This window comes from Rothia sp. HMSC069C01 (assembly GCF_001814655.1).
Lineage (GTDB): Bacteria > Actinomycetota > Actinomycetes > Actinomycetales > Micrococcaceae > Rothia > Rothia dentocariosa.
The window spans coordinates 1-57,671 of the sequence record NZ_KV817391.1 but is presented as its reverse complement, the minus strand read 5'-3'; the positions used below and the strand labels follow the sequence as shown (position 1 = coordinate 57,671).

Below are 57,671 nucleotides of genomic sequence, written 5' to 3'. Positions count from 1 at the left end.
ATGCGCACTCGCTCCTCGTAGCCAGCTTGTGGAGATGAAGAAAGCCCCTGACGTAGCGGTCGGGGGCTTTCGCGTTTAATACTGGTTCGTTTTCTGCCGAACGCGGGGCGTCTTTAGGATGCGACGGTCAGGTCGGTCGTTTTCTCGCTTTTGTTTGCTTTAGTTTCTTCGATTTTGAGGGGGTTTCCGTCCGCATCAAACCGGGCGCCCAGCCCCATCTGGATGAACCTGATGGTGCTTTGAATCTGGCGTTCGCGGGTTTGTGCGTCGGGGGCGTCTTCGGCGCGTCCGGCGCTTGAGGAGAGTGAACCGTGTACGAGCATCGCGAGTTCGCGAATGTCGTTTTCGGGAATGTATTTTTCGGTGATGGCGTCGGAGAGGATGTTTGCCAAAACCATTTGCAGTTCGCTCACGTGTTTGCCGAGGCGCGCGTATGATTCGGGTGAGAGCATGGAGCGCATGGCGGGTCCGGGGGGAAGGTGCCTGCGGGCGAGGTCTTCGATCTGCAGGCGAATGTATACGGCGAGCTGATCGATGGGGTTGGTGACTCCGGTGATCCCTTCATCAAGTTCGTGCAGGAACCGTTCGGTTTCGTCAAGGGCGTAGGCAACCAGGAGTTCGCCCATGTCAGCGAAGTAATTGTAGACTGCTGTGCGACCAATACCGGCGTTTTTGGCGACGTCGGTCATGGTGAGTCCGGGGAGTCCTCGGGAGTAGAGGAGCTGACCGAAAGATTCGAGGATGGCACGTTTGGTGTTTTCGCGCTGAGCGGCGTTCGTTGCGGCAGAAATACGAGGCATAGTGACACTTTACCGCAGAACGTCAATAAATTGCGACTGCGGCACAAAAAATTACCGAAAAACTTGAGATATTTCTCAACGAGCGCATCACGCCCTGACTAGGAATGAAAATACTGTGCTCGGAAGATTTAGAAGCCCCGGCTTAGAGGTAGCCCAGCCGTGTGGCGGCACGCAAATCGTCCCGAATCAAAGAGGTCAGCGGATACCCACGATGTCCCTGCTTTGGCAGAATACGCAGCATAGTGCGTGCCTGCCGTCCCCGGTAAAATTCTTCACCCTCATGAGCTGCACGCTGCGCTGACCAGAACTGGCCCGCAGAAGCCGGTGCTTTGCCGTCGCGGTCTCCCACATGCCAGCTGAGCAGCATCCCGTTTAGGGAGCGGCTGGGCCCACGGAAACGCTGCGGAATACCGTCGGAACCGCCTCCGCCGATCATGGATGCGCCCCCGCCCAGCAGCCAGTCGTTGGAATGCGACAGCAGTTCGTAGGTAATAAATTCCGCTCCGCCCGAATACCCGGCAAGCCAGATGCGCGTGCGATCGTATCCGTATCGTTCGGCGAGGTCGGCGGCAAGGGCACGAAAAACACGACCGTTCCTGCGGGCACGCACCCACCAGGTGGTTGTGGGGTCATTGAAAACGGGTGCTTCAAGGGTTCCTGGTGCTAACACGGGCACGCACAGCATACGGTGTTCGCGGGCAATATCGGCGAGGTCGCGGCGCAAACTGGAGGTGCGGCTGAGCAGCCTGCTATTGGAACGAAGCAGGTAATCGCCGTCGAAGAAGAAAAGAATTCCGGGCGGTTCGGCCTGGGCAGCCTCAAGATGGTGCACGTTATCGACCCGATAGTGCAGGGTTCGTCCGTAGGCACGATAGGGGAGGTACCCGATGAGTTCGCTGGAGGAAACGAGCAGGGGTTCCAGAACCGAACCGGCGCGGCGGGCACCGCGCATCGCCGCCGAAATGCTTCGGGGCAAACGCGGGATGTGCGCGGTTGTGCGGCGCACGGATGAGCGAGCAGGTTCTTGGTGACCCATATTTCTAGTTTAAGAGGCGGCAGCCTGCACCGTAAAAAGGCTCGTGATACGAATAAAGCGGCGAAACTACGTTTTATCACCTCAAGAGCCTTTTTAGGTTCTCACTCAAACGGAGTTACTGGGTAAAATAGTGAGTGCTCGGGTGGCAGACGAGCATAATCTCAAAACAACATTCACATCAAACCTTTCAGGGAGAACTATGTCTACGCCCGCTAAGGCACCGCAGGATATTACTACCCCGCCGTGGGCGAAACGCCGCAGCTATTTTGACCTGCTGCTGGGCGCATCCTGCGTGATTCTGATTATTTCGAATATTGCGGCTACGAAGGGTATCGAATTCGGGCCGCTCCCATTCGAGCTTCCGCCGTTCACGAATGGCAACTTTATTCCCAGTGATGGTGGTTTCTTCCTGTACCCGCTGGCCTATGTACTCGGCGATGTGCTCTCTGAGGTGTACGGGTTTAAGCGCGCTCGCCGGGCTATTATCGCCTCGTTTGTGGCGGCGGCGTTTGCTGCCGGATGCTTCCTGCTGACTGTTGCCCTGCCGCCTGCCAGCTACTATGAGAATCAAGAGGCGTTCGCCATTATTCTCGGTCCCGTATGGCAGATTTTTGCCGGGTCGCTGCTGGGGTATTTGACGGGTCAGCTTCTGAACGCTTGGGTTATGGTCGCCATGAAGAAGGCCACCTCCGGGCGGTTTATGTGGGCGCGTATGATCGCTTCAACCCTCGTGGGCGAGTTGGCGGACACCATTATTTTCTGTGCGATTGCTTCGCCTATTCTGGGGATTACCAGCTTGGATCAATTCATCAGCTACACCTTGGTCGGGTATGTGTATAAGTGCCTGGTCGAGATTGTGCTCATGCCTATCAGTTACCCGGTGATTGGTTGGTTCAAACGCCATGAAATCGAGTACGACGGCTAGGTTAATACCGCACACCGCCGTGAAAAATTGATGATGTGGCGAGAAGCGGGTGGGTTGTCCGCTTCTCGCCATTAATATTTGTGGCGCTGTATCCTTGTGCGGTGGGTGGCGCATCTTATGCACAAATTTGCATTACATCGTGGAACACCCAAAAATAACCAAACTCTGAGATTCATAGGGGAAAACCTGTTTCGCCACGCACAAACCCATGCAAAAAGTTGCATAGATGATGCTCGACGCGGGATAGTTATTCGATACGCCTTTGCCACATTTGCTGCAGACCGGGTACCGAGCCGCGCTCGGTTTCGACGCGACATACGAGGGCAGGCGCCCAACCGATGAACGAAAAAATGGAAAGCACCACCTGATGAGTAAAGCACAGGACGCCTCAGCACCTAAGACGGCACCGGCAGAAAACGGCGAACTGAAACGTTCCCTCTCGCACGGTCAAATGACTATGATTGCGATGGGTCTCGCCCTGGGGACCGGCCTCTTTCTGGGCTCTGGTTCCGCCATCAAAATTGCGGGACCCGGTGCTATCATCGCCTACGCTGTTGGCTCCATGATCGCCGCTATTATCGCGGCATGCGCGGGCGAAATGGCGGTTCGCCACCCCGTTCCCGGCGGGTTCGGCACTATCGCAACCAGATACCTCAGCCCCTACGCCGGGTATATTGGCCGTTGGGCGTATTGGGCAACTACCGTGCCGCTGACCGGCGCCGAACTCGTGGCGGTTGGCAAATATTTCTCGTATTGGTTCCCCGCAATTCCGCTGTGGGTGACGGTGGCAGCCTCCGGCATCCTGATTCTCATCCTGAACCTGGTGAGCGTTAAATCCTTCGGCGCCCTCGAATTTTTCCTCTCCTCCATTAAAGTAATTGCGGTTATCGTCTTTATCGTGCTGGGGCTGCTTCTTGTGTTCGTTGGCCTGCCCGGACACACTGCGGTGGGTACCGCAAACCTCGTGAACGACGGTGGGCTGCTTCCTAACGGACTCGGCGCCGTCTGGGTTTCGATGGCAATTGTGATGTTCTCTTTCGGCGGTATTGAGATGCTTTCCATCTCCGCCGCAGAGGCGCAGAACCCGGCGCGTTCGGTGCGTACCAGTGTCAAGGCCATGATCTGGCGGCTCTCCAGTTTCTACGTGCTCTCAATGTTGATTATTCTGTGCCTGATGCCCTGGCAGCAGGCGGCGCAGACCGGCAAAGACCTCAGCCAATCGCCCTTCGTGATGGTGTTCTCTGAACTGGGCATTCCTTATGCGGCAGATATTACCAACTTCGTGATTCTGATCGCCGCGCTTTCGGGCGCGAACGCCTCGCTGTATGCGGCAACCCGCCTGCTCCACGCGCTTGCGGGCGATAAAATGGCACCCACGTTTGCGGGCACCACGAACCATAACGGCGTGCCCGTCACCGCGCTTATGCTCTCTTTCCTGGGTGTGGTGATCGCATCTGTCATGGCGGTGGCAGAAATCAGTAATATTTTCGAGCTGCTGATGGCCCTGGTCACTCTATGCGTCCTGGTGGTGTGGATTATGATTCTGCTGACCTATCAGGCATACAAGAAGCACCAGGGGAACTCCTCAGGATTCACCGTCTGGGGTGGGCGCATTACGGCCGGCGTGGGGCTTGCCGGGGTGCTTGCCACACTGGTCGCTCTTTTCATGCTTCCCGATTCGAGCGCCGTAGTATCCGTGCAGGTGGGCGTGGTGTTCTTCGCCATTATCTCCGTTTTCTACGTGGTGTTGGCGAAAAAACGCGGCGGTTTCCCGCGTGCCGATCTTGACGCGCTTGCCGAACAACAGAAGGAAGACGCATAGCCTGTTGCTATACCACGAGCAGATAGTATTTTGACGAGAAGATAGCGCTATCTTCTCGTCAAAATACTATCTGCTCGCGGTTAATACGGGCGATGTACTACCCTAGAAACACACTCATTCTTTGACATTTTCACAACATCACAGTCCAGGCACTCAGAACCCGAAGAAGGCTTAAACATGACCGACGGCCACACCCCTCAACCTGCTAAGAGGCATAGAAGCGGCGCTGCGCATCCAGCTGGCGGAGCACCACGCAATAAATCTGCCCGCGCCGAACTCAAGCGTTCCCTCTCGCACGGACAGATGACCATGATCGTTATGGGCTCGGCGCTTGGCACCGGCCTATTCCTGGGGTCCGGGCGGGCAATCGCTATGGCCGGACCAGCCGTTATTCTTGCGTATGCTATCGGTTCGGCGCTCGCCTCCGTCATAGGCGCGGCCACTGGCGAGATGGCGGTGCGTTATCCGGTGCGAGGCGGTTTCGGCGCTATCGCCACCAGGTACCTTGGTCCCTATGCCGGGTTTCTCACACGATTAGCCTATTGGACCGCAACCGTGGTCATCACCGGCGTGGAACTGGTCTCTGTGGCTACCTACCTGAATTACTGGTGGCCGCAGCTGCCTCTGTGGGCGGGCATCGCAGTATTCGGTGTCGCAATTATTATCCTGAATATCACGAGCGTGAAATCCTTTGGGGCGCTCGAATTTTTCCTCTCGTCCATCAAAGTTATTTCGGTGATCGCCTTTATTCTGGTGGGTCTGTGCCTGGTATTCTTCGGACTGCCCTCACATGCGGCGGTCGGCACCGCTAATCTTGTCAATGATGGCGGGTTCATGCCTCACGGGTTCGGCTCGGTCTGGCTTTCACTGGCGGTCGTGATGTTCTCATTCGGCGGTATTGAGATGATTTCTATCTCCGCCGCAGAAGCCAAGGATCCTGCCCGATCGGTGCGTTCCAGTGCGAAGGCTATGATGATTCGTTTGGCAACGTTCTATGTGCTGGCGCTGTTTATTGTGGTGTCGATTATTCCGTGGCGTTCGGCGGGTGAGCTGGGCGAGGAGGTCGAAACCTCCCCGTTCGTTCTGGTTTTCGATCAGTTGGGCATTACGGGCGCGGCGCATTTCGTGAACTTTGTGGTGCTCATTGCGGCACTGTCCTCGGCCAACGCTAACCTGTATGCCGGTGCCCGCCTGATGCACTCGCTGGCGACCGACCGTATGGCGCCCCGCGCGCTGGCAGCGGTGAACGCCTCCGGGGTGCCTTCGCGTGCCGTATGGGTTTCCACCAGCGGTGTTGTTATCGCTATTCTGCTGGCGCTGTTCAGCCCGCAAGAAGCATTCCTCTCCATGATCTTCCTGATTATGGTGTGTGCGCTCACCGTGTGGGTGCTGATTCTGCTCGCGTACATTGTGTACCGGCGGGTTGAGGGCAAAAGCTCGGCATTCCGCCTGTGGGGCGGGCGCGTTACGGCGGGCGTGGGCATCATGGTGCTTTTCGCCGTGTGGGTTGCCCTGTTTATGGTGCGCGGTTCGCTCATTCCCGCGATTGTGGGCGTGGGGTACTTCCTGGTTCTGACGATTGTGTACTTTGCGCGTGTGAAACACACACTCACGGTTGATGAGGATGCGTTTGTCGAGGCACAGCAGGCTTCCGCTGAGCACGCCACAGCCTTAGAGGAGGAAGAGGAGGCGTTGAAGACAGCCTCCGAATTCGGTCGCTAGAGCGCCTTGCTGATGCGGTGCATGCTGGGTTTCGTCGCTGAAGTGCGAGGTGATGAGTGCTCTGCCGCAGCCATCACCATAATAATTTGCAGAGGAAACCTCAAGTAATAATGATTTTATCTATCATGTAGTACTTGAAGGTTTTGTGGGTATTCTCAAAAGACCGCGAAATTCACAAAAAGTTTTTCTGTAACAAACCCGCAATAATGCATCATAGGCTTACAAGAGGGTCTATAGTTATTGGTGAACCGTATGATCTTGTATGCGTTCAAATGTCTGTGTGTTGGGTGTTCCCCGGAGGCGGTGATGCTTCCGGGGAACATCATTTTTAAGGCTATTTAAGATGTCTTGGTGGTATTAGATAGCGTTCTAGCGAGATTTTCTTGCCGCATGCTGCATGAACCCAGGATGACTGTCTGTTGGCGAAGATATGGCCATAAAACTTTACCCATATACGTATTTATGCATAAAAATGCACAAGGTAGAGTTAAGAGCATGAACGCACATCAATCCACTGCAAACCCAGCAACTTCGATAACTGGCGAATCTGGTCTGACCGTGCAGGTACCGCCGCGCTGGGGCGATATGGATGCCTACGGACACGTCAATAACGTTGCAATACTGAGCCTTCTCGAAGAGGCACGCATTGCCGTCTTCGGGCCGCCACCGTCTTCAGGGCAGAAACCGCAGAATTTGCCCGCACCGCCCATCCCGCTTTTTGAAACCATGCCCGATGGAGTGCAGGCCCTTATCGCCGAACACGGGGTGCGTTATCTGGGGCAGCTTCCCTATACGGGCGAGCCGCTGGAGGTAAATGTGCGTATCGAAAAGGTGAGCGCCGCCTCGGTGCGGGTAGGTTACAGTATCTATTCCCCGGTGGATCATGCCGAGTGCGTGCGTGCCTTCACTGTACTGGCTTTTTGGGATGCACCTGCCGCCCGCCTCGCGCGCCTCACCCCCGAACAGCGGGAGCTTTTGACACAGTGTATGCCGTAGCACTTTGACCGCGAGCAGATAGTATTTTGACGAAAAAATAACCGAGCTCCATCTGCTCGCGGTATGTGCGGTTGGGGGGAGCGAAGCCCAACAGCCCGGTCTCCCTATCGCATACAACGTGATGCAGAAAATATGCCCGGCAGGTTACCCCCGAGAACGCAAGGCAAAATACCACGTGAGGAGGTGCGTATCGTGCAGCAGATAGTGTTCGGCGGCGCAGAGGCATAGGCAACTATCCCTCTGAACCGAAACGAAAGCATGAAAAAACTAACTCAATACTTCAAAACTCCCCTTCTTCTCATCACCCTGATCGATGGATTCGCGGACGCATCCTTCGGGCTGATCCTCATCGTTTATATCTCGCGCATTGCCGAGCCCTGGTGGCTCACCGTCATGGCCGTCGGCGGGTTCTTCACCGGCATACTCTTCGGTCCTTTCACGGGTTGGGTCGCCGATCGTTTTTCGGGGCGGGCCTGCTGGTCTGGCTCCCTGGCCGTATCCTCGCTCTGCGTAGCGGTCATCGCGTTTTTCCCGCATCCGGTCACCATCATTGTCATGAGCGTGCTCAACGGAGCCGCCGGAAATCTCACCAACGCCGCCGAATTCAAACTACTGCCGAAGGCGCCGGGTATGACCCCGTCGAGCGCATCCGCCTCTATTGTGGGAATCGGCTCATTCTGCTCGATCGTAGCCCCGCCTGTGGGCGCCTTCTTCGCCACCTGGAACATGACCGCCACTATAGTAGGCTCTTCGGTGCTCCTGCTGGTCGCGGCAGTCATCGCCTGGTTTAACGTGCCAGTACGGCGCGATCACGAACTCTCCGATGCGATTAAACGCGATAGTTTGAAAGATATTTTCCTAGGATTCTCGGCTATTTCCAGCGCTCGCGCCCTCGTGATTTTCTTACCCGTGATGGCGGTCGTAGTTGCTTCCACCACGATGGAAGGCATCGCCGGGGTGTTCTACCTGCAATCCATCACGAACACCGCATTCGAATATTCGCTCGTATTGGCGATGTGGGCTGTCGGCGCGCTCATCGCCAGTATTTTCTATGGGCGCGGATGGTACAAACCGCAGCTGGTGAACGCGATTTTGTGGGGTGGATTCTTTATCGGTGTCGCGATTCTGCTGGAAGGGCTGGTGGCGAATCCTTGGATTGTGGGAGCTGGGTTCCTGGTAGGCGGGTTCTTCAACTCGATCCACAATATGGGTATTCGTGACATGGTGTATATGCAGGTGCCCGAGCATCGTCAGGGGCAGTGCTGGGCTCTTATCGGCTCGTTGTTCAGTTCGATGGTGCTTGTGGGTGACCTACTCGGTACGCCGGGAATACTGGGGGATGCGCGCACTATTGTCATGATCGGCGGCGCGACGGCAACCGGTGCGGCGGTGGTGAATCTGCTGCTGTATGCGCTGGCGCGTAACCGCACGGGGCACATCTTAAAAGGCCTCAAGAAATGAGTGAGAACTCTGAACTCGGGCTGTACTATAGCTGGGCATATGCGTCGGCTGGAATAAGTTATGCCATGAAAACGGGTGACGATACGTATATTAAGCAGTCTGGAATGACTGAGGGCGATCAGAAGCTTTTTAAAAGTATTGCTCTTTTGGAAGAAACGCGTGAGGGTAAGTATTGGGAAGAGTCAGGTAACTTCGTATATAGGCTAGAATCCGATCACCCCGAGAAAAAGGGTGAAGAATATTCCTGGCCTTATCAATTACAAATGTTTCATGGAGACTTCTACGTGCGTAACGGAGAAGTGCATGAAATTCCTGAGAATACCGATGGTTGGGGAAAAATTGTTTACTCCGCTGGAACCCTTAAGGCGAGGTATCTTGATGGTGCCTGGCAGATGGAAGGGTTCTTTGAAGGTATCGCTACTAATACTGTTGGAAAGCCCTTTGATAAATAGTTGGTTATTTATCTGAGAAAAATGCTGTTTCATGCGGTAGCTTTTTTCTATTTTGAGACCGCAGAAAAAGGTTCTTAGTGTGAACACAACACTAGATATTCCGCATTTTTCACACTAAGAACCTTTATAGTGTATATGAATAATATTTTATAGTTTTCTCAAATTTTAAAAGGATAGCAGGGTATGCAAATTTTGAGAATAGTATATGGCTTAATGCGAACGCTAGAATATCCAGAAAGCACTTAGAGAACCATGTGTACGGCTCGTGAAAGAAAATAAGGATAATTATATTTCATATCACTATAAAAACTTTAATGATAGTGTTCCTCGTATGCACTCTGTATCAAAAGACGGAAAGCATTATATTCATCACACACTATGAAAAACTATCGTTATAAAAATTGAGGAGTACTTATGTCTACGACAAAGATTCGCGTTGCAGCCTTGACCGCACTCGCAGTTCCTGCTCTCAGCGGCTCGACCACGGCACCTCCAGTTCAGGCAGAGGTGCAATCAGGAACTAACCTGACCTATACCTCACCCCAAAATGTGAGTTCGCAGTACCACGTTTACGCCGATAATATCGACTGGTCGCAGCCCGTGGGCGTGGTGTTTTACTTCGACGGTGACTATAACCGGGACGGCGTAGATACCTCTTTCTTCTACAACCCTGAAGGTGACACCATGCAAGGTATGGCGAATGCAGCTCAGAAACACAACAAGGTTTTTGTCTCTGTGGATACGCCCGATGAATTCGACCCAAATAAAGCAAATGATTACGCCACTTGGTGGGAAAACGCTGATGGGAACGGCGACTACTTCCGCAGTTTTGCCCAGGAGTTTATCGCAGGTTCAGATATAGATGAGTCGCAAGTGTGGCTTATGGGATACTCCGGCGGCGCCGAATTTATCACCTATGAGCTTGATGCCGATCAGCAGGGAACCTGGCGTTCCGGCGGTGGTTCCATCATGGTTGGCGGTGGCGGCGGCAAGAATGGACGTATGGAGACTCAGGCACCGCCGAACATTAAAATGCAGCCCATGTTCTGGTGGGTAAACGAAAAAGATACTCTAGGCGCTACTACACCGGAATGGTGGGACGCTCTCAACACGGCTACAGCCGGTCACGACTGGTATACACGAGAAGGGTTTAACACCCAGCCCATGAAAATCGACAAGAAAGAGACGACCTTTAATAACGCTCATACAGATTATGACCTTCCGGGTATCCTCGATCAGCTATTGTCATAGTCAGAGGAATGACTCCCCGAGCCTCTCTGGATAATTACTTGGAGGTAAGCCATCAAAGGGCTCTTGATACGAGTGGAGCGGGATTTTCAACGCTTTATTCGCATCAAGAGCCTTTTTACGTGAAATAAATCATGATACTGATGCAGAAGGCATGAAGCCGAAGGATGGAACGGCAAGCGAGACATAGCAGGGTCGCCGCAGGGAAGCCGCGCAACCTTCATGAAAATCTTGAGAATTCCTGCACGGTTGTACAATGAAACTATGTCCCCACTGTTGAGGAGATCTCTATGAAAACTCGTTCTTTCGTGACTCTTGGTGCCGCCTGCCTGCTGGCGCTGACCGCCTGCTCGGGCGGCGGCGATACGAACGCGCAGAACACTGCCAGCGCCTCCTCCCCGCATCAAAGCAGCTCTGCGAGCCGCAGCGCATCGGTAACCCCGAGTACAAGCGCGAAACCTGTTATGCCTGAGCGCACTCCGGTGGTCAATGATGACTCCACCCTGCAGCCTTCCGCAAGCTCAAGCAGCATCCCAAACCCCTCGAATTCCGCCCAGGTGTGGACCTCCCCGGGAGCGGTCAAGACGGGTACGGTCACCACCGCATCGGCTGACCCAAACGCGGGTAATCCCACGAACGTGCGCCGTGCAGGGGAGACTTGCGGATCCATTAGCCAGCAGGGTCACCTGCGGGGTAGCAACGCACAGTTACGTGTGGTTGATGGCGTGGTAGATTGCGATTACGCCATGTCGATCATGACCCAGTACATCAACAGTACCCCCACCCCCGATAACCAGACCCAGCACTGGGTTATGCGCATTCAGGATGCCACCTGCTACTGGCGTCCGTTCTTGGACTATACCCCTGATCGCGGTGCACCCGAATGCGTTGTGGAAGGGCATAATATCAAGATCACGGCGCGTCTGGACGACCCAGAAGCTGCCATGCGTGCCTATAAAGAACTTGACCCAAAGAACCCGGAATATCAGTCCGAAGATTAATACTTCGCCAATATTCATAAAATACGGGTGGGGAGCGGACAGCTTCTTATAACAGAACTGTCCGCTCCCCACCCGTATTGTGCGAGGTCATTTGATGGCTAGCTACGGTGCTTTCCCTGCGGCAAAAGTCTCAAGGCTGCCTGAGCCTATGCCGCATCCTCTTTGAGTAGAGCATCCAGCCGCGCGAAGGTAGACCGCCAGCTGGCGCGTACCTCCTCGTGTACCGAGACCGGCATGGGGCCGATCTCCACGGTGATGCGCGTACCTTCGCCCACGCCATCGGGAGTAATAACCGTCTCGGGAAAAAAGCGGAACCGCTGATAGACAACCACGCCTCCGGGGTTCCCTAAATGGTCCGGAAGCTGTTCGGCATATTCGAGCTCCTTGAGCGGATCAATAGCGAGAAACCGACTCTGCAGGACGCATGATACCGAGGCATCAAGCTCGTTAATCATCGATAGCCGCTGCATGCCGCCGACATAAGGTTCCAGCACAATATCTTCGGCACGGGTGCGCCACCCCGTCGGACCATACCAGCGATGCAGCAGATTCGGGTTCAGAAACGCCCCGAAAACCTGCTCGACGGGGGCGGCAATCTCATGGTCGAAGATGAGAAGTTCTTCGTCGGGAACCTTAGTGATGCTCATCGTACACTCCGTGACGGTTGTTGAATTAGGGCTTCTTACCAGAGTAATAGTTACCGAGGAATTCGTCACGGTACTCAAAGTAGGTGCCGTCTGCAATCGCGGCGCGCGCATCATCGACCATGCGCACAATAAACCGCTCATTGTGAATGGAAGCGAGGGTTGCCGCCAGCCGCTCATCCGCCTTGAACAGGTGCCGCAGATAGGCGCGCGTATAGTGTGCGCACGTATAGCAGTCGCACCCCTCATAGATGGGCGAGAAATCTGCCTTGAACCGGGCATTCGTCACGTTAAAACGCCCGGTGGGGGAGTAGAGCGCCGCGTTACGCGCCACGCGGGTGGGCGAGACACAGTCGAAGGTATCCACACCATTTTCCAGCCCCACAAAAATATCGTCCGGTTCCGAAATACCCAGCAGATGGCGGGGTTTAGTCTCCGGGAGCTCTTCGGCGCACCAGCGCACAATGGTGCCCAGTTTCTCCTTTTCGAGGGCACCCCCGATACCGAACCCATCGAACGGCATATCACCTAGATCGCGGCAGGCTTTGCGGCGTAAATCCTCATACTGCGCGCCCTGAATCACCCCAAAAAGTGCTTGGTAGGGTTTGCCCGTGCGCTCATCCGTGAGCCGTTCATGCTCGGCAATGCAGCGCAGCGCCCACAGACGGGTGCGTTCCAGCGCCTCTTCCTGGTATCCGCGGGAATTGTACAGAGTAGTCAGCTCGTCGAAGGCAAACATGATATCTGCCCCGATCTGATGCTGCACCTGCATTGAAACTTCGGGGGTGAAACGGTGAATAGACCCGTTGATATGGGATTTAAAATTCACGCCGTCATCATCAATATGCGCCAGGCGCTCTTTGCCGTGAGCCACATCGTCGTCGCCAATCGGGCGCCCGTCGGCACCCTTTGCGTCGGCAACGGTTCCCATGTCAATCACCTTTTTGAACCCCGACCCCAGGCTCATCACCTGGAACCCGCCGGAGTCGGTGAAGGTTGGCCCGTCCCAGTTCATAAACCGCCCCAGCCCGCCGGCGGCATCCAGAATCTCAGGTCCGGGCTGCAGATACAGGTGGTAGGCGTTCGCCAAAAGCGCCTGCGCCCCGAGCTCCTTCATCGCTTCGGGAAGCACCGCCTTGACGGTCGCCTTCGTACCCACGGGCGTAAAGGCGGGAGTCTCAATATCGCCGTGTGGGGTGCGGATCACACCTGTGCGCCCCAAAAACTGCCCGCCATTAGCCTCAACACGCTCGGCAGACGGGGATGCGGTCTCGGCAAGACGGCTCGTGACGGTAAAACCGAAGTCGGGGTGGGGGAACTCGTTGTTCATCTGTGCCTTTGAAATATACGGGTACGACTAGGGGAAATGTGCTTACTCCGGGGAGGGGTGCGCACGGCTATTATACAGGCGCGGTACGTCAGAGCATCTGCAGACCCGCGCCGTCTCACCTCGTATGTAGGGGTATGACGGGACGGGCCTGATAAGTGGCGCACCCCACCAAGACCTGGAAAAGACTTAGTCTTCGGCGCTCAGGCGTGCGGCGGCCTCCAGAGTCATCCACGCCTGAAGCTGACCGGATAGTTCCACGGGCTTACCTGCGGCGAGCGCATCGCGCGCGGATACGGTGAACTTCGGCGAGAAAATGGCGATCGCCCGGTCACGAATTTCGTTCGGATCAATACCCGGTTCATTCAGTGGCAGAGTGGGGTCGAATTCGCGGCGCCCCTCCCACACCGCGCGGGCACTGCCGTACACGAGGGCGCTCGCCAGGGATCGTGCCTCCGGGCTGAGCATGGTGGACATTGCCGCCTGCGCTAGGTAGCGCACCAGAATACCGGTGAAGAGCGCACCATCGCCGTTGTCACCGGAGTGAAGTACGAGGTGGTGTGAACCGTCCGAGAACTCGAAATCTTCGCTGAGGTTTTTGACGATTCCGACGATCAGGCGTTCGGCGCGCAGCAGGTATTCTTCACGGCGGTCGTCTGAAATCTCCGAGGACTCCGCAAGCGCCAGAAGCACTGCTAAGGTTGTGCCCTGATTGTAAGTGTAGATATTGCGTTCTACGTCAAAGGGAACATCACGGCGGCCGGTAATGTCATCAACCATCACATCCTGCGGGCGCAGGTTAGCGCCGTCGAAGTAGAGCATACGGTCGCCGTCCCAGAGAACGTCGTTGAGCCAGGACATAAGATTCTGCGCGGTTTTTATCTGTCCGATGCGCGCAAAAGCAAGGGCCGCGGGAGCGGTTGCCGGGGTATTGCAGAAGTCTCGTTTGCCTTTGGACCAGCTCATGCCGCCGCAGGAATGAAGGCCGGTGTTAAGCCTTTCAAAGAGCACCGATCCGGCATCCTGCGCTGTAACATCCGAGGCGCCGGTTATTGTTTTACTGAGCCTATTGAGCCGCCCCACGGCGAGCGCCAACCATGCCATATCGTCATAGAAGTCGTTTGCAAATCCCAGGTTGCGGGTATGGATGCCGCGTACCACGCTCCTGGCGGTGGCGAGCATGTTCTGGGCTTGTGTGGTGTCGCCTTCGCGGACGGCACGTTCGCCCGCATCTATAATGCAGTCGAGCAGGTGCGCCTGCCACCAGTAATGCCATTCGGCAAACCGTGCTCCTAGACCACGCGATTCGGGCATCTGTACTGCCCCGAGCAGGGTTCCGGGTACGCCAAAAACGCGGCGGGTGTATCGACTAAGGATAGAGTCGGCGGCACGCGAGGCGCGTTGGGCATGCTCGGTGCTGGGGACTGATTCAGAAGGGTGGTTGGAGGTCACGTTCTTTCTTCCTTGCTTATGAAAGCTACCTACGATACTGCCACGAGAGGCGAGGTGCTACCACATTATCGCATTATTGGTGCTTGGGTCGTGCCACATTTCGCGGTGCGAGAGAAAGCGTGCGTGCGCTGTACAGGGTGAGCGGTTTGTTCGTGAAGGGGTGTACACAGTCAAGACGATGCGCTAGAAGCTGCAGCGGCACAGACGCATCGTTTGGTGCTGTTGGCAGAACCTGCGGGTAGAGAACGTCGCCGAAGATAGGGGTTCCGAGCAGGTTCAGGTGCGCCCGCAGCTGGTGCATTTTGCCGGTGTGCGGAGTGAGTTCGTAGAGGGCGAGTTCTTCGCCGGGTACCGGATAGGGCAGATACGGGTTTTGTGCGCCAGATTTGAGAGGAACATTTTGCGGTGCTTGATAGATTTCTCGGATGCGCACCAGAGTTTCCGCATTTACGCTAAGACCCGCGCGCTCGCATTCGCGGACTGAGTACTGCCGCACCTGTAGAATATTCCGATCCTTGTCGATGCGGCTGCGCACCTGCACACCCTCGCCCAGCATGCTCTCACGCAGGTCTTCGCCCGGCGCCGGGGCGATAGCAAGGTAGGTTTTGGTGACCTGCCGGTTCTGAAACATTGTTTGGAAGAGGCCGCGTGCGTCTCGGGTTTTAGCGAAGAGTAAAATCCCAGCGGTGGGGCGGTCCAGCCGGTGAACGGGCGTGAGCAGAGGATTATTCTCGCGTACCCGCAGTTTGGTGAGCGCAGTCTGTGCGACATAGGGGCCGCGCGGGGTGACGGGCAGATAGTGCGGCTTATCTACGGCGAGCAGATGCTCGTCTTCATAGAGAACCGGAAGGTCATCCGGCAGCGGCGGTTCTTCGGGAAGTGGTCGGTAGTACCAGATTCTCAGGCCGGGTAGATATGGGGTTTGGTCGGTGAGGATCGTGCCCTCATCGGTGCGCACCTCGTGCCGAGCGAAACAGTCAAGAATTGTTGCGGGGTCTTCGGGCGAGAACCGGGTAATGAGGTACTGAGCCACCGTGCTGGGGTGCGCATCCGGTCCCTGGGTCGTCTCATGCAGTACTGGATGCGCGGGCAGAGTCAGCGATACGGGGTCTATGCCCGCGCGCTGGGGCAGGGGTGGTGTGAAGAGGTGGCGATTGACTCGTCGCGGCATAGGTTGATTGTAGCGTGCTTTGTGAGTTGGCCTCTTCGGAGGAAACCTCTAGCCTCCTGCGTGAAAGTATAAGGACCGCGCCTTGAAGACAGCACATACTTAGGCCATTATGGCACGCCCCTCTCATGTTTTTGGGTGGTAGGTGAACAGTGTGAAGTTAATGCGAAATATTCCTCACAAAAGTGTCTAATAAATAAATAAAATCATAAAATTTGTTTCAATACCGTGAAGCATGGAACGGCTTAATAGCGCGGCAAAATCAGCGTATAAGCATTAAACTTCATATTAAGTTTTATAGGTAGCGGCTTAGGGTTAGCGCGGTACTATTAAAAAAAGAGGTTCGAGAAATCGAACGATTAGAGGGATATATGGAACACAACGCACGCAACGAAGCTAAGCACACCGAACCCGCACAAAAAGCCTCTGAAAAAGCAGCTGAGAAGACGCGGCAGAGCGGTCAGCGTCTGACTCCGGCGCAACGGGAAGAACAAATCCTGCAGGTCGCGGCGGCTCATTTTGCGCAGCACGGTGTTGTGGCAGCCTGCATGAGCAGTATCGCTCGTGAGGCCGGCATTACTCGGGCACTGCTGTACCATTACTTCCCCGGCAAAGAGTCTTTGGCGGCGGCGGTAACCCGGCGCGAAGCGCGGGCTGTTCTTGAAGCGCTCAGCGAGCATCACCCTAACCCGGTGGAGGCTCTTCGTGTTGAGCTGCGCTCCTACTTCGCCCATGTTGCTGAAGGCGGCAGTGAAAGCGATGCTCCCAGTACTCCTGACGAGTACTTGGAATGGATGCTCGAACGCACCGAAATGCCCGTTAATGACCGCACCCGTATGATTTTAGGCGGATGGCTGCATCTAGTCGATTACTTCGCCCGGCATGTGGTGCAGGGCAGCCCGCGCGGTAACACTCCGGCGGGTGCACGCGCCATGCGCGTCGATGAAGCTATCGACATCTGCGTTGGCGTGGCAGATACCATGACCGGCGGGTACTAAGCTAGAGCTTCTCAATGAGACCCCACATCGGGAGTTACCGAAAATATTTCGGTTCCCCTCGATGCAGGGCTTTATGCACTTAAAGACCCCGGCATTTTAGGGGGAGCGGTGCATCCGCAATCTGCGGGGGCGGGTTATTCGCCGTGTTTGAGGCGTGTCTTAACCTGAAAAATCCCCCAGCATATCCATAGTCGGTACGAAGAAGAGCGTGCCGGTTGTGGCGGTGCTGAAATCTAAAAGCCTATCGTAGTTGCCTTCTGGAACGCCGATAAACATATTTTTGAGCATCTTCTCCACAGTTGAGAACGTGCTGGCATAACAGTTGAAGTAGGTGCCCATTTCGTTGTTACCCACGGTACCGAAGGGCATATTATCGCGAATAACCTTGAAATCATCGCCAACATTAGACAGCGCGGAATGCGAGTTGCTGGGTTTAACGTCGTCGGGCATCTCAATATCGTCCTGTTTGGAGCGCCCGATGACTTTCTCCTGCTCGGACACGGGCAGATTATTCCACGCCGTCATATCGTGAATATACTTCTGCACAAACTGGTAACTGCCGCCTCGATACTCCGGGTCTTCGTCACCAACCACGCCGAAATATTCACGGGATGCGGGAGTCTGTGGATTTTCCGTACCGTCCACAAAACCGATGATGGCACGCCCATCCCAGTAGCGGAAACCGTGCACCTCCACAACAGTTTCGGCAATATCACGCAGAGCATCGGTGATGATTGCGGCAATATCGTAGGCGACGCTGCGTTGAGTTGCCCGCACATGAAAGTGCAGATCTCCCGGAGTTGAAACTGCGGTATGCTTAGCTCCCTGAATCGGCTGAAACTCCACGAGCTCTTTCGGCAATGGTTTCGGCAGATCTAGTGTCAACCAGGCGTTGTGGCTGATACCCATCACCAAGTTCGCCTTTTCGGGAGAATACCGGTTGGCGGCGGTGTGGTTCACGTTAATGACCAGCGCGCAAAGGCTCTGAAAACCCTCAATCAATGCTTGCTGAGAAATATCGTTCTTAAATTTCCACACCATAAAAACGGTGTTGGTATTCGGGTCTGCGGTTACCTGTTGTGATTCTGGTGGAAGCATAAAGCCACCCTACAGCTTGCATATATCCGCTGCAATGAACCCATCCCTATACACTGGTTAAGCCTTCCCTGCTCGGCAGACGTTTTCGGCATGTTTAACAGTATGTCAACCGTTGATGCGCAGCACCCCAGTGCCCAAGCGTTATGAAAAGTGTATTGCTGATATGGCGTGAGTTCTGAGGGCACGTTTAGGGGGAGCGGCGCATCCGCAGACCGCGCGGAGTTGTGTAAAAGCCCTGCGCAAGCAGCGCGCGCCGTAACGCTACCACCGGATGCTCGGGCAGCCGGTTAGAATCGGTCTTCGACGCTCCCCGATGATTCGGCGGTTCCGGGGTCGCCAGAATATCACAATCGTTGAGTTTTTCCACCACGATCTTCTCAGCGATACCCGCCTGCACGATGCGCGCCAGCAGCGGTGCCGCAGCCTCAAGTTTGAGAGGGTTAGCCGTGAAAGATAGCAGGGTTTTGCCGCCGCGTTCCAGATAGAGGACCGCTTCACCATCGAGCAGGATGAGGCAGGCACCCGCCTTACGCCCCGGACGATGCCGCACAGACTGGGCGGTCTCTGCGCCTTCGCGCGCAGCCTCTTCTGTGCTGCCGGGTGCAGAAGAGGCCGAGAGTAAGCTGGGCACGGAAGGCCATGTGAGTGCCGCACCATAGGGATTCGCCGGATCTGTAGCCGCCAACAGAACACCCTCAAATAAACCGAATACTTCCTCGTTTTTTGTTCGTTTTACTCCGGTATTCTGCGGATTATCAGCGCCAACATTAGCGTAAGAACGCACCGCATCCACCGTTGCCGGGGAGGCAAACTGAGCCGCACCCAGCCCCTCAATGAAGTATCCGCGCCGCACCAGGGCACGTTCCTCGGCAGCCGCATAGACGCGGTACAGGGCCGCAAAGCCGCCGGGCACATCCTCAGAGGCGAGCGCGCCGCGCGTGAGCACACCGTACCTGTCTAAGAGAAGTTCCGCGCGAGCATAGGCGGTAACGGTCGCATCCGCCTCTTGCGAAGACTCGGTGCCCGTTGGCTGGGGAAAGCTAATATGACTGAAGCGCCCGGAATCCCGAGCCGAAACCTGCGGATCAGAAGAGCTGGCACGAGTGCCGCTCAAGCCGCTATACCTGCGCGGGTAAGCACCCGCAGAAGTACGCGCCGCCGACAGTCGTGCGGCACCGCGCCTGCGCACCGGGCGCGCTAGGGGAGCGGCGGGCCGCACCGGATGCGCACTCGATCCGCCCGCCAGCATGGCACGTACCGGGGCGAAAGTATCATTTGTGACCAACCCAGCCCACACCAGGCGCCACAGTGCGGCAGACACCTCCGAAGCCTCCGGAAAATACACAACCTCGCCCGAGGCGGCGCGAGAGGCCAAGATCTCGTGCACGCGCTCACGAAGCGGCATAAAGAACAGCCCGCCGCCGGAAAGCGCCTCAAAGACGGCGTGTTCCACCGGACCTAGCTCATCCAAGGTCTGCGTGCGGGAAGAATCGGGCAGGGTCAGCTCGGCGGATTCGGTAAGATGCAGGCTCACCCAGCCGTCATTGCCGGAGATTTCGCCCTCACCGCGCCAAAGCACCTCTCCGCTGGCTAACAGACTATCTAAGAGCTGCGGCGAATAATCACGCACCCGTGCTGGCAAGACGAGGGTCTCCAAAGCAGATGCGGGCACACGCACCCCGGCCAGCTGATCAATGACCGTCAGCAGGCCCTCGCGACCCTCTAATGCCTCGGCGGATGAACTTTTGCTCTCGGCAAGAGCTTGAACCGTGCGTTCGGGCTCGTAATACGCACCGTACTCGGTGGTTTCTGCGAGCCTGCGCGAAACCTTGACCGTCTGCGTGCGCACTCCCTGCCAGGCGGGCAGGAACGCACCATAGGCACGCTGCGGTACCGGCTCAATCTCGCGGCGCAGCGCCGCCAACGACCGGGCACGAAGCAGACGAAGCACCTCGGCATCCACCCATTCCAGGCTTGCCGTGGGCGCGGGGGAGAGCGGTATCGTATCGGCTGCCTCCGCGCGAGATATACGCAGTTCCTCGGGCAGGTACTCGCCCGAGAACAGCCGATTTTGCGTCTCTAAAGCGCGTAAAACCGGCAGAATAGCACCCGAACCCGTCGGCGTAATGCGGCTGAAATGGGCGCTCGCCTCGGCTGCGGTAAAGGGGATGTGCGTGCGCGCATACCGCGAGATTAGGTCTTCGAGCGGCGCGGCGACTGGCATGAGGTACGCCTGAGCAATCCCGACCGGAAGCGGCAGCCCTAACCCGTCGCGCAGCCGGGCGGCGTCTTCCACGGCGGCGTAGATCGGTTCCGTGCTACCCGCCATATTTGAGTGCGGATTGATAACGAATGCCCTGCGGGATGCGACCAGCTCTTCCGCAAGTTTGCGCGCCTCTTCGTCGGTGGCGTGCGAGGTAGTTTCAAAGTCTTCTTCCGGCAGACCCTCATCGGTATTTTCGGCTGAATCCTCGGTTTCATGTGAAATATCAGCCTTTTTAGATCGACTTTCGCTGCCTTTTGGGGTGCTCCAAGAGACCTCGGGAACGGCCTCAACCCCGGACCCCTCATTCCCGCGCAGCCGTAGCGCCAACTCCCTCGCCGTGAGCGGACCGAGCTGGCGCAGAAGATCCGCCACGCCCTCAACCCCGCGTGCCCGATACTTCGCCCCGGTGCGCTGAAGACGCTCCTGAACCTCAAGAATCACCTGCGGATCCAGCAGATCGCGCAGCTGAGCGGTACCCAGCAGCTCTGCCAAAAGCGCCGGATCCAGTGCCAAGGCGGCAGCGCGGCGTTCGGCGGCGGGCGCATCCGTATCGTAAATATGCTCCGCCACGTACTCGAAAAGCATGGTGCGGGCAAAAGGCGAAGGCCCCTCGGTCTGCACCTGCGACAGGCTGATGCGCCGCGCGGCAATATCCCGATGCAGCTGAAGAAGCGCAGGAACATCATATACATCCTGCAAGCATTCGCGGGCGGTTTCCAGCAGAATCGGGAACTCGGGGTATTTGCGCGCAACATCCAACAGCTGCGCCGAACGCTGGCGCTGCTGCCATAGGGGAGTGCGCCTGCCCGGATCGCGGCGCGGCAGAAGCAGGGCACGGGCGGCGCTCTCTCGAAAACGAGATGCGAAAAGCGCCGATTCGCCCACACGATCCTTGACGATCTCCTCTAGCTCATCGGGCTCGAAGAGAAAAAGCTCAGCACCCGGCGGGGTATCTTCCACCGCGGGAATACGCAGCACAATACCATCATCTGCCGCAAGCGCGCTGGCATCAATACCGTACCGTTCCTGCACGCGGGCGCCCACCGCCACAGCCCAAGGTGCATGCACCGGATATCCGTACGGCGAATGCAAAATAACGCGCCAATCTCCCAGTTCATCGCGGCAACGCTCCACCACAAACCGCGTATCGGTGGGGACCACGCCGGTAGCCTCGCGCTGCTCCCGAATATAGGCAAGCAAATTATCGCTCGCCCAAGAATCCAGCCCTAACCGGGTCAGCTCGGCGCGTATCGCAACCGTCGCTGAGGCGTCTTCGCTTCCGGAGTCAGCACCCGCAGACTTCGCTAACTCGCGGGTAAACTGTCCCAGACGACGGCCCAACGCCACAGGGCGGCCCACCCGCTCACCATGCCAAAACGGCAGGCGTGAAGGCTCGCCGGGTGCGGGGCTCACGCGCACCGCATCGTGCGAAATGTCCTCGATGCGCCAACTGCTCGCACCCAAGGCGATAACATCGCCCGCCCGCGATTCGTAGACCATCTCCTCGTCCAGTTCGCCCACCCGTTTAGGCGCCTTGGAATCCTCAGAACCGGCCAGGTAGACAGGAAAAAGCCCACGATCGGGAATCGTCCCGCCCGAAGTTACTGCAAGCCGCTGCGCACCGGGCCGCCCCTCAATCGTGCCGCTTGGCGCATCGGCGGTGGCGGTGCGATCCCAAATAATGCGCGGGCGAAGTTCCGCAAACTCGTCGGAAGGGTACCTGCCCGCCAGCATCTCTAAAGTACTGTCAAAGAGCGCGCGCGAAAGGTTCGCGAAAGGAGCGGTGCGGCGCAACGCCTCGTACCAGGTATCCACACCGATAGGCCCCAGAGCACAGGCGGCGACGGTCTGCTGGGCAAGCACATCCAGCGGGTTCGCGGGAACGGTAAGCGGTTCCAAAGACCCGGTGAGCATACCGGACAGAGCCACGGCAGAGCCCAACAAATCCCCGCGATGCTTCGGGTAAAAAAGCCCACGCGAAACCTCGCCCACGCGGTGCCCGGCACGGCCCACCCGCTGCAGACCGGAAGCCACCGACGGCGGGGAAGCCACCTGAATAACCTCATCCACATGCCCCATATCGATGCCGAGCTCCAGGGAACTTGTGGCGACCACACACCGCAGCGAACCATTCTTGAGGGATTCTTCGATAAGCGTGCGCTGATCCTTCGCCACCGAACCGTGATGCGCCCGCGCCAGCGGCGCAATGTCTGGTTCCTCACCAATGTCAGGCAGGGGCTCACCCGCGAGCTCGCGCCGTGAGAGCTCGCGGCGCACATGAATATCGTTGAGAGCCGCGGTAAGTTTTTCGGCGAGCCCACGCGAGTTCACGAACACGATTGTAGAACGATTATTCTCGATATCGTCCACGATGCGTTCCTGAACATAAGGCCAAATCGAGGCACGATACCCGGATGCGCGCTCGCCCTCACCGCCTGGCTTCTGTGCCCCTGCACTTGCTGCCGCGCTCGCAGTACCGTCTTGTTCGGCAGAGCTGTTCGGTAACTCAAGGGATAATCCTTCTTCGCCGGGGAAGGTGCCGATAGCATCCGCAAGAGTATAGAGTGGCACATCATCGGCTGCCTGAACCTGCAAATCCGGGGCGTTCGGGGCTGGACTGGGCGAATCCTGCCCGCGCGGTGCCCGCTGCTCCCCGGGTGCATAGCTGCCCTGTCCGTAATCGTTTGCCCCGCCGAGCGCCGCCATATCCGGCACGGGTACCGAGAGCCGCAGATCCCAACGTTTGGGCACCTGCCGCGCCACGATTGTCACCGGGTGAACCCCGCCTAAAAATGTGGCGACGGCTTCGGGCGGGTTCACGGTTGCAGAGAGTCCGATGCGCTGCACCGGCCGCTCTACCAGCTGATCGAGCCTCTCCAGGGACACTGCCAGATGCGCCCCGCGCTTAGTTCCCGCCAGGGCGTGCACCTCGTCCACAATTACAGTTGTCACGCCGGTGAGTGTCGAACGTGCCGCAGAGGTCAGCATAAGGTAGAGCGATTCGGGGGTGGTCAGCAGAATATCGGGCGGGTTGCTGATAAGCTGCCGCCTCTCACGCGCCGGGGTGTCACCGCTCCGAATACCCACGGTAATATCGGGTGGGGTTCGCCCGGATTCCTTCGCTGTATGCGCAATCCCCGCAAGCGGCGCGCGCAGGTTGCGCTCCACATCCGCCCCGAGAGCTTTCAGGGGCGAAACATACAGGATGCGCGTACCGCCCGCACGCTGTTTCTTGGTCTTTTGTGTTTCCCGAGCGTCCCCGTTTTTCCGTGCCTGAGTCGATGTCGTGAGCTCGCGCTGGTCCGGTTCTGTGCTTTTGTCGCGGTAGAGCGCATCGAGTGCCCATAGGAAAGCGGCAAGGGTTTTGCCGGAGCCCGTGGGGGCGATAATAAGCGCGTTTTCGCCCTTGCTGATACTCTCCCAGGCGCCTTCCTGCGCGGCGGTCGGGGTGCCAAAAGCGTTGCGGAACCATTGCTGAGTGGCGGGAGAGAAAGGTTCTAGAGCGTCGGGCATGGTCCTATTATCCCGTATATGCCCCGGATTCTCCTTGAAAGTTTTCTGAGCGTGGCACATATTACAGGGGCAATCGTACGCGAATACAAGACTTTTCCGTGTGATGGGGCCATAATAATTGAATATGTACATTACGTACATCATAAAATTTTACACGTAAAGTAATTTATTTCACTGAAAGGACACAGGTATGACCCGCTTGACTGAAGACCAGATCACCTCTCTCTTTCGCGAACCTCGCACTGTGAGCGCATTCACCGATCAGCCCGTCACCGACGAACAGCTGCAGAAGATCCAGGAGATCGCCTACCTGGGACCTACTGCCTTCAATAGCCAGCCCCTGCGCATTACCTGGGTGAAGACTCCCGAAGCTCGCGAGCGCCTTGTCAAGCACATGATGGACGGAAATAAGGAGAAGACCCTCAAGGCTCCTGTAACCGCTGTGCTGACCTTCGATAAAAACTGGCAGAAACGCTTTGGGGAATTCGCACCCCAGGCCGCTGCCTTTGAATCCTACTACGAGGCTGAAGAGGCACGTATTCCTGCGGGCGCGCTGAGCTCTGCAATTCAGGCTGGCTACTTCATGACCGCCGTGCGCGCTCTTGGTCTGGATGCGGGCCCCATGACTGGCGCGGATTTCGATGGTATCGCCGCTGAATTCTTTGAAGGTACCGACCAGCAGCCCTTCCTCGTCGTGAACCTGGGTTATGGTGTGGCTCCCGAGTATCCGCGCGGTACCCGTTTTGAGTTTGATGACGTAACCCGCAGCATCTAAAAGCTGTGTTTCGCGCTCGCTGAGCCGCCGAGGTGCGCCTTCGGTCCCCAGCGAGAGTAAACCGCAGGAATCCGGTAGCTGTGTACATGTGTCCGGAGACCTGCGTATATGTGATGTACCGGTGGCTGCCGTATCTGATGATGCGGCAGCCACCGGTTTTTGCTGGGCTTTGAGGGAATGGGGAACTGCTGCGGCGTGAATTCTGGGGGTAGCTTTATGGTGCGAACCGGTGCATGATGGAAAGAACGGCGCGGTAGCCTTGCGGGGGACGAATAGATTCACCGTGTCGAGAGAACCTGAGGTTATAGGAAAGGATATGAGAGATGACCCGTTTATCTGAGGACCAAATCACCGCTCTTTTCCGTGAGCCCCGAACTATGCGTAAATTTACCGATCGGCCCGTCACTGATGATCAGCTTCGGGAGATTCAGGAGCTCACCTATCTGGGACCCACGGCCTTCAATAGTCAGCCCCTGCGCATCACCTGGATCAAGAGTCCCGAGGCCCGTGAGCGCCTGGTCAAGCACCTGATTGAGGCTAATCAAGAAAAGGCTCGTCAGGCACCTGTCAATGCCATACTCTCCTACGATAAGGCGTGGATAGACCATGCAGATGTGTTTAACCCCCGCGCGGCAGAGACTATCAGGAACTACTGCACGACCGAGGAAGTTGTTACCTTTGCCGCTCAGCAGAGCGCCAACCTGCAGGCCGGTTACTTTATTACCGCCGTGCGCGCCCTTGGTCTAGACGCCGGTCCCTTATGGGCCGATTTTGAGGGGCTGTACGAAGAATTTTTTGCAGGGACCGACGAGCATCCCATCCTTGTGGTGAATTTAGGGTACGGCGTTCCAACCCAGTACCCGCGCGATACCCGGTTCGGATTCGATGATGTAACCCGCAGCCTCTAGCGGCTATTACGAAGGTAATTGCGATGCTGCCGCCAACGCGCCCGTAAAACGTGGCGGCGTATACCACGTGCGGGCGAACTCCTAGCGTTTTCCTTTCATCTGGTGGCCTATTTCATAGATAGGTAAGAAATATTTTCGTATCAGGGTGATGAGGTGGAAAACTTAGGTAAACCTCGTGTATAAATAAAGCATTGTGTAGATGCTGAAGAGGCGGTTCCTGGATGAGGAACCGCCTCTTGCTGTTATCGCTTCTTCTCGGAGCGCATCATTCGTGTGCTGATCGGTTACGAACCGAACTGTCCCACGGACAGCTGCTGGACTTTGCCGGTGCACGCCTCAGAGGAAGCAGAGACCGTCGTCCAGTTGCCGTCACCGGGAACCTGAACTAAGAATCCGTGCGCCATTGTCGGTGAACAGTTCTTACCCAGCGGACCAGCGTTGACCGAGGTCACTGGGGCGTTTGTAGATTCACCTGTGTGCAGAAGCGTGCCGGTAGGGTTCGTTGAACCTGCCGCCGGGCGTGCCGGTGAGCCAATCTGACTGAAATTAGAATCTGCGTAGACAACCGTCGGGTTACCCTTGAGCACGCAGGGCTCCTCAGAAACGTTCGTGAACGTCAGAATGAATTTCCGGGCGCCGGGTGTGCCCTTATCTTCGGAAACAGAAACCGAGAGATCGGTGATCTGGCAGGCTGACGCTAGGAGTGAACCTGAAGAACCGGTTGCTGAACGCCCTGGCTGTTTAGCTTCTGGGCTGGACGATTCTTCAGTGCCGTTATCTCCATCGTTATTCGATGAAGAGCCATCCGCATCTTTGCTTTCCTCGCCGGATGAACTCTTTTTATCGTGAGAATCCTTAGAATTGGAGTCTTTTTTCTTAGCTCCATCCTCGGAATGTTCATCGTTTGAGTGAGAGTCGTTATTATCTGTGGGGTTATCCTCAGGGCTTTGAGAACTATCCCCGCCCGCGGTACTGATAGAACCGGGGGACACAGAATGCGCCGGGTCGGAAGCACGGGTAATTTTACCCTGAGCAACGCTGGCGGATGCGCTCGGTGAAGCGTCAGTCTGCGCAGAATGATCGGCATCGGAAACGCCGCAACCTGCCAGCGTAAGGGCGCAAAGAAGTGCGGTTGCGGAGTAGAGTATCTTAGCCGAACTCGTCATATTACATCGCCGCCTGCAATTGTATAGAGGCGCCATCCATGCCGGGTGCATATTCCACCTGGCAGCAGAGGCGCGAGTATTCGTTAGCTACGTCGTCTACCATGTCGAGGAGATCCTCCTCAGCGTCGGTACGATCGCCTGAAGCCGCGTAGTGTTCTGGATCAATAAAGGTATGGCACGTGGCACAAGATGCGTTGCCACCGCATGTTGCGAGCACGGGGAACCCGTTCGCCTGTACAGCTTCTAATAGAGTCTGGTGATCCTCCCATTCGATCTCTCGGCTGTCACCGTCTTCTCCGGTTACATTGATCTTCACGCTCACGCGCGTGTCCTCCTCACATTGTGTAGATGCACCTCTATTGTAAACTCAGAGCTTACCCCGTAAAACTTTGCGACGGGGGTATGACAGAGGTGCGCCCGCGAGAAGAGTACCAAGGTTAACCCTCTGATGCAGTGGTGCTGTACACAGCGTATCCGTGACCCGTGAACCCTAGGGAACGAGTCGAAAACAGCGATTGAGAGTACCCTTGTTCTGGAGGTTATTCCTCGAAATCTTCCTCTGTTTCCAGGGCATGCACGATACCGCGACAGGTATCTTTGGGATTGGCGTATCGCAGATCCACACCAAAAATCTCGCGGATCTGACGGGCCGAATTCAGATGCCAACGTTGGCTGTCGGAGGGGGTCACAGATGTGGTAGCTTTCATACCCGGTGCCAATTTTTCGTGACGAATATCGTAGTGCTTGCCACCCATCGTAATCGTAAAACCGTGACTTTCCAGAAGATTCTTAAAAGCGTGAATATCGTGCGGAATCTTAACGCCGCGCTGCGACTTGGTGCCGCGCATCCTGGGCTGCGATTCGAAGGGGTTGCGTGTTTTCACCACACCCTTGCGCACGCTGACAATCTTATGGTTGGTGTTTGAGAACTCTACCGAATAGCCGTGCAGGGAGTATACGGTACGGTTTGTACCCGGAATTGGGCGGCGATCATTCGCCTCTTCGAGGATGCGCTCCACAAGTTCTGCTGTGAGTCCCAGGGCGCTCAGCTGTTTCTCGGCATCAGGGGTGAGCTCATAGTGTCCGCTGGGGGCGCTGAGCGTAGAGCCATCAAAAGGATGTACCGAGATAACCTCGGAGGTATTCGCGTTCAGAACGGCGGTGTACCCGAGGCGCCGGTTTGAATAATGCTGAACCTCACGTCCGAAACGGTTTTCCTCGGCAGATTCGTCGCGGCGTTCGCTGTCTGGGGCCGTAATGAGCTCAAGGACGAGTGCGTACCCCAGGTTGTTGCGCATCATATGATCGATGACACCCGGCAGTACCGGGTAGATGCGGTCGCCCGGCGGAACATCGCCATAGAAATCATTCTCAATCTGTTCGGCAATGCGTTGGTTCTCGTGCGGAACCTCAAGCAGGGGAATAAGCTGCTGACCTGAGGGTTTAATTGTGGGCTTGACCGCCGCAGGCTTGGGTGCGTTGCGATAGGCGGTCACCAGCGCCTCGTTTTGGGCAATAAATTCTGAGGCAAGAAGCGGCATGATGGTGAAGTAAAGCTCCGCAGCCTCCGGGGAGATTTTGCGCCGCGCATCCAGCAGGCTTTCACCCTTGGGGTTCTGTATAGTCCAGGTGCCCTCCTGCTCGGTGTATTCGTATCGCGCTAGGTGGGAGAGCTCCTGCAGACGGGCATAAAGCTCGACGGGAATGTCTATTTTCTTGTTCATAAGGTGCTTTCCTCCTAACCCCTATGAGACCGTGGCGTTTGATTCTAGAGAATTTTCAGGGGTATCTTCAGCACCGTTAGCGTCGGTATCTGTGGCGGATTGTCGAATACTCATGACGATGCGGTTATCGGGCGATATCGTAACCTGTATGCCACTCCCGTGATATTCGCGCGTCCAATCGAGGTTTACCCGTACCTTTTCGGGGGAGCTGATGGCGGAGACCATCGCATCGAAGGCCTCGCCGCCGTGGGTTTTAAGATAATTCTGCGCACCGGAGGTGAAATCGCAGGCGGTGATATCGGGGACGCCAAGAAGCTCGCGAGCGGCTTCGGGGCTGTATTCTGTGCCGCTTCGTCCATCAAAATCATCAAACTCGTCAAGGGCGGTGATAACGGTCATAGACGCGGTATTGACATCGACTCGGTAATCGTTGTGGCGGAACCGAATAATCCAACCGTTAATGCGTTCGGCGCGACCCAGTGTGATAACTTCGCGGATAGTCACCAGATCGATATTGTCTTTTTTGAAGGTTTCCAACCGTCCCGGATCTACACGATAGTTGGCGGTGCGTTCGGCCTTGGTGATGGGATCATTCAAAGAAGGCAGCGCGGTCTTCTGCGTGTGTCCGTATACCTGTGCGGGATGCTGCGCACCGGATGCCGAAGTCTGTGAACCCGCTGGCTTTGGCGTTTGTGAAGAAGCCGTCTCGGATTGTGGGGTTGTATTTTCCGCTGAGGACTGCGCTGCTTGGTTTGTGCGCAGCTGCTGCAGGTATTCTTCAATGCGCGGAGGAGTATAGGTGAGTGTGCTCTTCTTCTTGAACATCGCGGGAGAAGGCATGCGGGCGATGCCTGGCGTGGGAACTTGCGGCTGTTCATGGGACGGTACCGGCTGGGCCTGCTCTAGGGGAGTGGGTACCGTGGGGACGGGTATGGGGCCAGTCTGCGTCGTATCTGCGCTATCTTCACTCGCAGGTGCCTCCATCATGTCGGCGGGAGCATCCACCGCGGCGCTAATCATGGTTTCGGGAACTAGTGGCAGAGAACCGGTGACGACCTCGTCGGCCTGAGCTGCACTAACTTCTTCGTGCTCTTGGGTTGAGAAAGAAACAATATCGTCGGCGTTTTCAATACGATGTCGAAAATTCTTATACAGTATCTCGGATGCAGCACTGAACAGCTTCTCGACGGACGCAGACTCGGCGGGTGCACAAGGACACAGAAGCTCGGTCTGATCTTCGCTATAGACTGCCCAGTGGGCGCATCGGTGATTGGCCGGATAGTATGTAATATCTTTTAGCTGAGCAATATCTATGAGGGAACCCACTAGGGATTGCGGTATTGTGAGCTGAACCATGATGTTGACGCTCCTTCGCTGTTGAAATACTTTCCCTGGAAAATTGGGGTGTATCCAGATTACCGGTATTTTTGAAGCCTGTCTTGGGACGACGGTGTTTTTAATCCCCTAGCAGATAAAAGCGGTGTTAGAGCTTGTGGCACACCGGAAACTGAGGGGCAGGCTAAGTATTTACGCGATGCGTCTGGTTGTACTGATCATATGGATAGCCGAAATTTCATAGGTTGATTTTGCGCTGAAACCCCCGATAGTCACTGCTTCTGAAGGCATGGGTATAGCGCCTGAGGTGAAGCTGCTTGTAGATGTGAATGCCTGCATGTTATGACTCAGAAGGATCGGATCGTGGTTCTCTATACTCATCAATTATACGCTATTCAATAGTTGTTTTAGGGTATAGAAACGGCGAAATCCCCGGCGATTACTCGCCGAGGACTTTCAAACTGCCACATCTGCAGGCTTTGATAGACAGCAAAAAAGCCCTTCCTTGAAAGGAAAGGCTTCGTTCGTACGCCTGAAGGGATTCGAACCCCCAACCTTCTGATCCGTAGTCAGACGCTCTATCCGTTGAGCTACAGGCGCATGCTCCTCGCGACCGGGCTTATAACCACCCGTCGCAGCAACAAACAATACTATACGGGCACCCTTGATAGTGCGCAAGTCGAAAAAGAGTGTTAGTTCTAACAAAAACCCTCAACTATTACTCACAAAGTTCTTAAAATGGCATAAAAACCGCGTAATTTCAATGTTTTTGCGGGGTGAGAAAATTTTTCAAAAAATTTTGGAATTCGTGGGAAAGCTCGGGATTATTCGGTGAAGCTGCGCCGCATCCACAGGCAAACCAACTTAAGGACAAGAGCGCTGCAGTGGGTCAAATATAAAATACTCGACTCATCAGCTAAATGCGCTATTCTAGATGAACACGAGGATGTGGAAAATTCCACGGGCGTGTATTTAAGGAAGCTACACGCCCTCGTTAGTTTAAAACATCCTCACAACACACTGCCTGCCGTGCCAGTGAGGTGCCCGGCAATTCTCAAGACTCAAAGGGGAAATAGGTCAATGACTGACATCTCAACCGGTACTCTTTCTGCAGAACTTGAAAAGAGCCTGCAGAACGCTCCCACAACCCACCCCGAGCTCTTAGCCTGGGTGCGCGATGTTGCAGCACTTACCGAGCCCGACCGTATCTACTGGGTTGATGGTTCCGAAGAGGAATACAACCGACTCGCCCAAGAACTGGTCGATGCAGGTACCTTCGTACGGCTAAGCGATCATGAGTTCCCCAACTCGTATGCAGCGTTCTCTGACCCCGACGACGTGGCACGTGTGGAAGAGCGCACCTTTATCTGCTCACAGACCGAAGAAGGCGCTGGTCCTACCAACAACTGGCGTGACCCCGTGGAGATGAAGCAGACTCTCACCGGCCTTTTCAAAGGTTCGATGCGCGGGCGCACAATGTACATCATTCCCTTCGTCATGGGCTCTTTGAAAGCAAAGAACCCCAAGATGGCGGTCGAAATTACCGACTCCGCCTATGTGGTGTGCTCAATGCGCATTATGGCAACTATCGGCAAGGATGTGCTCGCGAAACTGGACGAAACCCAGGGCTTCTTCGTGAAGGCGCTTCACTCCGTAGGCGCCCCGCTTGAGCCCGGGCAGGCAGATGTGCCCTGGCCCTGCAACCCCGAGAAGTACATTGTGCAGTTCCCCGAGACCCGCGAAATCTGGTCCTTCGGGTCGGGCTATGGCGGCAACGCGCTGCTGGGCAAGAAATGCTATGCACTGCGTATCGCCTCGGTTATCGGTCATGATGAGGGCTGGATGGCTGAGCACATGCTCATCCTCAAGGTCACCAACCCTGAGGGCATTACCCGCTACATCTCCGCCGCATTCCCCTCTGCCTGCGGTAAAACCAACTTTGCGATGATGGATCCCACCATTGATGGGTGGAAGGCCGAAATGGTCGGCGACGATATCGCGTGGATCGAATTTGACGAGAACCACCAGGCTCGCGTCGTTAACCCCGAGGCGGGTCTTTTCGGCGTGGCGCCCGGCACTGGTTACTCCACTAACCCCAACGCCATGAAGGCAATCTCTAAGGGCAATACTATCTTCACCAACGTGGCGCTCACTGATGACGGCTCCGTATGGTGGGAAGGTAAGACCGACGAGGCACCTGCGCACCTGACCGACTGGACCGGCAAGGACTGGACTCCTGAATCGGGGCGTCCCGCAGCGCACCCCAACTCGCGTTTCTGCACCCCCGCATCCCAGGTGGATATGCTCGCTCCCGAGTACTACGATCCCGAGGGTGTGCCGCTGAGCGCCATCGTGTTGGGCGGTCGCCGCAAGACTACCGTGCCGTTGGTCTCCGAGTCCGACAGCTGGGAACAGGGCGTCTTCCGTGCGGTCACCCTCTCCTCTGAGACCACAGCAGCCGCAAAGGGTGCCGTCGGTGTGGTTCGCCGCGACCCCATGGCAATGCTTCCCTTCATCGGGTACAACGCGGGCGACTACTTCCAGCATTGGATCGATCTTGGTAAGAAGCACGGTGCCGAGAACATGCCGAAGGTCTACTACGTGAACTGGTTCCGCCGCACCCCCGACGGCAGCTTCGCATGGCCCGGCTTTGGTGAAAACTCCCGCGTGGTCAAGTGGATCTTCGCCCGCCTCGACGGCAAGGGTGGCGGCACGCAGACCTTCCTAGGTACCGTACCCACGAAGGAAGACCTCGACCTGACCGGTCTGAGCATCAGCGATGAAGAACTTAACGCAGCACTCGCCGTTTCAAAGGATGAATGGTTGGCCGAGCTGCCCGGCATTGACGAATGGTTAGCGAAGTTCGGCGATAAGCTCCCCGCAGAGGTCAAAGCTGAGCGTGACGCCTTGGCAAAGTCTCTTGAAGACTAAGGAACATTCGACAATATGACATCACGGTGGGGTGGGATGCGCTGACAATGCGTATCCCACCCCATCGTTTGTGGAAGCCTGCTCTTACATTGTTGTAAAGCACATCCCACCGATCGGGTGTGTAGCGCGTACAGTATGATATGGCATACTCAGGCGTGTGGGATGGTGCACACTTTATGCAGAAAAGGTGTAAATATCCACCAATGCCTTAAAATATTGCTATACAGACTCCGCATTTTGTGTGCAGTAAAGCCATACCTAATTTTCGTGCGGGTGGTACGAAGACTAGAATTTTCCGGTAGAACGGACAAGCCCTATATTATTTAGCCCTCAATAAACTGTTGAAAGGAGATACGAAGCATGCGCCTGACGGCTTTTTCAGACGTATCACTACGTATTATGATGCTTCTTTCTTCCTTGCAGGAAGGGGAAAAACTCTCGACTCAGAGGATCTCGGAGGGAGTCGGAACCCCTTATAATCACGTCGCAAAATCTGTGGCGTTTCTCGTCAATCAAGGGTTGCTTGAATCTACCCGTGGGCGATCCGGTGGCGTCCTGCTGTCGGAGACGGGGCGCAAAGCGACCGTGGGGCAGGTACTTCGTAGTACCGAGGGTGATATTCCTATGATTGAATGCGAAGATGAAAACGGCAACTGTCCCCTAGATAGTTTTTGTCGTCTGCGAACGGTTTTAGCCCGCGCTCGTGAAGCTTTCTATGCTTCTGTTGATGATGTTGTTATCTCTGAACTTCCCGCCGGAGCGCGGCCTGCTGGGCCCGTTTTTGTGGAACTGGGGTTGGGGCCGCTCGTGCACGAGCCTACGGAACGAGAGCTGCCGCCCGTACCTCCCCGGCCTGCAGTAGCATCGCATTAAAGATTAAAGTCTCAGGGTGACAAATGTTTGTTGCTCAGAGAGTAGATGCACTATGCGAGAGAAAGTAGCGGATAAACCGTGAAAGCGTGGAGTTTTCTCTTTTGATAGCTTGCCTCTGTCAAGGGTTGGCACCGTAAGAATATACATTGACCGTATGTGCCCGGTGTCCGTTTAAGAGGGCAGGTATGTGACCTGAGTCCGCCTCCGTAAGAGGGGCAGGTGACTGGTATGCCAGTTTATACGTTGTAGAACAACACTGCTGTTCACCCTGCGTGAAACCTAGCGTCAAGGTACAAAATTATTTTTATTCACATCACGGTATATCGCGGTGAAAATAATCACATAAACACTACTATGCAAAACACACCATCTGATACAAAGGCATTCTAAATATTTCACGCCGCAAGAAAACACCATCTTAGCAAACAATAAAAGGTGATAACCTAAAAAGGTTTACAAGCAAAATATCACTAAAATCTAAGAAAGAAAGGCGCACATCCCTCATGCTTTCCGAAAAATCACGCCCGGTTATCGAGGCAACCCTGCCGATTATTGCAGAGCGTATCGGGCACATTACACCAGACTTCTACGAGCGTATGTTTGCCGCCCGTCCCGACCTGATGGATGGCCTCTTTTCCCGGTCGTCTCAGCTCGAAGGCACCCAGCCGAAGGCGCTTGCTGGGTCCATCGCGGTCTTCGCCTCCTACATTGTGGAGCATCCCGATTCCTACCCTGACGAGGTGCTTTCCCGTGTGGCGCATAAGCACGCATCCTTAGGGCTTCAAGAGAATGAATACCCGACCGTCTACAAGTATCTTTTCGAGGCGATTGCCGCAGATCTGGGCGAAGCAGCAACTGAAGAGGTTGTGGACGCCTGGAGCGAAGTGTACTGGCTCATGGCGAACGCCCTGATCAAGATCGAAAAGGGACTCTATGCATCCCAGGCAAATAATGTTACCCACGCGCCCTTCAAAGTTGTTGATCGCCAAGAAACCGGCGATAACGTGGTCGTGCTGACCTTTGAACCTGCCGATAACACCCCTATGACTGAGGCGAAAGCAGGCCAGTACATTTCCATTATTACGAAGGCACGTGATGGTCTGCGCCAGCCCCGCCAATACACCCTGCTTCCGTCCGATAAAAACCAGCGTCGTATCGGAGTGAAGCTCGATCCGAACGGCGAAATGACTTCGATCATTCACGGCCTCAAGATTGGCGATGTCGTCGAGATTTCCAACCCTTACGGTGACCTCACCCTGGAGGGCTTCGGCTCTGCGGATGCACCCCTCTACCTTTTCTCAGCGGGTATCGGCGTAACCCCTATGATTAGCTTCCTCAATGAGCTGATTGAGTCCGGTTCTCAGCGTCAGGTAACCGTGGTTCACGCTGACCGTCGCCTTGATACATGGCCGCTGCGTGAGGAAATGACCGAGCTGATCGAAAAACTTCCTCACGGTAAGCTCATCTCGTTCATAGAAGACGAAGAAACTGGCGATTACCGTGGCCGTGTGGACATCGCAAAGCTGGGCGTACCTGCGGAGGCAAACGTATACCTGTGCGGTCCGCTGCCGTTCATGAAGGGCGTGCGTTCCGCTCTCGTGGATGCAGGTGTACCGGCGCAGAATATCAATTATGAGATCTTTGGACCGGATCAGTGGATGCTGCGCTCGTAAAGGCTACTTTGGTGTAGCCTGTGCTGGGGTATTTAGAGGCGGCTGGGTGAGCTGATAGTCGCCTTCTTCAAGATGCCTCTGCGCAACTCCGTCTCTCGGCGCTAGGGGCGCCTCGTTCCTCTTTTATTGCGCATCTGCATCCTGAAGAAGGCTCTTGGAGATGAAGCCGCTCAGGAGACCCATCTGACGTTGCATCGAATATCCCATACTCGTAGGGAGAGGTAAGGATATTGGGGGCTTTGAGCCCCCAATATCCTTATTTAAGTATTTTTAATAGCCAAAGGTAAACTAAAGAAGCCCCCGTCGCGGCTACACCCCACGGAACACTTCTGACCTAATCAGCCGTGGAGGGTCGTAGTTCCGAAAGGGGGTGAGACGGAATGCCGAAAAAGGTAAAAGCAAAATCGCTTTGGCGGCTGCGCGAATTATCAAAGCCCTCGCGCAACTCGTCAAAGCGATTGCTGACCTAATCGACGTCATCGGCTAAGCCGATGTGACGTTTCAGCGGGTTCCCCTAGCTTCGCGGTTTAGGGGTGCCCGCTATCTAACATTATACCTAAATATCAGTGGGTATATCCCTGTTAAAACTACAAAGCCCTCGCGCTGGCGTTCACGCCCGGCACGCCTACCGGGGCGAAGCGGCTTAAATGCGCTCGTGCCAGGGCTGTAATGCGATCGTATAACCCAGCATCAATAATGCATAGAAGAAGGGCGGATACCGATAATAATCGGCATCCGCCCAAAATAATGTGAGCTCAAAGAACTACTGGCGCACCAGAGCCAGGATCTCGTCGCGCACGCGCTCCATTGTGGGGGTATCCGGTGCTTCAAGGTTCAGACGCAGGAACGGCTCAGTATTGGAAGGCCGCAGATTTGCCCACCAGCCTTCTTCGGTGTTGGTGAAGGTGGTACCGTCGGAGTCTTCGACCTCTACAGGCGCGCCAGCGTAGTGCGCGCGTACACGGTCTACCGCAGCTGCCTTGTCCTCAATCTCGGAGTTGATCTCGCCGGATGCGACATAGGGGGAGTAGCTGGCGCTGATCTCGGAGAGCGCCTGGTTACCGCCGCCGAGGGCCGCGAGCACGTGCATCGCGGCGAGCATGCCGGTGTCTGCGTTGAAGAAGTCCTTGAAATAGTAGTGCGCGGAGTGCTCACCGCCGAAAATACCGGATTCTTCAGCCATGACTGCCTTGATGAAGGAGTGACCCACACGGGTTTTCACGGCGCGTCCACCGAGCTTTTCGACGAGCTCGGGTACGGCCTTGGACGTGATGAGGTTATAGATAATAACCGGCTGCTCATTGCCTTCCGCCTTAGCGCGCGCGATTTCACGTTCTGCCACGAGCGCGGTAATGGCGGAAGGGGTGACCGCGTTACCCTTCTCATCAATCACGAAGCAGCGGTCGGCATCGCCGTCGAAGGCAAGACCGATGTCTGCGCCGTGCTCAACAACCGCCTTCTGCAGATCGACAAGGTTGGCGGGTTCAAGCGGGTTAGCCGGGTGGTTCGGGAATGTGCCGTCAAGCTCAAAGTAGAGAGGCACGATCTCAAGTGGAAGCGTGGGCAGAAGAGCATCCCCCAAGACGGCGGGTGTGGTCTTACCGCCCATGCCGTTACCCGCATCCACAACAACCTTGAGGGGGCGAATATTGGAGAGGTCTACGAGCTTACGCAAGTACTCGGCGTAGGCTTTGAGAACGTCCTTTTCGGTGACGACGCCGGGATTCTCAACGGTAGGAATAGAGCCTTCGTCAAGGTACTTCTGAGCAAGATCACGAATATCGAAAAGACCGGTTTCGGAGGATACAGGAACCGCCCCGGCCTTAGCCATTTTCATGCCGTTGTATTCGGCGGGGTTGTGGCTTGCGGTGAAAGTAACGCCTGCCGCATTCTCAATACCGCATGCGAAGTAGAGCACATCGGTTGAAATGAGACCGATTTTTTGGACGTTTGCGCCGCGTGCGGTGGCACCTTCAGCGAATGCATCCATGAATTCGGGGGAGGAGGGGCGCATGTCACCGCCCACCAAAACGGTCTGACCAGCCAGACCGAGCACATCAACAAAAGCGGCGCCGGTTGCACGCACAGTTTCGTGGGTAATAGTTTCGCCGACGATACCGCGAACGTCGTACGCCTTAAATGAGTCTTTGAGGTTAATAGTAGTCACTCATTTATTTTAGCGGGTATATCTTCGAAATGTACCTCTATAATTGGTGGGAGTATCCAGAGAATTCCCTGAATTTTATGGGTTTTATATCACGTATACCGTAGTTTTGGTGATGTTGCGTGTAAAAGTTCCTAGAAAGGCCAAGGCAACATGGGCGAAATTTTTCCGCTGAAAAATAAGATTCAGAATTATGCGTGGGGTTCGCACGAAGTTCTGGGTCGCATGCGCGGTGTGCCCGTACCCACGGAAAAGCCGGAGGCTGAGGTTTGGGTGGGGGCGCATCCTGCGGCTCCGTCTGAGGCCACGGTCGATGGATCTGTGTCGCCGTTGAACGAGCTGGTGGCGGCGCATCCGGACCGTTTTTTGCGCCCTGACCGCGCGAGCGACTGGTTCCCGTTCCTGTTTAAGATTTTGGCTATTGATGCTCCGCTGTCGATCCAGGTTCACCCTACACCGCAGCAGGCCGTCGCCGGATTCGAGGATGAGCAGGCGCGCGGGATCCCGGCTGATGCACCGCATCGTAACTATAAAGACCGGTACTCTAAACCTGAGAACGTAATCGCCTTAACCCCCATGAAGGTACTGACGGGCGTGCGCCCGCAGGGCGAGCTGCGAGAGCTGGCTGAAGCTTTTGGCGCCGATTGGCTAAGCTCTCGCGTGCAGCTAAGCCCGAAGCAACTGCTGACCGAAATCATTCGTCTTCCGCAGGATGCTGCTGACCGCGCCATAGCGGGTTTGATAAATGCGGCGCAAAATCTGATGACACAGGATGGTATCTCTGTAACGGTGTCGGATGCCGCCGACCTGGTGAACCTGGTGGCGCAGAAGTATCCGGGTGATAAGGGGCTACTCGTCGCGTTTGTGATGAACCTGATGAATCTTGCGCCGGGGGACTCTGCTTTTACCCCGGATGGCCAGGTGCATGCATATGTTTCTGGCACGGCGATTGAGCTCATGAATCCCTCGGATAATGTGCTGCGCGCAGGTCTTACCCCAAAGCATATTGATGCGGAAGAACTTATTAAGGTGCTCGGCGAGCATCAGGATGCGCCGGTACTACAGCGCCCGGAGGCGAACGGCTTGGGCGTGGAACAATACGCCATGTGGGATGAACGCATGAGCGTGCAGCATATACGGGTGCTCGCTGACGAATCAGTTGAATACACCTTTGAAGGCACTTCTGCCGCGCTGGTGGTGGATGGTTCGGTCACGATTTCTGCGGGCGAACAGAACATAACGCTGTGCGGCACCGAGTCGGTGCTGCATGCTGGGGATTCTACTTCCGTTACCATCACGGGGGAGGGCGAACTGTATATCGCCCGGTATGTGTAGGATTCGCCCTAGAAATAATGTAGGTTTCGCTCAAAAGGTTAGATTCTTTCCTCGTATTTTGGTTATATACCCTCTGCTCACGATTAAATGAGGGATAAAATTTATACCTTCCTGTAGGATGTAAAATACATCACCAAAATACTGATCTTTCTGATATGCGCATCAGATAGACCACATCAAGAATGAATCTTCAGGAGACCTCCATGAGAACTTCCGGATACAGCTGGTTTACTGGGAAGCTGAGCGAAGACCCTCGTACCACCGATACTATCGTTCTGACTCTTCCCGGATATTTAAGTCTTCTGGCGGAGATGCGCAGGGATGTTTCTACCTTGGAAAGCATTGCGGCTGAACTTGAAGCCGTAACTGTTGTTACGTTGTATTACCAACGAGGCGGCGAAGACTTACCGGATTATCGCGCTCAGACTCTAACCTCTGGGTGGGACGCTGAGTTTATGCGAATTTTTGCGAGGTACAACAATTTTGCACGAATTTGGAACAGCCACAGTTTTAGGGTTCTGGGGTATGTGCCGGTTAAGGTTGGGGAAGGCAAAACTGAAGGACCCGAAACAGATGTATATATGCAGAAAATTACGAAACTTATCGAATTTTGCATGGGATGTGTGAACGGGCTGCGCGAGTACGATTATCCGCTTGCCGAGCTTTCTGAGAATGATCCGGAGCTTGCTGATGAAGAAATTGCAGCTAGTTTACATGCTGGGGCTAATAATAAGAATGCACCTGCGGATCCTCTCCAAGCTCGTGAACGTATAGAATCTGCCATCAAACGGATTGTCGCCATAGAATCGGAGAACCCTTCAAAACCCGATCTGTATCCCTTGAATTCAGATAAGGAAGGTTTTGAGACTCCTGAAGTAGACCAGGCATGGACCCAAGCACACGGTTCCGATATGGTGAATGCCGTGAAAAATTCTACCGATTGGTCACTCAATAATTTCCTAGTCACCTTTATTGAGGCGAAAGAACCCAGTTTGCAGGAATATCGATTCAGTCCCTACGCCGAATCACGATTATTATCCGCTGCTCTATGCTCAGTCATGGATTCGGTAGATAAAGCTGGTATGACCGAGATTGTACGTTCTGGTATGACCTATATGGTTAAATAATATAGGTATCATCGCACAATATTATATTGCTATGATTTTTAGCTTAAGCCTATTCTGCATATACCTATATTTCACCCACCAGAAATATGGGTGTATGTACATAGGAAAATATTAGTATATATTCGGAGCAAAAGAATGAATGATGAAGATTTAAGGACTGTAGAGACGTACCGTCTAGAGTTGTACATGCAAGCATGTGAAAACTTGAGTGCAGAAAACGAAGCGGTGCGCTTAAGCGGTGCCCAAACACTTGTAGGTCTCGGCGATATTTGGCATAGTGATAAAACTTTTCCTGAGGAAACTCGCCGAGAACATGTGCAGAAGATCATCGACACTTTATGCGCCTATATACGATCACCTTTCCACATTGCCACAAAAATTAAAAACAACCTTGAAAAAATTGAAGGCAGGTTTACACGACAAGATATACAGCATGAGATCGATATTCTCGCCACTGATGAGAAAGTTGAATATATAAGCGAACGTAATGTCCGTAAAAATATCCTGCTCTCTATTTATAATCGTGTTCATGTGCCCGCAACAAGTATGAGGCACTTTTGTGAACTTCATTCTAGTGGAAGGGATAATTCAGGCATTTGGTCTTCTTATACCTTTAATTTTTCAGGCTCAGTATTTTTCTATCCCATTCAATTTCGATATGCCCATTGGGGTGCTCGGGTAGATATGAGCGACTGTGTATATCTTGATGCTGTAAGGATGCAACACTCTCGATATATGACTTTTGTGGATTTTAGCCATTCTATATTTTACTGTGATGTTGACCTGAGGGGAATAAGTTATGTGCGTCGTATGAGCCGACGTGATTCTATATATCATGGCAAGGCAGACCTGAGATCTTCATACTATGGAGGGACTGCAAATCTGAGTGGATCTGTGTACTATGATAAAGCTATCTTCGCAGACTCTGAATTTCGACTTTTCTATTTCAAAACTGTGAGCTTTCGAAACTCAATTTATCACAGTAAAGTAAATTTTAGATATTGTTTTTATCATGAAGATGTAAATTTCAGTGATTCTGTTTACTGCGATGCTGTAGATTATAGGTATTCTACATATCTAAGAGAGTCAAATTTTTCTGAATCTACATATTATAAAAGAGTTAATTTTGCTCAGTCTATATACTGGTATTCATTATTTATAAATAACACATATCATGAATACGTGAATTTCAGTGGATCCATCTATGGATGGAGCGTAGATTTCCGAAATTCGTGGTATAGGAATAAACCTAAGTTCTCTTCGTTTAACTCCCGGTGGACAAAACCTTCTTTGTTTTCCTTTGAAAGATTAGGAAGGACCCAATATACAGATTTTTCGACCCGAACGGATGAACTATTAGGGGAGAGCCCTGAAGCTCCTTCAATAGAGCCTGCTCCCCAAAACTCTGTTCTACCTGTCGGATGTAGGTTCTTAACAGAGGAAGAACAAAAATACTGTCAAGATACAGTCTACGGGCCCTACTTTGACTGTAACCAGCTGCAAAAAGTCCTCGAATGGTTTGCTCCAAAGCTCAAGACTTATCGCAGGAGCAAAAAGTAAGAAGAATTGCAGAGGAACTGCCGCACCCCGAGGGACAGTTATGTCATCCTGGGAAGACCCAACCACAACCTCCGACGACGAAAGACAGCACCGATGGCACGTAAAATCTTCCTCTTAGCCGGTGCGGCGGGTGCAGGGAAGAGCACCTGGATCGCCGCGCATCCCGAACTTGCAGACCTCACGCATTCTTGGGATGCCGAGCGCCGCAAATGCGGATATATCACCTACACGCTCGATAATCAGCCCGCGCTAGCCCTATCGCAAAACACCAGTGCCGAATCGAAGGCTATCCGCCGGGTGAACGACTGCGTGGAAGAGAATATGCGGCACGGCAACACCGTATTTATCGACAATATGAACGTGCTGCTGCGCAACATGAAAACTTTCCTCGAATTTGCGCGCAAATACTGCTACACCGCATACCTCGTCGATTTTCAAGGCGAACTCACCCTCGACGAGCTGTATACGCGCAACATAGCCCGTGAATACACCAAGCGCGTACCCGAAGAGGTTATCGAGACTGCCTACAACAACCACCGCGAGCTGCGCGAGAACTGGCGTAGAACCCTCAAAAACTACCGGGATGTGGTCGCCGGGTACATCGCCCCCGACCAGGTTTTTACCGAGCTCTTTACCCCGGTGCGTGCGCTCGATAACTACCATAAAGTAGTCGTGGTCGGCGATATTCAGGGCATGGGTGGTGAACTCGAAAAACTTATTGACACTCTCTCACCCGAAACCGGGCTGAGCGATGAAAACATCTGCTGGATATTCGCCGGTGACCTCTTCGATCGCGGGCAAAACCCCGAAAAAGTCTTTGACATCCTTGAACCTGCCCTTGGTACCTTGCCTAATGTGCACCTGGTGATGGGCAACCACGAACGCTCCATTATGCACACTATTAGGGGCGTGCGCCGCTACCGTGACGCCCGCGAAACCCAGGATGCGCTCGCCGCCCACGGCGTGTACAACAGCCGAGTGATCGCCATGCTCAACACTGCCGTGAATATGATGCCCTTTACTCTTGGGCAGGAGCGTTATTTCGTGACCCACGCCGGGGTTGCACCGCAGCTCTTCGCGGATTCCCATCGCACGCTGGAAAGCGTAGGGGAGGGGTACCTCACGGGGCTGTATGCAGATGAAACGTTCTATTTGGGTTCTAATCCGTACCCGCAGGCGCGGGCGGGTAAAACCCAGTACGCAGGCTACGAAGAGACGCTCAACGACCTCAGTCGGGCCGCCGGTATCACCCAGATTTACGGTCACCGCCCGGCGGCACTCGGTTCGGAAGGATACAGTAATCTCATTCCGTTAGAAAGCAGCGTCGAATTTACCGGCGGCGAGCTGAGTGCCGTGGTGTTCAGCCGCGAGGATAGCGCATCCGGTGCACCCGAAAAAGCCGTGTGGAAGCGCGAAATCGTGAAAATTCCATCGAGCTCCCTCGTCCCCGACCCTTACGCCTCTGGGAGTAGAGCGGTGGGCGCCTCGAAAAATACCGCAAACGGTGCCGCAGAACCTCTCAACGACGGGCATCGCCTGCTAGAGGAGATGCGCGCCAACCCCAACGTGAACGTGCGCGCAACCGAACCTGCCGGCGTGCTCGCATGCAATTTCACGCGTAAAGCCTTCTACAAAGGCGCCTGGGATAAGACCACCGCCAAAGCGCGCGGGCTCTTTATCCACGCCGAAACCGGCAAAATTGTGGGGCGCGGGTACGAAAAATTCTTCAATATGGACGAGCCCGGGCATGAAAGCGAGGCACACGTTCGCAAACGCCTCGCCTACCCGGCCGTTGCACGCGCCAAAGAAAACGGATATCTAGCGATTATCACGGTCTTCGACGGCATGCTCACCGTCTACAGCAAGAGCGGAGTAACTGCCTACAGCCGCCACGCCGAAAGCATCCTGCGCGCCGCCCTCACCCAGGAAGAACGCGCCCGGCTTACTGAAGCGCTCACCTGCATGGATTCATCACTAACCGTTGAGGTGGTCGATCCGTTCCGCGACCCGCACATCGTGCCCTACGAACACGTCACGCTCTATTTGCTCGATATGATCGCAAACACCGCGCAGTTCAGGGTGAAACCGGCTCGCTTTGAAGACCTGTGGCTCTCACCGAAAGCCTTCGCGCAGCCGCGCCCCACCGAAGACTACGGCTCCGTACGTATCTCTACCGTCGAAGAAATTCCCCTCAAAGACGACGCCGATTTCACCCGCCTGCTTCAGGATGCGCGTACAAGCGACGCTGAGGGCTGGGTTATCCGCGACTCTACGGGCTATATGGTTAAAATCAAGGCGCCCGGGTACTCCGCCACGAAACGCGCCCGCGCAATTCCCGCACTGGTGGACTACCTGCGCGAGCCATCCGAACAGCGCAGGGGCACCCAGGCCGACCGTGAGAAGCTGGAACGCAACGCCGAACGCCTGGGGCTGAACCTCAGCGACTATATCGTCTCCACCATTAGCAGGCACCGCGCATGGGATTTACCGCGGTTGGCACCGCATCTGAAAGACCTGCTGCACGGCGTTAACACGCACGGACGGCTGGACTAGCCCACAAGCTGAGGCGGCGCCCGCGAGAACGTGAGCGCCGCCTCAAGCATATTGCGCGGGTCTGCATAGCTATACGTGCGTTACAATTCCTAAACAAGCATTCGTGCCAGCAAACGTGCGAATACCGGGCTTACACGAGTAAAGGAATCACCGTGAAAATTATTCTGACCGTAACCGGAATCGATCACGAAGGCATTATCGCCGCCGTCACCACCAAGCTCACGGAACGCCATGTGAATGTGCTTGACGTTTCTCAAACCATTATGGGCGAGTACTTCACCATGATTATGCACTGCTCCTTTGACGACACCGAACAGAACCTCATCGACCTACAGGAGTCTATGACAGCCGTCGAACACGCCCAAAAGGTGCAAATCCGTATTCAAGCGGAAACCATCTTCAAAGCGATGCACAGCATCTAAGGCGCGGGATAACCTTTATGATGAACGACCAAATACTCGAAACCATTCGCATGATCGAGGAAGAAAAACTCGATATCCGCACCGTCACCATGGGTATCTCGCTCCTAGACTGCGCCGACTCTGATGGCGATGTGGCACGCAGCAAAATCTACGACAAAATCACCTCCCGCGCTAAAAACCTGGTAAGCGTATGTGAAGGTATCGAAGTTGAACTGGGTATACCGATCGTAAATAAGCGCATTGCCGTAACCCCAATTTCCGTGGTAGCGGCGGCCAGCGGAGAAAGCGAATATCTTGAGTATGCTCGCACACTCGACGCCGCAGCAAAAGCCGTGGGCGTGAACTTTATCGGCGGATTCAGCGCGCTGATCGACAAAGGTGCTACCCCCTCCGATAACGTGCTCATGGATTCTATTCCCGCTGCGCTCGCTGAGACCGATGTCGTGTGTTCGTCGGTGAATATTGGTTCGTCCCGCGCCGGTATTAACATGAGCGGCGTTAAACGCATGGGCGAAATCATTCGTGAAACCGCTGACCTCACCGCAGATACCAACGGCTTCGGGTGCGCCAAACTTGTGGTCTTCGCCAACGCCGTGAGCGACAACCCCTTCATGGCGGGCGCTTTCCACGGAGTACAGGAGGCAGACACCACTATTTCGGTGGGCGTTTCCGGCCCCGGTGTGGTGCAGCGTGCCCTACAGCAAGTGCGTGGCGAGCGTTTTGATGCGTGCGCCGAGGCTATCAAACGCGCCGCTTTCAAGATTACCCGCGTGGGTCAGCTGGTCGGTCATATAGCCGCCGAACGCCTGGGTGTGTACTTCAATATTGTGGATCTTTCACTGGCGCCTACCGCTGAGATCGGCGATTCAGTAGCGCATATCCTTGAAGAAATGGGTCTGGAAACTGTGGGAACTCACGGTACCGTGGCGGCGCTTGCTCTGCTCAACGATGCGGTCAAGAAGGGCGGGCTCATGGCCTGCTCGCATGTGGGCGGGCTCTCCGGCTCGTTTATTCCGATATCCGAGGATGCTGGCATGATCGATTCTGCCGCCGCCGGGCATATTACACTCGATAAGCTGGAGGCGATGACCGCGATCTGCTCGGTCGGGCTGGATATGGTTGCGGTGCCGGGTGATACCTCTGCCGCGACGCTTGCCGCCATGATTGCCGATGAGGCTGCGATCGGTGTGATGAACCATAAGACCACCGCCGTGCGTGTGATTCCAGCCGTCGGCCTGGGCGTGGGCGATACCGTTGAGTTCGGCGGGCTGTTGGGGCGTGCCCCGATTATGCCGGTGCATACCCCATCTTCGGAGGCGTTCATCGCCCGCTGCGGCAGGATACCCTCGCCGGTGCACGGGTTTAGGAACTAGGAGCATCTGCGGCTCCGTTCTTTCCGGTGCTAAAAAGAGCCTTGGTAGTGAATAAGGCGTTAGAAATTTCGCTTTTTCACATCAAGGCTCTTGTTATGAGGGGACGGGACGCGGCTAGCTAGTGCACAAACCTGCCCATAAACCCCTCAATGAGCAGGCGTGCATTCGCATTAGTACGCAGCCTGCCGAGCACAACCTCAAGCGCCTGCACATGTTCCAGGGTCTGCGCGGCACTCGTGCGTGCGGCGAACTCGGCGAGCGCATCCCGGGCATGCTCATTCATCAGGGCAGACCCGGAGTTTAGCTGCAGGGTGAGCACATCGCGCAGCACCGTCTGAATCTCCGTCATCGACCGCAGCAGCGTATCCGATTGGATGCGCTTCGCACGCCGTTTCTGCTCGTCCTCCAGCCGCCGCACCTGCGAGCGCAGGCTGGGGGAGATGCGCGCCCCTTCGGTGATGCCCAGGATCGCCAATAGTTCGGCGCGTTCCTTCTCGTCGCGTGCCGCGGCGGCTTCTGCGGCGTCCTGTTCCGCGAGCGTGATAAGCCTGTCCGCTGCCGCATACGCCGAAGAAATAGAACGAATGTTCATGATGAGAAGCGGCAGAGTTTCGCGCCGCTGCAGGGCTGCGGGGTCGTAAGCTAGGCGGGCGGCAACCTCGGCATCACCCTGCGCGAGTGTTGCCGCGTGGCGTGCCAGCGCATCCTCAATTCCGTCGGCAGCGAGCTTGGCGGCAACCTCGGCGATAGCAGGAACCGGCAGCTGTACGGGGCGGCAGCGTGACCGAATCGTCACGAGCACATCGGTGGGGGAGGGAGCCGTCAGCAGCCAAATCGTGTGCGGCGGCGGTTCCTCGATAGCTTTCAAGAGCACGTTAGAGGTGCGCTCGGGCATGCGTTCGGTGTCTTCCATAAGGATCACGCGCCACCGCCCGACCGACGGCCTATCCTGCGCTTTCATCACAAGGTCGCGGGCATCGTCAATGCTAATGCTGACCGCCTCGGTGCGAAAATGGGTAAAGTCCGAGTGCGAACCGTTCAGCACGGTCACACAGCCCTTGCAGGTGCCGCATCCGCGATCAGCGGGATTGGGCTGTTCACACAGCAATGCCGCCGAGAAAATAAGGGCAGCTCGCCGATGCGGTGCCCCCGCCGCTCCGGTAAAAAGCCAGGCATGCGTGGGGCGTTCGGCGGATGCATCGCGGCGCAGCTGGTCAAGCGTGCCCGCGGGTAGAATCAGCTCATCCCACAAGCTCATCGGGCGTCCTCCCCGAAACCATCGAGGGTAAGATTCTCATCGGTATCACCGTTATCGCGGGCTAACTCTCGGGACTCCAAGAGCGGGCGAACAACCTCAAGCACCCGTTCGTGCACCGCATCCACACTTCCACAACCATCCACTACATAATGCGCACCGTCGGCATTCTGCCGTGCAATATCAGCGAAAGCGGTGTGCACGCGGGCTTTGAAATCAGCGCCTTCCGCCTCAATCCGATCTACGGTGCCGCGATCGCTCATGCGCTGGGACTCATCGGTGAGGGGAACATCCAGCAGAATTGTGGCGTGCGGTATCAGATCTTCGGTTGCCCAACGACTTAAATCCGTGATGGTATCTTTGCCCAGATTACGTCCAATACCCTGGTAGGCTGCGGAAGAATCGAGATAACGGTCGCTGAGTACTACCGTCCCGGCAGCGAGCGCGGGACGAATCTTCTGCGCCGCATGCGCCGCGCGGGATGCAGCAAAAATCAGCGCTTCGGCACGAGCATCGACTTTGTTGGAACCGTGTTTAAGAACGAGTTCCCGCAGAGCCTCGCCAAGGGGTGTTCCGCCCGGTTCTCGGGTAGCAATCACGGTGTAGCCTTGAGCCTCTAGAGCGGTTTGAAGCCGGGCAAGCTGGGTAGTTTTGCCCGCACCGTCACCGCCTTCGAAGACGATAAAAAGCCCGCGGCGATCGGGCGCTGAACCCGGCTGCGCGGGCGTACTCTGTGGCGTGTAGTGCAGGGAATCGTTCACCCTACTAAGGGTACCGTGCCTGCCGAACGCGATAAAGGAAGGCGAACGTTTTCACGGCGTTGCCGAGCCAGAACATGACTTTCTGCGGTGTTCGGCGTGCATGTGAGCCTTCGCTGTGCCACTCTTAAAAGCATGAGTGAAGAGAAGATGTCAGCAGAGACCTATGTGGTGAGCGGTGGTCGTCCCGCGCATGAGCATGATGCGCCGGTGAACCCACCGATTATTTTGTCCTCAACCTACCGTGGAGCCGGTACCGTTGATACCGTCTCCGATAAAGTGTATGCGCGGTTCGCCAACCCCACCTGGGAAGCTATGGAAGAGGTCGTCGCCGGGTTGGAAGGTGGCACACACGGTCTCTTATTCCCTTCAGGCATGGCAGCGATTGCCTCGATTCTGGATTTGGTACCGGTCCGGTCGGTTATTCTCATTCCTAAACATGCCTACATGGCCTCTATTACCATGAGCAAGGATTTGCAGAAACGCGGTATTGCTGAGGTCGTGCGCATCGATCTGGAAGATACCGATTCGGTGATCGCGGCCTTTGAAGATGCTGCCGCCCGCACCGGTGTAACCCCCGAAACCGTGGATTATGCTGCTCCGAAGGTACTCGCCTGGCTGGAGAGCCCCACGAACCCCATGCTTGAGGTAGCCGACCTACCTACTATTTGCGCTGCGGCGAAACGTCTGGGTGTGGTGACCGCTGTCGATAACACCTTCGCCACCCCGATTTTGCAGAAGCCTCTCTCCTTCGGTGCTGACGTGGTGGTTCACTCTGCGACCAAGTTCCTGGCAGGGCATTCGGATGTGCTTCTGGGCGTTACGGTCACCTCGAACGAGGACCTCTATCAGGCAATGCTGCACCATCGCATCACCAACGGGGCTATTCCCGGACCCGTGGAGGCGTGGCTCGGCTTACGCGGTCTGCGAACCCTGGCGCTTCGCGTGGAGCGTTCGGTGCATAACGCGCAAAGGCTGGCTGAGCGCTTGAGTGAGCATCCAGCAGTGGAAGAGGTACGGTACCCCGGTTTGCCCGGCAGTAATGGGCATGAGCTGGCTAAGAAGCAGATGCATGGTGGGTTCGGCGCGGTGCTGTGCGTGGTCTTGCGTGCCAGCGATGAACAAACGCAGCGTGTGGTAGAGGCTTTGCGCGTGTGGACTCCGGCAACGAGCCTTGGTGGTGTAGAATCCCTGATTGAACGCCGTCGTCGGCACGGGAGCGAACCCGACTCCATTCCGCCGTCGCTGCTGCGTCTATCGGTCGGCATTGAGAATGTCGATGATCTCTACCAGGATTTGGTGACCGCCATCGAGCAGGTCATCCAGTAAGGAAAATATGACTGCTCCTCAGCTTTTGTTTTACGCCACCCTGATTATTGACGGGTTGCTTGCCCTCGTGGTGGCGTGGATTTGTATTCTCGCCTTTGTGCGGTCCGTCATGGCACCCGCGAATATGTACACGTTCAACGGCAAACGCTCCAAGAATTTCTGGATGGCTATGACCGGCGGTTCCGCCGCAGTTGGTCTGCTGGGGGTGTGGAGTGCCTTGAGCTTCACGTACAATCCCAGCGCTACAAGCAGCGTGGTACTTTTCCAGCTGGTAGCCGCTACTATTTCGAGTGTTTTCCTAGCGGGAGTCTGGCCTGCCGTGGGCGGTAACCGCCGCTACTAGACGCTCGTCAAGGCGTGCAGCCCGTACCTTTCACCCGAGTATAGGGTGGCTTTGACCTTTTCGGCGCGTGGCGCATCCGTGCAGGGGTGTGCCACGCGCCGATTCTTCTTCTGCCGCGAGATGTAGGGCAAGATGGCGGTGTGGTGTTGCTGGCACAAGCATGACAAACCGCCGCCCGCATGAAAAAATAGAAGCTATGACATACAAATTAGTACTCCTGCGTCACGGCCAGTCGGAGTGGAACGAGAAGAACCTGTTCACTGGCTGGGTCGATGTTAATCTGACTGATAAAGGTCGCGCTGAGGCTCAGCGCGGCGGCGAACTGCTGAAAGAACGCGGCATCCTTCCCGATATTGTGCACACCTCACTGCAGCGCCGCGCTATTAACACCGCAAATATTGCCCTGGATGCGGCCGACCGCCTCTGGATTCCGGTCAAGCGTACCTGGCGTCTGAACGAGCGTCACTACGGCGCTCTGCAGGGTAAGAACAAGTCTGAGATCCGTGAAGAATACGGTGACGAGAAGTTCATGACTTGGCGTCGTTCCTACGATGTGCCGCCTCCGCCGCTGGACGATAGCGACCCCTACTCGCAGGCAAACGATCCCCGCTATGCGGATGTTGAGAACGCACCCCGCACCGAGTGCCTCAAGGACGTTCTCGGTCGTATGCTTCCGTATTGGGAATCCGATATTAAGCCCGACCTTGCCGACGGTAAGACTGTGCTGGTCGCGGCGCACGGTAACTCCCTGCGCTCGCTCGTGAAGCATCTGGAGAACATCTCCGATGAGGATATCGCTGGTTTGAACATTCCGACCGGCATTCCGCTGTACTATGAGCTGGACGAGAACTTTAAGCCTCTCAAGCCGGGCGAGTACCTTGACCCTGAAGCTGCGAAGGATGCTATCGCGGCTGTTGCAAACCAGGGTAAGTAATTATTTAACGCGCATGGTAGGAGAACCCATCGTTCCGGTAGTGTTGAACTGACCGGGGCGGTGGGTTCTCACCGTTTTCAGAGCACCTCGGCACCGCGGCGGTCAGGTTTTCGCTTCAAGACACACGACACCGCCCATCAGATAGGCACTTTTAGGAAGGAATAGCCCGTTGAACGCAGGTCTTATCGCTTTTTCCTCCGGCGTTCTCGGACTGGCTCTAGGTCTTTTAAGCATGGGTATTCTGAGGCGGTTCGAGCGTGAACGACATCGCACGACTGTTGCCGAACCCGCCTTGAGCGATGGCGCGGCGCAGGTGCTCGCGGTTATTGGGCGTGCCTATGTGGTGGTAGACGAGGTCGGAGGCGTCGTGCAGGCTTCGCCGGGCGCCTACGCCATGGGGCTGGTGCGTGGGCACACCGTGCTTTCGATTGAGCTTGCCGAGATGATCCGCACCGTGCGGCACCGCGGTATTTTTGTGGAAAAAGAACTTGAGATAGCCCGGGGCGAGGACGAATCCCTGGTGATCGATTTGCGTGTGGCTCCTGTGGGAAACGAATATATTCTGGTGCTTGCCGATGACCGCACCGAAATCTCGCGTGTGCAACGGGTACGCAACGATTTTGTGGCGAACGTTTCGCATGAGCTTAAAACTCCGGTAGGGGCAATTAGCCTGCTCGCAGAAGCCATTGAAGAAGCCCGCGATGACCCGGAATCTATCGACTATTTCACGAGTCGTCTGCACAAAGAAACAAAGCGTCTGACCGCGCTGGTCCGCGATATTATCGAACTTTCCCGCCTGCAGTCCGCCGATGTGATCGGCAGCGGAAAATTAGTATCAATCAACAGCTTGGTGGCGGAGGCGGTTGATCGTTCCAAACTTGCCGCCGAAGCCAAGAACATCACCATCCACACGGATGCCCACGCCGACCGTGAGGTTTATGCAGACCCCGAACTGCTTGGGATCGCGGTGCACAACCTCATTGAGAACGCGGTGCGGTATTCTCCCGAAGATACCCGCGTTGATGTCACGGTCGAAACCTCGCACGAGAACCTGTTGATTTCGGTGACAGATCAGGGCTCCGGAATCTCTGAGGAAGACCAGAAACGTATTTTTGAGCGTTTTTATCGTGTAGACCCGGCCCGTTCACGGCAAACCGGCGGTACCGGTCTGGGTCTGAGCATCGTCAAGCACGTGATGGCACAGCACGGCGGCATGGTCACCGTGGATTCGACCCTGGGGGAGGGCTCCACATTTACGCTGAGTCTGCCGCTTGCCGAGGCAGACCATTCGACCCCTGAAATCCTGGAATCCGCCGATAACTCGTGAGCTGAGCTACACTAGCTACAGGACATAAAACAGAGGTAACGATGACGAAAATTCTGCTTGTTGAGGATGAAGAGGCGCTCTATGACCCGCTGTCTTTCCTGCTCGGGCGCGAAGGTTTTACGCCCGTTGTAGTCGACAATGGTCTGGATGCGGTGCCTGCCTTTGAGAGAGAAGACCCAGACCTAGTACTCCTTGACGTGATGCTTCCCGGAATGTCCGGCATGGAGGTGTGTAAGAAAATTCGCGCATCCTCCTCGGTTCCGATCATCATGCTGACCGCTAAGGATTCCGAGATTGACAAGGTACTCGGGCTTGAATTGGGGGCTGATGACTATGTGACTAAGCCGTACTCTTCGCGGGAGCTGATGGCGCGCATCCGGGCGGTGCTGCGGAGGCAGAGCCCAGACCACGGCGATGAGCAGGATCAGAAAGCCTTGGCGGCTGGTCCGGTGCGTATGGATGTGGAGCGTCACGTCGTCACTGTGGACGGTGAGGAAGTTTCCATGCCCCTGAAAGAGTTTGAACTTTTAGAGATATTGCTTCGCAACACCGGTCGCGTGATGACGCGCGCCCAGCTGATTGAGCGGGTCTGGGGCGCGGATTATGTGGGTGATACGAAGACATTAGATGTGCACATTAAACGCCTGCGCTCTAAGATCGAGCCGAAGGCATCCTCACCGCGCTATGTGATTACGGTGCGTGGGCTGGGCTATAAATTTGAGGCGTAGAGACTCACCATATCCACACTGAAAAAGGCTCTTTATCCAACATAAAGAGCCTTTTTCTGCACCTTGAGAGGTGAATCCTTACCAGAGTTACTGTACGTTCTCGTAGACGGGTACGCTCGCCGTAGGGGCCGGCGCGGGGACTTCCTCAGATTCGTCGTATGAAGGAGTCTCTGCCGGTTCAGGAGCCGTAGGCACAGCGGTCGCCGTATTCGTGGGAACGGCAGTTGCCGATGCGCTCGGCGTTGGGGTTTTCGCAGGCGTGCTGGCGCTGGGAGTTGCCGCATGAGAAGACTGCGAGGATGCACGCGAGCTCGCCGCATTCGGCATATAGGAAGCGTACTCCTTGAGAGTTCCGTCTAAGATCGGAATATTCAGGTTTGTGGACTGATCGTTCGAAGAAACCTGAGTATTCGCCAGGGTCTCACCGGGAGTCTGCGAAATCTTCGGCACGATCACCTGAGAATCATTGCTTTCTAAACGTACCTGCTGACCCTTGGCAACCTTGACGGATTTCTCGCCGCTGGGGAACGCGAAGGTAACGGTAATATCGTGATCGCTCTTATTCAGGATAGTGCCGAGCAGACGACCATCCGCACCTTTGCCGGATGAAACCATCATGATATTGCGAAGCTCAACGCCGTTAAGATCGGCCTTAACCCCGTCGGATGCAGCATACTGCAGGGTTGTCGGCTGGGTATAGATATAACCGCAGCCGGTTGCTGATATGAGCGCGGCTGCAATAGCCACACCCGCACCGGCGCGCTTAAGAGAGTGGGAAACGGCGAACTTCACGGCGCGTCCTCCTAGATTCTGATGAGCCCTGCGACTCTGTGTGCGTGCATATAAAGCCGCCTTGCACGCGCAGTCCTTCGAGCGCACAGAAGCGACACAAGATTTGACTCTCGCACTCTAGTTTAGCAATGTGATGACAAATCGTCAGTATGAGACCTGTACATGACGCCGGTTTTATGCCCTCCTCGGGAAAACACCGTGGAACTTTGCGAGTCTCGCTCAGCGTCATAAACCTGCGCAAACATCTCAAAACCTCAGAAGCACACTATCGGGTACCCTCTTAGATGTGACTGAAAACTATCCAGAGGCTCTAGCCACGAATGCTTCCCTAATAGCTCGCACCGCCATCGTCGTGCTCGGCGCGGGTTCCGGCACCCGCCTCAAAGAAAAGATGCCTAAAGCTGCCGTCGATGTACACGGAAAAACCCTGCTGTACTGGGCACTTGAGCGCGCGCGTGCCTCGGGTATCGCGGAACGTCTCGTCGTAACGGTTCCGACTGACTGCGCGCACCGGTGCCCGCAATTACTGGCCGATGCCGCCGAATTTGATGCTCTCGTTACGGAAGGCGGCAATACCCGCACCTCATCGGTCATCGCCGCCCTCGATGCGCTCGCCGCCGAAAACCCGTCCATCGAGCGGGTGCTTATTCACGATTGCGCCCGCGCGTTTACGCCTCCCCAGGTTTTCCGCACGGTCGCCCAAGCGCTGGCAGACGGGCACCGAGCCGTTATTCCCGTCGTCCCCGTGATCGACACCATTAAAACCGTGGATGCGCACGGCACCGTCACCGGCACGCCCTCCCGTGCGCTTATGCGTGCCGTACAAACCCCGCAAGGCTTCAGGCTTGATACCCTGCGCGCCGCACACGAGCACAGTCGCACGCTTGAGGCTTCAGTCGCCGAGCAAATTACTGATGATGCAATGGCGGTCGAGGCATACGGAGAACAGGTACATACGGTGACTGGGCATACCGATGCTTTCAAGATCACGACCCCGCTCGATTTGCGCATAGCGCGCGCACTCTACCCGACTGCGCCGGAATCCGCCCGCTCCTGAAACTAAGCACACAACCGCGATGAAAGGCACCTTCATGACAGATATAACCAGCGCACAGAACAGCCCCACCCCTCAGACCCCCCTCATACCCCGCGTAGGAACCGGCGTAGACGTGCATGCCTTTGGCGAGGAAAACACCGAGCTGTGGATCGCGGGCTTGTACTGGCCGGGCGAACGCGGGCTCAGTGGGCATTCCGACGGCGATGTCGTTGCGCACGCGGCCGCCGATGCGCTCTTTGCCGCATCCGGTACCGGAGATTTGGGCAGTAACTTCGGGGTGGATCGTCCAGATATGGCGGGCGCATCCGGGGTGCGTATTCTCTCGGAGGCGGCGGCAATCGTGCGAGCGGCAGGTTTCGAGATTGGCAACATTAGTGTGCAGCTGATCGGTAACCGCCCCAAATTTTCGCCGCGCCGCGCAGAAGCCAATCGTGTTCTGAGTGAAGCAGCTGGGGCTTCGGTGACCGTTACCGCGACCACGACCGACGGTTTGGGTCTGACCGGACGCGGCGAAGGCGTTGCAGCCGTTGCCACCGCACTCCTTTACCCGGTGGAGTAGTTCCCCTGACGGAAGATTATTAAAGAGAATCCGGCGGTACCCACCGCTCGGGTGCTATACCCCGTAAACTAGTACTGTGACTATGCGTTTTTATGATTCAGCAACATCAAGCATCCGCGATTTTGAACCGGTAGTCCCCGGCGAGGCACGCATCTACTACTGCGGTGCCACTGTGCAGGGCGAACCGCATGTGGGGCACATCCGTTCCGCCCTGGTCTTCGACCAGCTTGCGCGGTGGATGTGCTACCGCGGGCTCAAAGTCACCACCGTGCGCAATGTTACGGATATTGACGATAAAATTCTGGCGAAGTCCGTTGAATCTGCACAGCCCACCTACACTGGGGAACACCCCAACGAGCAGTGGTGGGCGCTCGCATACCGGTACGAGAAAGTTTTTGCGCGCGCATATGCGACGTTGGGTATTGACCCGCCAACCTATGAGCCGCGCGCGACCGGTCACATCCCAGAGATGTTTGAACTTATTCAGCGTCTTATCGACCGCGGGCACGCATACCCGGCGCTTGATGATTCTGGGGATGTCTACTTCGATGTGCGTTCTTGGGAACAGTATGGCGCGCTCACCCGCCAGAGTGTAGACGATATGCAGGATTCCGCCGACGCGGACCCGCGCGGCAAGCGTGATCCTCGCGATTTTGCCTTGTGGAAGGGGTATAAGGAAGGCGAACCGCTGACCGCTGCGTGGGATTCGCCGTGGGGTCGCGGTCGTCCCGGCTGGCATCTGGAATGCTCTGCGATGGCGGGTAAATATCTGGGGAAGCGGTTCGATATTCACGGCGGCGGGCTGGATCTGCGTTTTCCGCATCACGAGAATGAACTGGCGCAGTCCACGGCTGCGGGCGATGATTTCGCTAACTTCTGGATGCACAACGGTATGGTCACCTACGAGGGCGAGAAAATGTCGAAGTCAATCGGCAACACCATTTCTCCCGTGCAAATGCTGCAGCAGGCTCGTCCGCTGGTCGTGCGCTATTATTTGGGTTCGGCACATTATCGTTCGGTGCTGGATTACCGTCCCACTTCATTAGAAGAAGCACGGGTTGCTATCGAGCGTGTGGAGGCATTCCTTGCCGCCACCTTGGAGCTTATGGTCCCGAATCCGCAGGATCGTCGCGTACCGCAGGAGTTTGCGGATGCGCTCAATGACGATATGAATATTCCGCGCGCGCTCGCGGTGCTGCACGAGCAGACCCGCGCCGGTAACGCTGCGCTTGCCGCTGGTGCTGATGCCTCCGAATGCGCAAACGCCGTGTGGGCTATGGCGAATGTGCTGGGGCTGACTTCGCTCATGAATCTTGACGGTTCGGGGGCTTCCGGCGCGGAACATCAGGCATTAGATGCGCTCATTCACACTATTTTGGAACAGCGCGCGAGTGCCCGCGCCGAGAAGGATTGGGCGACCGCCGATAGGATGCGCGATGTGCTTGCCGCCGCAGGCATTACGGTCAAGGATGGCGCGCAGGGCTCTACGTGGAGCCTTAACGCATAACAGATTCCCCCGAAACTCGCCCCGAAAGCGGGCATGACAGACGTTGAACTAAAGGATACAGATATGGCTAAGGCAGGTTCGCGCCCCGGCGCTACCACGAAGAAAAAGGGTGCAACGAAGGGCACCGGCGGCCACGGTCGGCGTGCGCTGGAAGGTAAAGGGCCCACCCCGAAGGCTGAGGACCGCGTTTATCACAAGGCGTATAAGATGAAGCGCGCAGCGGAGCGCCGGGTGGCTACCAGTACGAACCGTAAGTTCCAGACTCGTCTGGGCGGCAAGCGCGTGAGCGATGAACTTGTTACTGGCCGCAACGCGGTTCTGGAGGCGCTTCGCACCAATATTCCAGCGAAGCACCTATACGTGATGAGCCGTATTGAGGTTGATGACCGCGTGCGCGACATTATGACGACGGCGAATAAGAAAAACCTGCCCATGCTGGAGATTCCCCGCAGCGAGCTGGATCGCCTGACGGATGGTGCTGTGCATCAGGGGATCGCAATGCAGATTCCGCCTTACCAGTACCCGGATGCTACCGATTTGGTACTGGACGTTATGGAGCGCTGGCATGCCGGTAAACTCAAGTCACCCCCGCTTTTCGTGGCTTTGGATGGTATTACCGATCCTCGAAATTTGGGTGCAATTATTCGCAGCGTTTCGGCATTTAGCGGCGATGGGGTCATTATTCCTGAGCGTCGCTCTGCTGCGGTGACTGCAGGCGCCTGGAAAACGAGTGCGGGTGCGGCGGCGCGTATTCCGGTGGCGATGGCAACGAACCTGACGCGCGTGCTGCAGCAGGCAAAAGAGCAGGGTATTTTTGTGATTGGTCTGGACGGTGGGGGAGACATAGATCTGCCGAATCTACAGCTCGCTTCTGAGCCTCTGTGCGTGGTGGTTGGTTCCGAGGGTAAGGGCCTTTCGCGTTTGGTGACGGAGACCTGCGATCAGATCGTATCGATTCCTATTGATTCGGCTATGGAATCTCTTAACGCCGCAATGGCAGTGGGTATTACCCTTTATGATGTATCGCGCCATCGCGCCGAGTCTCACTAATGCTCTTATCCGATGCGCGTGTTGAGAGCCTGACGTTCAGGTTCCACACGCGCTCGTGTATTTAAGATGCAATAGGGTTGCAGCGGCAGAGCCCGAATACATACCGTGCTTGACGGCTTGTTTTGCTAGTGGTGTAAAACACTCACTCGATGGGTTGCGGTGGTGGGTGTGGGTGTGTATAGTT

47 protein-coding genes and 1 tRNA gene are annotated in these 57,671 nt (G+C 55.7%); 31 read left to right on the top strand and 17 right to left on the bottom strand.

Annotated elements, in window-relative coordinates:
• Window positions 1-113 precede the first annotated feature (113 nt).
• Both HMPREF2981_RS04905 and HMPREF2981_RS04900 read right to left on the bottom strand, forming a co-directional pair.
• A complete protein-coding gene (locus HMPREF2981_RS04905) occupies window positions 114-800 on the bottom strand; it encodes a TetR/AcrR family transcriptional regulator (RefSeq protein ID WP_070661254.1) in 687 nt (228 codons plus the stop codon).
• Window positions 801-942: 142 nt separating this feature from the next.
• Window positions 943-1,836 carry an alpha/beta hydrolase gene (locus tag HMPREF2981_RS04900; RefSeq protein ID WP_070661250.1) on the bottom strand — a complete coding sequence of 298 codons (894 nt, stop codon included), beginning with the start codon at window positions 1,834-1,836 and terminating at the stop codon, window positions 943-945.
• Between the two features lie 199 nt (window positions 1,837-2,035).
• Here HMPREF2981_RS04900 and HMPREF2981_RS04895 point away from each other — a divergent pair, with 199 nt between their 5' ends.
• The 8 genes from HMPREF2981_RS04895 to HMPREF2981_RS04860 all read left to right on the top strand — a co-directional run bounded on the left by HMPREF2981_RS04895 (window position 2,036) and on the right by HMPREF2981_RS04860 (window position 11,463).
• Window positions 2,036-2,761: a queuosine precursor transporter gene (locus HMPREF2981_RS04895; RefSeq protein WP_013398444.1), complete on the top strand. Its 726-nt coding sequence runs from the start codon at window positions 2,036-2,038 to the stop codon at window positions 2,759-2,761.
• 367 nt (window positions 2,762-3,128) lie between these two features.
• A complete protein-coding gene (locus HMPREF2981_RS04890) occupies window positions 3,129-4,583 on the top strand; it encodes an amino acid permease (RefSeq protein WP_070661247.1) in 1,455 nt (484 codons plus the stop codon).
• 177 nt (window positions 4,584-4,760) lie between these two features.
• Window positions 4,761-6,305 carry an amino acid permease gene (locus tag HMPREF2981_RS04885; protein ID WP_070661244.1) on the top strand — a complete coding sequence of 515 codons (1,545 nt, stop codon included), beginning with the start codon at window positions 4,761-4,763 and terminating at the stop codon, window positions 6,303-6,305.
• Between the two features lie 495 nt (window positions 6,306-6,800).
• The gene (locus tag HMPREF2981_RS04880; protein WP_070520751.1) at window positions 6,801-7,301 is read left to right on the top strand and encodes an acyl-CoA thioesterase; all 501 of its coding nucleotides are present in this window, start codon (window positions 6,801-6,803) and stop codon (window positions 7,299-7,301) included.
• 258 nt (window positions 7,302-7,559) lie between these two features.
• Window positions 7,560-8,762, top strand: coding sequence for an MFS transporter (locus tag HMPREF2981_RS04875; protein WP_070661241.1), 1,203 nt, complete (start codon window positions 7,560-7,562; stop codon window positions 8,760-8,762).
• On the top strand, window positions 8,759-9,214 hold the full coding sequence (locus HMPREF2981_RS04870) for a DUF6318 family protein (protein WP_246825313.1): 456 nt from the start codon (window positions 8,759-8,761) through the stop codon (window positions 9,212-9,214). Before HMPREF2981_RS04875 ends, HMPREF2981_RS04870 begins: the two co-directional genes overlap by 4 nt.
• Before the next feature lie 414 nt (window positions 9,215-9,628).
• The gene (locus HMPREF2981_RS04865; protein ID WP_070661238.1) at window positions 9,629-10,465 is read left to right on the top strand and encodes a hypothetical protein; all 837 of its coding nucleotides are present in this window, start codon (window positions 9,629-9,631) and stop codon (window positions 10,463-10,465) included.
• 287 nt (window positions 10,466-10,752) lie between these two features.
• Window positions 10,753-11,463: a hypothetical protein gene (locus tag HMPREF2981_RS04860; RefSeq protein WP_070661235.1), complete on the top strand. Its 711-nt coding sequence runs from the start codon at window positions 10,753-10,755 to the stop codon at window positions 11,461-11,463.
• A 146-nt stretch (window positions 11,464-11,609) separates the two neighbouring features.
• Here HMPREF2981_RS04860 and HMPREF2981_RS04855 read toward each other — a convergent pair whose 3' ends face one another.
• The 4 genes from HMPREF2981_RS04855 to HMPREF2981_RS04840 form a co-directional block, all read right to left on the bottom strand.
• On the bottom strand, window positions 11,610-12,110 hold the full coding sequence (locus HMPREF2981_RS04855; RefSeq protein ID WP_070520766.1) for an SRPBCC family protein: 501 nt from the start codon (window positions 12,108-12,110) through the stop codon (window positions 11,610-11,612).
• 25 nt (window positions 12,111-12,135) lie between these two features.
• The gene (tgt, locus tag HMPREF2981_RS04850; RefSeq protein WP_070661231.1) at window positions 12,136-13,437 is read right to left on the bottom strand and encodes a tRNA guanosine(34) transglycosylase Tgt; all 1,302 of its coding nucleotides are present in this window, start codon (window positions 13,435-13,437) and stop codon (window positions 12,136-12,138) included.
• A gap of 186 nt (window positions 13,438-13,623) precedes the next feature.
• Window positions 13,624-14,886: a glycoside hydrolase family 76 protein gene (locus HMPREF2981_RS04845; RefSeq protein ID WP_070661228.1), complete on the bottom strand. Its 1,263-nt coding sequence runs from the start codon at window positions 14,884-14,886 to the stop codon at window positions 13,624-13,626.
• A gap of 73 nt (window positions 14,887-14,959) precedes the next feature.
• Window positions 14,960-16,057, bottom strand: coding sequence for a pseudouridine synthase (locus HMPREF2981_RS04840; protein WP_070661226.1), 1,098 nt, complete (start codon window positions 16,055-16,057; stop codon window positions 14,960-14,962).
• A gap of 368 nt (window positions 16,058-16,425) precedes the next feature.
• On the opposite strand from HMPREF2981_RS04840, the gene HMPREF2981_RS04835 reads away from it, so the two are divergent.
• Window positions 16,426-17,052 carry a TetR/AcrR family transcriptional regulator gene (locus HMPREF2981_RS04835; protein ID WP_070661223.1) on the top strand — a complete coding sequence of 209 codons (627 nt, stop codon included), beginning with the start codon at window positions 16,426-16,428 and terminating at the stop codon, window positions 17,050-17,052.
• A 159-nt stretch (window positions 17,053-17,211) separates the two neighbouring features.
• Here HMPREF2981_RS04835 and HMPREF2981_RS04830 read toward each other — a convergent pair whose 3' ends face one another.
• A complete protein-coding gene (locus HMPREF2981_RS04830) occupies window positions 17,212-18,150 on the bottom strand; it encodes a Dyp-type peroxidase (RefSeq protein ID WP_070661218.1) in 939 nt (312 codons plus the stop codon).
• 187 nt (window positions 18,151-18,337) lie between these two features.
• Window positions 18,338-23,929: an Lhr family helicase gene (locus tag HMPREF2981_RS04825; protein ID WP_070661215.1), complete on the bottom strand. Its 5,592-nt coding sequence runs from the start codon at window positions 23,927-23,929 to the stop codon at window positions 18,338-18,340.
• A 190-nt stretch (window positions 23,930-24,119) separates the two neighbouring features.
• Between HMPREF2981_RS04825 and HMPREF2981_RS04820 the strand changes: the two genes are divergently transcribed.
• Window positions 24,120-24,704 (top strand): malonic semialdehyde reductase, encoded by a 585-nt coding sequence (locus HMPREF2981_RS04820; protein ID WP_070661212.1) that lies wholly within the window; start codon window positions 24,120-24,122, stop codon window positions 24,702-24,704.
• A gap of 323 nt (window positions 24,705-25,027) precedes the next feature.
• Window positions 25,028-25,612: a malonic semialdehyde reductase gene (locus tag HMPREF2981_RS04815; RefSeq protein WP_070661209.1), complete on the top strand. Its 585-nt coding sequence runs from the start codon at window positions 25,028-25,030 to the stop codon at window positions 25,610-25,612.
• 284 nt (window positions 25,613-25,896) lie between these two features.
• On the opposite strand, the gene HMPREF2981_RS04810 is transcribed toward HMPREF2981_RS04815, so the two are convergent.
• The 4 genes from HMPREF2981_RS04810 to HMPREF2981_RS11260 form a co-directional block, all read right to left on the bottom strand.
• Window positions 25,897-26,778, bottom strand: coding sequence for a DUF4232 domain-containing protein (locus HMPREF2981_RS04810; protein WP_013398462.1), 882 nt, complete (start codon window positions 26,776-26,778; stop codon window positions 25,897-25,899).
• A 1-nt stretch (window position 26,779) separates the two neighbouring features.
• Window positions 26,780-27,100 (bottom strand): 2Fe-2S iron-sulfur cluster-binding protein, encoded by a 321-nt coding sequence (locus HMPREF2981_RS04805; protein ID WP_004006570.1) that lies wholly within the window; start codon window positions 27,098-27,100, stop codon window positions 26,780-26,782.
• Window positions 27,101-27,317: 217 nt separating this feature from the next.
• Complete coding sequence (locus tag HMPREF2981_RS04800) at window positions 27,318-28,502, bottom strand: cell wall biosynthesis glycosyltransferase (protein ID WP_070661207.1); 1,185 nt, start codon at window positions 28,500-28,502, stop codon at window positions 27,318-27,320.
• A 21-nt stretch (window positions 28,503-28,523) separates the two neighbouring features.
• The gene (locus HMPREF2981_RS11260) at window positions 28,524-29,099 is read right to left on the bottom strand and encodes a hypothetical protein (protein WP_141756666.1); all 576 of its coding nucleotides are present in this window, start codon (window positions 29,097-29,099) and stop codon (window positions 28,524-28,526) included.
• A gap of 59 nt (window positions 29,100-29,158) precedes the next feature.
• Between HMPREF2981_RS11260 and cas5 the strand changes: the two genes are divergently transcribed.
• Together cas5 and HMPREF2981_RS11250 are read left to right on the top strand one after the other, a co-directional pair.
• Complete coding sequence (gene cas5 / locus HMPREF2981_RS11255; RefSeq protein WP_141756665.1) at window positions 29,159-29,305, top strand: CRISPR-associated protein Cas5; 147 nt, start codon at window positions 29,159-29,161, stop codon at window positions 29,303-29,305.
• A complete protein-coding gene (locus HMPREF2981_RS11250) occupies window positions 29,302-29,571 on the top strand; it encodes a hypothetical protein (protein ID WP_141756664.1) in 270 nt (89 codons plus the stop codon). Before cas5 ends, HMPREF2981_RS11250 begins: the two co-directional genes overlap by 4 nt.
• A gap of 793 nt (window positions 29,572-30,364) precedes the next feature.
• Here HMPREF2981_RS11250 and HMPREF2981_RS04790 read toward each other — a convergent pair.
• A tRNA-Arg gene (locus tag HMPREF2981_RS04790) sits at window positions 30,365-30,437 on the bottom strand.
• A gap of 480 nt (window positions 30,438-30,917) precedes the next feature.
• Between HMPREF2981_RS04790 and HMPREF2981_RS04785 the strand changes: the two genes are divergently transcribed.
• The 3 genes from HMPREF2981_RS04785 (at window position 30,918) to HMPREF2981_RS04775 (ending at window position 35,314) form a co-directional block, all read left to right on the top strand.
• Window positions 30,918-32,768: a phosphoenolpyruvate carboxykinase (GTP) gene (locus tag HMPREF2981_RS04785; RefSeq protein ID WP_070661201.1), complete on the top strand. Its 1,851-nt coding sequence runs from the start codon at window positions 30,918-30,920 to the stop codon at window positions 32,766-32,768.
• Between the two features lie 360 nt (window positions 32,769-33,128).
• Window positions 33,129-33,641 (top strand): RrF2 family transcriptional regulator, encoded by a 513-nt coding sequence (locus HMPREF2981_RS04780; protein WP_004006574.1) that lies wholly within the window; start codon window positions 33,129-33,131, stop codon window positions 33,639-33,641.
• Window positions 33,642-34,144: 503 nt separating this feature from the next.
• The gene (locus HMPREF2981_RS04775) at window positions 34,145-35,314 is read left to right on the top strand and encodes an FAD-binding oxidoreductase (protein ID WP_070661197.1); all 1,170 of its coding nucleotides are present in this window, start codon (window positions 34,145-34,147) and stop codon (window positions 35,312-35,314) included.
• 763 nt (window positions 35,315-36,077) lie between these two features.
• Here HMPREF2981_RS04775 and HMPREF2981_RS04770 read toward each other — a convergent pair.
• Window positions 36,078-37,481, bottom strand: coding sequence for a phosphomannomutase/phosphoglucomutase (locus HMPREF2981_RS04770; protein ID WP_070661194.1), 1,404 nt, complete (start codon window positions 37,479-37,481; stop codon window positions 36,078-36,080).
• A 150-nt stretch (window positions 37,482-37,631) separates the two neighbouring features.
• Between HMPREF2981_RS04770 and manA the strand changes: the two genes are divergently transcribed.
• The 6 genes from manA to HMPREF2981_RS04740 all read left to right on the top strand — a co-directional run bounded on the left by manA (window position 37,632) and on the right by HMPREF2981_RS04740 (window position 45,848).
• Complete coding sequence (gene manA / locus HMPREF2981_RS04765; protein WP_070661191.1) at window positions 37,632-38,813, top strand: mannose-6-phosphate isomerase, class I; 1,182 nt, start codon at window positions 37,632-37,634, stop codon at window positions 38,811-38,813.
• 203 nt (window positions 38,814-39,016) lie between these two features.
• On the top strand, window positions 39,017-39,940 hold the full coding sequence (locus HMPREF2981_RS11060) for a hypothetical protein (protein WP_238789146.1): 924 nt from the start codon (window positions 39,017-39,019) through the stop codon (window positions 39,938-39,940).
• Between the two features lie 135 nt (window positions 39,941-40,075).
• A complete protein-coding gene (locus HMPREF2981_RS10765) occupies window positions 40,076-41,500 on the top strand; it encodes a pentapeptide repeat-containing protein (protein ID WP_141756663.1) in 1,425 nt (474 codons plus the stop codon).
• A 93-nt stretch (window positions 41,501-41,593) separates the two neighbouring features.
• Complete coding sequence (locus tag HMPREF2981_RS04750) at window positions 41,594-44,053, top strand: RNA ligase (RefSeq protein ID WP_070661184.1); 2,460 nt, start codon at window positions 41,594-41,596, stop codon at window positions 44,051-44,053.
• Between the two features lie 152 nt (window positions 44,054-44,205).
• Window positions 44,206-44,475, top strand: a complete 270-nt coding sequence (locus tag HMPREF2981_RS04745) for an ACT domain-containing protein (protein WP_004006581.1) — start codon at window positions 44,206-44,208, stop codon at window positions 44,473-44,475.
• Between the two features lie 17 nt (window positions 44,476-44,492).
• Window positions 44,493-45,848 carry a PFL family protein gene (locus HMPREF2981_RS04740; protein ID WP_048779977.1) on the top strand — a complete coding sequence of 452 codons (1,356 nt, stop codon included), beginning with the start codon at window positions 44,493-44,495 and terminating at the stop codon, window positions 45,846-45,848.
• Window positions 45,849-45,966: 118 nt separating this feature from the next.
• On the opposite strand, the gene HMPREF2981_RS04735 is transcribed toward HMPREF2981_RS04740, so the two are convergent.
• Both HMPREF2981_RS04735 and tmk read right to left on the bottom strand, forming a co-directional pair.
• A complete protein-coding gene (locus tag HMPREF2981_RS04735) occupies window positions 45,967-47,106 on the bottom strand; it encodes a DNA polymerase III subunit delta' (RefSeq protein ID WP_048779979.1) in 1,140 nt (379 codons plus the stop codon).
• On the bottom strand, window positions 47,103-47,864 hold the full coding sequence (gene tmk / locus HMPREF2981_RS04730; RefSeq protein WP_246825310.1) for a dTMP kinase: 762 nt from the start codon (window positions 47,862-47,864) through the stop codon (window positions 47,103-47,105). The genes HMPREF2981_RS04735 and tmk overlap by 4 nt, the downstream gene beginning before the upstream one ends.
• Window positions 47,865-47,996: 132 nt before the next feature.
• Between tmk and HMPREF2981_RS04725 the strand changes: the two genes are divergently transcribed.
• The 5 genes from HMPREF2981_RS04725 to HMPREF2981_RS04705 all read left to right on the top strand — a co-directional run bounded on the left by HMPREF2981_RS04725 (window position 47,997) and on the right by HMPREF2981_RS04705 (window position 52,522).
• Window positions 47,997-49,190 (top strand): trans-sulfuration enzyme family protein, encoded by a 1,194-nt coding sequence (locus HMPREF2981_RS04725; protein WP_070661485.1) that lies wholly within the window; start codon window positions 47,997-47,999, stop codon window positions 49,188-49,190.
• Window positions 49,191-49,197: 7 nt separating this feature from the next.
• Window positions 49,198-49,533, top strand: coding sequence for a DUF2516 family protein (locus HMPREF2981_RS04720; RefSeq protein ID WP_004006586.1), 336 nt, complete (start codon window positions 49,198-49,200; stop codon window positions 49,531-49,533).
• 196 nt (window positions 49,534-49,729) lie between these two features.
• Window positions 49,730-50,467: a phosphoglyceromutase gene (locus HMPREF2981_RS04715; RefSeq protein WP_004006587.1), complete on the top strand. Its 738-nt coding sequence runs from the start codon at window positions 49,730-49,732 to the stop codon at window positions 50,465-50,467.
• A gap of 169 nt (window positions 50,468-50,636) precedes the next feature.
• Window positions 50,637-51,794, top strand: coding sequence for a sensor histidine kinase (locus HMPREF2981_RS04710; RefSeq protein WP_070520828.1), 1,158 nt, complete (start codon window positions 50,637-50,639; stop codon window positions 51,792-51,794).
• Between the two features lie 41 nt (window positions 51,795-51,835).
• The gene (locus HMPREF2981_RS04705; RefSeq protein ID WP_004006589.1) at window positions 51,836-52,522 is read left to right on the top strand and encodes a response regulator transcription factor; all 687 of its coding nucleotides are present in this window, start codon (window positions 51,836-51,838) and stop codon (window positions 52,520-52,522) included.
• A gap of 87 nt (window positions 52,523-52,609) precedes the next feature.
• Here the strand turns inward: HMPREF2981_RS04705 and HMPREF2981_RS04700 are convergent, their stop codons facing one another.
• Window positions 52,610-53,314 (bottom strand): hypothetical protein, encoded by a 705-nt coding sequence (locus HMPREF2981_RS04700; protein ID WP_037232124.1) that lies wholly within the window; start codon window positions 53,312-53,314, stop codon window positions 52,610-52,612.
• 286 nt (window positions 53,315-53,600) lie between these two features.
• Here HMPREF2981_RS04700 and ispD point away from each other — a divergent pair, with 286 nt between their 5' ends.
• From ispD to rlmB, 4 genes are all read left to right on the top strand, one after another.
• Window positions 53,601-54,371 carry a 2-C-methyl-D-erythritol 4-phosphate cytidylyltransferase gene (ispD, locus tag HMPREF2981_RS04695; RefSeq protein ID WP_070661181.1) on the top strand — a complete coding sequence of 257 codons (771 nt, stop codon included), beginning with the start codon at window positions 53,601-53,603 and terminating at the stop codon, window positions 54,369-54,371.
• A gap of 34 nt (window positions 54,372-54,405) precedes the next feature.
• The gene (gene ispF / locus HMPREF2981_RS04690; protein ID WP_070661482.1) at window positions 54,406-54,930 is read left to right on the top strand and encodes a 2-C-methyl-D-erythritol 2,4-cyclodiphosphate synthase; all 525 of its coding nucleotides are present in this window, start codon (window positions 54,406-54,408) and stop codon (window positions 54,928-54,930) included.
• A gap of 76 nt (window positions 54,931-55,006) precedes the next feature.
• Window positions 55,007-56,437 carry a cysteine--tRNA ligase gene (gene cysS / locus HMPREF2981_RS04685; protein ID WP_070661178.1) on the top strand — a complete coding sequence of 477 codons (1,431 nt, stop codon included), beginning with the start codon at window positions 55,007-55,009 and terminating at the stop codon, window positions 56,435-56,437.
• A 63-nt stretch (window positions 56,438-56,500) separates the two neighbouring features.
• Window positions 56,501-57,487 carry a 23S rRNA (guanosine(2251)-2'-O)-methyltransferase RlmB gene (gene rlmB / locus HMPREF2981_RS04680; RefSeq protein ID WP_070661479.1) on the top strand — a complete coding sequence of 329 codons (987 nt, stop codon included), beginning with the start codon at window positions 56,501-56,503 and terminating at the stop codon, window positions 57,485-57,487.
• Window positions 57,488-57,671 lie beyond the last annotated feature (184 nt).

Excerpts from the sequence above, each read along its gene's own strand:
- HMPREF2981_RS04860 (WP_070661235.1), top strand. The coding sequence starts at position 10,753 with ATGAAAACTCGTTCTTTCGTGACTCTTGGTGCCGCCTGCCTGCTGGCG.
- HMPREF2981_RS04890 (WP_070661247.1), top strand. The coding sequence starts at position 3,129 with ATGAGTAAAGCACAGGACGCCTCAGCACCTAAGACGGCACCGGCAGAA.
- HMPREF2981_RS10765 (WP_141756663.1), top strand. The coding sequence starts at position 40,076 with ATGAATGATGAAGATTTAAGGACTGTAGAGACGTACCGTCTAGAGTTG.
- HMPREF2981_RS04865 (WP_070661238.1), top strand. The coding sequence starts at position 9,629 with ATGTCTACGACAAAGATTCGCGTTGCAGCCTTGACCGCACTCGCAGTT.
- HMPREF2981_RS04780 (WP_004006574.1), top strand. The coding sequence starts at position 33,129 with ATGCGCCTGACGGCTTTTTCAGACGTATCACTACGTATTATGATGCTT.
- HMPREF2981_RS04815 (WP_070661209.1), top strand. The coding sequence starts at position 25,028 with ATGACCCGTTTATCTGAGGACCAAATCACCGCTCTTTTCCGTGAGCCC.
- HMPREF2981_RS04715 (WP_004006587.1), top strand. The coding sequence starts at position 49,730 with ATGACATACAAATTAGTACTCCTGCGTCACGGCCAGTCGGAGTGGAAC.
- HMPREF2981_RS04725 (WP_070661485.1), top strand. The coding sequence starts at position 47,997 with ATGAGTGAAGAGAAGATGTCAGCAGAGACCTATGTGGTGAGCGGTGGT.
- rlmB (WP_070661479.1), top strand. The coding sequence starts at position 56,501 with ATGGCTAAGGCAGGTTCGCGCCCCGGCGCTACCACGAAGAAAAAGGGT.
- HMPREF2981_RS04775 (WP_070661197.1), top strand. The coding sequence starts at position 34,145 with ATGCTTTCCGAAAAATCACGCCCGGTTATCGAGGCAACCCTGCCGATT.
- HMPREF2981_RS04740 (WP_048779977.1), top strand. The coding sequence starts at position 44,493 with ATGATGAACGACCAAATACTCGAAACCATTCGCATGATCGAGGAAGAA.
- HMPREF2981_RS04840 (WP_070661226.1), bottom strand. The coding sequence starts at position 16,057 with ATGCCGCGACGAGTCAATCGCCACCTCTTCACACCACCCCTGCCCCAG.
- HMPREF2981_RS04855 (WP_070520766.1), bottom strand. The coding sequence starts at position 12,110 with ATGAGCATCACTAAGGTTCCCGACGAAGAACTTCTCATCTTCGACCAT.
- HMPREF2981_RS04895 (WP_013398444.1), top strand. The coding sequence starts at position 2,036 with ATGTCTACGCCCGCTAAGGCACCGCAGGATATTACTACCCCGCCGTGG.
- tgt (WP_070661231.1), bottom strand. The coding sequence starts at position 13,437 with ATGAACAACGAGTTCCCCCACCCCGACTTCGGTTTTACCGTCACGAGC.
- HMPREF2981_RS04900 (WP_070661250.1), bottom strand. The coding sequence starts at position 1,836 with ATGGGTCACCAAGAACCTGCTCGCTCATCCGTGCGCCGCACAACCGCG.
- HMPREF2981_RS04830 (WP_070661218.1), bottom strand. The coding sequence starts at position 18,150 with ATGCTTCCACCAGAATCACAACAGGTAACCGCAGACCCGAATACCAAC.
- HMPREF2981_RS04785 (WP_070661201.1), top strand. The coding sequence starts at position 30,918 with ATGACTGACATCTCAACCGGTACTCTTTCTGCAGAACTTGAAAAGAGC.
- HMPREF2981_RS04750 (WP_070661184.1), top strand. The coding sequence starts at position 41,594 with ATGGCACGTAAAATCTTCCTCTTAGCCGGTGCGGCGGGTGCAGGGAAG.
- HMPREF2981_RS04720 (WP_004006586.1), top strand. The coding sequence starts at position 49,198 with ATGACTGCTCCTCAGCTTTTGTTTTACGCCACCCTGATTATTGACGGG.
- HMPREF2981_RS04705 (WP_004006589.1), top strand. The coding sequence starts at position 51,836 with ATGACGAAAATTCTGCTTGTTGAGGATGAAGAGGCGCTCTATGACCCG.
- ispF (WP_070661482.1), top strand. The coding sequence starts at position 54,406 with ATGACAGATATAACCAGCGCACAGAACAGCCCCACCCCTCAGACCCCC.
- HMPREF2981_RS04905 (WP_070661254.1), bottom strand. The coding sequence starts at position 800 with ATGCCTCGTATTTCTGCCGCAACGAACGCCGCTCAGCGCGAAAACACC.
- HMPREF2981_RS11060 (WP_238789146.1), top strand. The coding sequence starts at position 39,017 with ATGAGAACTTCCGGATACAGCTGGTTTACTGGGAAGCTGAGCGAAGAC.
- HMPREF2981_RS04880 (WP_070520751.1), top strand. The coding sequence starts at position 6,801 with ATGAACGCACATCAATCCACTGCAAACCCAGCAACTTCGATAACTGGC.
- HMPREF2981_RS04820 (WP_070661212.1), top strand. The coding sequence starts at position 24,120 with ATGACCCGCTTGACTGAAGACCAGATCACCTCTCTCTTTCGCGAACCT.
- HMPREF2981_RS04810 (WP_013398462.1), bottom strand. The coding sequence starts at position 26,778 with ATGACGAGTTCGGCTAAGATACTCTACTCCGCAACCGCACTTCTTTGC.
- HMPREF2981_RS04835 (WP_070661223.1), top strand. The coding sequence starts at position 16,426 with ATGGAACACAACGCACGCAACGAAGCTAAGCACACCGAACCCGCACAA.
- HMPREF2981_RS04885 (WP_070661244.1), top strand. The coding sequence starts at position 4,761 with ATGACCGACGGCCACACCCCTCAACCTGCTAAGAGGCATAGAAGCGGC.
- HMPREF2981_RS04870 (WP_246825313.1), top strand. The coding sequence starts at position 8,759 with ATGAGTGAGAACTCTGAACTCGGGCTGTACTATAGCTGGGCATATGCG.
- HMPREF2981_RS04825 (WP_070661215.1), bottom strand. The coding sequence starts at position 23,929 with ATGCCCGACGCTCTAGAACCTTTCTCTCCCGCCACTCAGCAATGGTTC.
- cas5 (WP_141756665.1), top strand. The coding sequence starts at position 29,159 with ATGCCGAAGTCTGTGAACCCGCTGGCTTTGGCGTTTGTGAAGAAGCCG.
- HMPREF2981_RS04735 (WP_048779979.1), bottom strand. The coding sequence starts at position 47,106 with ATGAGCTTGTGGGATGAGCTGATTCTACCCGCGGGCACGCTTGACCAG.
- manA (WP_070661191.1), top strand. The coding sequence starts at position 37,632 with ATGGGCGAAATTTTTCCGCTGAAAAATAAGATTCAGAATTATGCGTGG.
- HMPREF2981_RS04875 (WP_070661241.1), top strand. The coding sequence starts at position 7,560 with ATGAAAAAACTAACTCAATACTTCAAAACTCCCCTTCTTCTCATCACC.
- HMPREF2981_RS04800 (WP_070661207.1), bottom strand. The coding sequence starts at position 28,502 with ATGAACAAGAAAATAGACATTCCCGTCGAGCTTTATGCCCGTCTGCAG.